Genomic DNA, 51,139 nt, shown 5'->3' with positions numbered 1-51,139 from the left:
CTGGCGCACGACCATCTGGCGCTCGACCGACTCGCGGCGGGCCAGGAACTCGGACTCGGTGACGATGGGCGCGCGGCGGCGTCCGGCCTCGCGGCCCTCGCGGCGGCGCTGCTTCTTGGCCTCGAGGCGCGTGGAGCCGGCGACGCTGGTGATCTCGTCCTCCGCGGAGCGTCCCTCACGGACGCGGACCACGGTGTTGTCGGGATCGTCGGGCGATCCGCCGGGCTCCTCGCCGGAGCGGGCGCGACGACGGCGTCGGCGCGTGCTGTTGGAGCCGCCGCTCTCGCCGTTGCCCTGGTCGTCGCCGGAGGCGTCGTCGTCGGAGGTGTCGGACTCGCGGGGCTCGGAGCCGTCGTTGGACTCGTTGCCGCCCTGGTCGTCGGCGCCCTTGCTGCGGCGGCGTCCACCACGGCTGCGGCGGCGACGCTTGGGCGCCCCATCACCGTCGGAGTCGGACTCGTCGCCGTCCTGGCCGGATGCGCGGTCCTGGACGGGCCGCTCCTCGGCGTCGTCGCTCTCGTCGTCGCGTGCGCTCCGCGCGGGAGCGGGCGTGGCGGGCGGAGCCTGGAACGTCAGACCGCCGGCGACCGGCGCCTTGGCGGTGCGCTTGCGCGCGGGCCTGGCGGCGGGCTCGTCACCCTCGACGGCCGGCGGGGCGGTCTCGGCAGCAGGCGTGGACTTCTCGTCGTCCTGCGGTGCGTCGTCCGACGACGCGGCCTTCTTGCGGGCCGGGGCCGACTTCTTGGCAGCGGCCTTCTTGGCGGGCGCCTTCTTCCGGGCCGCGGGGGTCTCGTCGCCGGCCACAGCCTCGGGCGCCTGCTCGGCAGGCTCCTCGGAGGGCGCCTTCTTCTTGGGCGCGGAGCGCGAGGTCTTCTTGACCGGCGCGGGCGGCGCGAAGATGTCGGAGCTCACCGGGGCCGGCGGGCCGGCGGGGCGACCGGCGGCACGACGACGGGTGCTGCTCGTCGTGGTGGTGGTCGTGGTGGTCTCGGTGGTCTTGTTCTCGTTGTCGTCGAGCACGTGCTCTCCTTCGCCCGGCGACCCCTGGGGATGCTGCCGGACTGTGCGTATGCGGTCCGCTGGGGACCTCAAGCCTGGTTGCCGGGAGGGCGCTGTCCGCTCACCCGGTGTGACGGCGGCTCCCGGTCTGTCACTGGCTCCCCGTCCTACCCGCCGCGGTCGTCATCAGGATGATGCGTCGCGGTCGAGGGCGAACGGATCGCCGACCGTGCCGGTCTGTGGGTCGAGGGGGCCCTGGGCCGTCCGGGTCGCCACTGGCGCCTGTCCGGTCGTGAGACCACCCCGGGATCGCAGCCCGGCGAGGACGTCGTCCGGCCGAACCGACGGTACTTCGTGTCGGACGACCATGGTCAGTATCGCACATGGACCGTCGGAGGCGTCGTCGGAATGAACGTCGAGTGACGTCACGGGGCCTCTCGCGTCGAAGGTGCGCATGCCTCGCTTGGTCATCCGCTCCACCTCCACGACGTCCGCCGACCAGAACGCGTCGGCGGCCGACCGGAGGTCCTCGAGGCTCACTCCGGGCAGCGCGATGGACCACGCGCTCGCCTCCAGACGGTCGGCCAAGGATCCCTGACCTGCGACGACGACCTCCACGACGTCGAGACCCGGGGGCAGCGCGGCGTCGAGGCGCTCGCGCACCTCGGCGGGGTCGGCGGCGCGCGTCAGGCCGATCTCGAGGTACTCGGCCTCGCTGCCGGCTCCCGTGGGCGTGGCGTTGGCGTAGGAGATCTTGGGGTGTGGCGTGAAGCCCGACGAGAACGCGATGGAGATGCCGGCGCGTCGGACCGCCCGCTCGAAGGCCCGGGCGAAGTCGCGGTGGCTCGTGAAGCGCAGCCGACCGCGCTTGGTGTAGCGGATCCGCAGCTTCTGGACGATGGGCAGCTGCGGGTTGGGGGCTTCGGGGTTGGGCGTTCCCTGCAGGGTCGTGCCGCCTTCGCTGTTCACCCGGACGACCTTAGCCGCCCGCCTCGCCCGCATGAGGTACCTCAGAGGGCCCTCCGCGCGATGTCGGGGCTCCAGGACTGGGCGTTCACCCGATGTGGCCCTCCTGCCTCAGCGACGAGGTTGGAGGAAGACCGAAGGAGAACATCATGATCGTCAACGACAGCTTCATCCTGCAGGAGAACCAGCAGCGTGAGCGTGAGCTCACCCAGCGCCTCGAGCGCCGCCGCCGGGTGGCGGAGCGCGAGGTCGCCCGGCACGGCGGCGACCGCCTGGCCTTCATCGCCGAGCTGGCCCGCAAGGCCCGTGCCGGCTCGGCCGGGGTCGTCTCGGCCGCGACGCACTGATGCCGCACGACAGGCCTCCGACGGGCTCGGGCGGCGCACGCCGCCCGAGCCCGTCGGAGCGCTAGACGACCGTCAGCGGGATGAGCGTCTTGCCGGTGGGGCCGATCTGGATGTCGGTGCCCATCTGCGGGCAGACGCCGCAGTCGTAGCACGGGGTCCAGCGGCAGTCCTCGACCTCGAGAGCCTCCGGGTCGAGGGCGTCGAGCCAGTCCTCCCAGAGCCAGTCCTTGTCGAGGCCGGAGTCGAGGTGGTCCCACGGCAGGACCTCGTCGTACTCGCGGGCCCGCGTGGTGAACCAGTCGAGATCGACGCCCGTGCCTTCGAGCGCCAGCGCAGCCTGCTCGGCCCAGCGGTCGTAGGAGAAGTGCTCGCTCCAGCCGTCGAACCGGCCACCGTCGCGCCACACGGCCTCGACGACCTTGCCGACGCGGCGGTCGCCGCGCGAGAGCAGTCCCTCGACGATCCCGGGCTTGCCGTCGTGGTAGCGGAAGCCGATGGCCTTGCCGTAGCGCTTGTCGGACTGCACCGAGGCCCGCAGCTGGCGCAGGCGGTCGTCGGTGGTCTCGTGGTCGAGCTGCTCGGCCCACTGGAACGGCGTGTGCGGCTTGGGCACGAACCCGCCGATGGAGACGGTGCAGCGGATGTCGCGCCGGCCGGAGACCTCGCGGCCGACGTCGATGACGCGCTTGGCCAGGTCGCCGATCTGCAGGACGTCCTCGTCGGTCTCGGTGGGCAGGCCGCACATGAAGTAGAGCTTCACCTGGCGCCAGCCGTGCGAGTAGGCCGCGGCGACGGTGCGGATGAGGTCGTCCTCGCTGACCGCCTTGTTGATGACCTTGCGCAGGCGCTCGCTCCCGCCCTCGGGGGCGAACGTGAGCCCCGAGCGTCGACCGTTGCGGCTGAACTCGTTGGCGAGGGTGATGTTGAAGGCGTCGACCCGGGTGGACGGCAAGGAAAGCGACGTGTTGGTGCCCTCGTACCGGTCGCCGAGCTGCTTGGCGACGTCGCCGATCTCGGTGTGGTCGGCGCTGGACAACGAGAGCAGGCCGACCTCCTCGTAGCCCGACTTCTCGAGCCCGTTGGCCACCATGGCGCCGATGGTCTCGATGGAGCGCTCCCGCACGGGACGCGTGATCATGCCGGCCTGGCAGAAGCGGCAGCCGCGCGTGCACCCGCGGAAGATCTCCACGGAGTAGCGCTCGTGCACCGTCTCGGCGAGCGGGACGAGCGGGTTCTTGGGGTACGGCCACGCGTCGAGGTCCATGAGCGTGTGCTTGGTGACCCGGTGCGGGACGCCCGGGGTGTTGGGGACCACGTGCCCGATGCGGCCGTCGTCGAGATAGGTGACGTCGTAGAGCTGCGGGACGTAGACACCGCCGGAGACGGCCAGGCGGCGCAGCACCTCGGCCCGGCCACCGGGACGGCCCTCCTCCTTCCACTCGCGCACGAGGTCGGAGATGGCCAGGACGACCTCCTCGCCGTCGCCCAGGACGGCGGCGTCGATGAAGTCGGCGACGGGCTCGGGGTTGAAGGCGCTGTGACCTCCGGCCAGCACGATGGGGTCGTCGTCGCCGCGGTCGACGGCGTGCAGCGGGATGCCCGCGAGGTCGAGGGCCGTGAGCAGGTTGGTGTAGCCCAGCTCGGTGGAGAAGCTCACGCCCAGCAGGTCGAAGGCCTTGACGGGACGGTGGGCGTCGACCGTGAACTGGCCGATGCCGTGCTCGCGCATGAGCGCCTCCATGTCGGCGAGCACGGCGTACGTGCGCTCGGCGAGGATCCAGTCGCGCTCGTTGAGGACCTCGTAGAGGATCTGGACGCCCTGGTTGGGCAGGCCGACCTCGTAGGCGTCCGGGTACATGAGCGCCCAGCGGACCGTGGCCTCGTCCCAGTCCTTCACCGTGGCGTTGAGCTCGCCGCCGACGTACTGGATCGGCTTGCCGACGCTCGGCAGCAACGGCTCCAGACGGGGGAACAACGACTCGACAGACATGGCTTCAAGCCTACCCGCCGCACCGAGCCGTCCTTCGCGTTCCGCCGCCCCCGACCACGGGCCGCCTGGATAGGCTCGTCCCATGGGTCTGTTCTCCCGGCGCCGTCCGTCCGTCTCCGTCCGCTACGTGGCGCGAGCCGCCGACGCCGACGGTCTCGACCAGCAGGTGTTCTTCACCAACGGCTCCGAGGCGTGCCTCCGGCCGACCCTGCGCTTCGAGCCGCTCGACCCGTACGGCCGGGTGCTGCCTCATGTGGAGGTCGGCTCCGTGCTCGGCATCGACCGCGGCGAGCTCGTCGCGCCGCCCGGCAGCGAGATCAGCGACGTCCTCCACTTCCACGGCCAGGGTGCGCGGCTCGTGCGGGCCGTGCGCATCGGCGCCTCGAGCATCGAGGAGGTGGACCTGCCCGACCTCACCCAGCCGGTGGAGGTGCTCATGGTCGACCTCTCCATGAAGGCCACGCTCGACCCCGAGGAGTTCTGGGGAGTCGGCGTGGCCAACCCCAACGACACCCCCGTCAGCGTGAGCATCACCCTCGTGGAGCTCGAGGACGAACGTCCCGGCGACGACCTCCGTCAGGCCGTCGACGCCGTCACCCTGCAGCAGCCCGTGGACCTGGCCTCACGGGGGCACGACGTCGTGTGGCTCCCGGAGGAGACGCGAGGCCGCTTCCACACCGTGCTCGGACACGTCGTCGTGCCGTGGGTCGGCCCGCCTGAGCTGGAGCCCCCCACCCCGGCGTGAGCCGAGGGGTCAGACCAGGTTCGGGAACCAGAGCGCGATCTCGCGCTCGGACGACTCAGGCGAGTCGGAGGCGTGCACGAGGTTCTCGCGGTTGGACAGCGAGAGGTCGCCGCGGACCGTGCCCGGCGCAGCGGCCCGGCCGTCGGTGGCGCCGTTGAGCGTCCGGACCACGGAGATGGCCTCGTCGCCCTCGAGGACCAAGGCCACGAGCGGACCGGAGACGGCGAACTCGCGCAGCGGCGGGTACCAGGGCTGGTCGACGTGCTCGGCGTAGTGCGCGTCGGCCTGCGCCGCGTCGATCTGACGGTGCTCGAGCGCCACGATGGTCAGGCCCTTGGACTCGTAGCGCGACAGCACCGCACCCACGAGGCCGCGGCGCACGGCGTCGGGCTTGATCAGGACGAGAGTTCGCTGGCTCATGCCTCGTAACCTAGCGGCCCTCTCGCCGCACCTCTCGCTCGCCCGACCGCCCCGGCACCTCGGCCCGGGTCCCGCGAGACGCACGGGTGGCCGACGGGCACCGACCCGGTGGGCCTCACGGTGACCGCCTAGCGTGGGACCCGGCAGAGTCGACCGTCGGAGGAGCCGCATGAGCACCACACCCTGGTGGCGCGACGCCGTCATCTACCAGGTCTATCCCCGCTCGTGGGCGGACGGCGACGGCGACGGCGTGGGCGACCTCCCCGGCATCACGTCGCGGCTCGAGCACCTGGTCTCGCTGGGCATCGACGCGCTGTGGCTGTCGCCGTTCTACACCTCGCCCCAGAACGACGCCGGCTACGACGTCGCCGACTACCGCGACGTCGACCCGCTCTTCGGCACCCTCGAGGACTTCGACGCGCTCGTGGAGCGTGCTCACGCCCTCGGGCTGCGGGTCGTGGTGGACGTCGTCCCCAACCACTCCTCGTCGGAGCACCCGTGGTTCCAGGCCGCACTCGCGGCCGGCCCGGGGAGCCCGGAGCGGGCGCGCTACGTCTTCCGCGAGGGCCGCGGCACGGACGGAGAGCTGCCGCCCAACAACTGGACGAGCAACTTCGGCGGACCGGCCTGGAGCCGTCTCGCCGACGGCTCCTGGTACCTGCATCTCTTCGACGTGACGCAGCCCGACTTCGACTGGACCAACCCCGAGGTGCGGGCGGAGCTCGAGAGCGTCCTGCGGTTCTGGCTCGACCGCGGCGTGGACGGCTTCCGCATCGACGTCGCCCACGGGCTGGTCAAGGCCGAGGGGCTCCCCGACGCCGACCTGACGCTGGACCCCCACCGCGACCCCACGGGCCTGCTGCCCATGTGGGACCAGCCGGGCGTCCACGAGATCTACCGCGACTGGCGTCGGCTCACGGACACCTACGCGGACGACCGCATGCTGTGCGGCGAGGCCTGGGTCGGCCCTCCGGAGGCCCTGGCCCGCTACGTGCGCCCCGACGAGCTGCACCAGACGTTCAACTTCAGCTTCCTCCTCACACCGTGGGACGCTGCCGCGCTGCGCGCGTCCATCACGACGTCCCTGGCGAGTGCCGCCGACGTCGGCGCGCCGCAGACCTGGGTGCTCTCCAACCACGACGTCGTGCGACACGCCACGCGTCTCGGCCGCGCCGACGCCAGCCGGACGGTCGTCACCGAGGGCATCGGGCCCGACGACGAGCAGCCCGACGCCGAGCTGGGCCTGCGGAGGGCCCGGGCGGCGACGGCGCTCATGCTCGCGCTCCCCGGCTCGGCCTACCTCTACCAGGGCGAGGAGCTGGGCCTGCCCGACGCCACCGAGCTCCCTGAGGACGTGCTCCAGGACCCCACGTGGGAGCGCTCCGGGCACGCGCGGCGGGGCCGCGACGGCTGCCGGGTGCCGGTGCCGTGGGCGCCCGCGGGCTCGTCCCTGGGCTTCGGACCGAAGGGTGACCCGTGGCTCCCCCAGCCCGAGGCCTACGCCCGGCTCTCCCCCGCCTCGCAGGACGGCGTCGAGGGCTCGACGCTCGAGCTCTACCGGTCCCTCCTGCGCGCGCGACGCGCACGCTCCCTGGGCCTCGGACGCCTCCGATGGGTCGAGCACCAGGACCCCGACGTCCTGTGGTTCGTCGTGAGCACGGACGCCGGTGACACCACCGTCGTGACCGCCGTGGGCGCCTCCCCCGTCACCCTCCCGGCCGACCCGGCCGTGGTCGTGAGCAGCGAGCCGCTGACCGGATCGACCGTTCCCGCGGGGGTCACGGTGTGGCTCGACGGCGCGGTTGCGCCGATCTGAGCGTCCCCCTAGGTTGAAGATCTCGACGTGACCTGAGTCACGCGAAGGGGGAAACATGACAAGACCTGCTCGAGCGCGCCGTGCCGTGGCCGCTGCAGCCAGTGCTGTCCTGGCCTGCTCCGTCCTCACCGCGTGCGGCGGCGGCGACAGCGGCCCGGCCACGCTCAACTGGTACATCAACCCGGACGGCCAGGACACGCTCAACGCCCTGGCCAAGAGCTGCAGCACCGACGAGTACACGATCAAGATCAACCTGCTGCCCTCCAGCGCCACCGACCAGCGCACGCAGCTCGCGCGTCGTCTCGCGGCCAAGGACAGCTCCACCGACCTCATGAGCCTCGACCCGGTCTTCGTGCCGGAGTTCGCCAACGCCAAGTGGCTCCTGCCGTTCAAGGGCGACCTGGCCGGGAAGGTCCTCGACGACGACGTCCTCAAGGGCATCGCCGAGACCGTGCAGTGGGACGACCAGGTGGTGGCCGCTCCGCAGTGGGCCAACACGCAGGTGCTCTGGTACCGCAAGTCCCTCGCCGAGGCTGCAGGCCTCGACATGACCAAGCCCGTCACGTGGGACCAGGTCATCGACGCCGCGTCCGAGAACGACGGCACCGTGGGCGTCCAGGCCAACAAGTACGAGGCCTACGTGGTCTGGATCAACTCGCTCATCCAGGGCGCGGGCGGCAACATCCTCGACCCGTCCACCGTCGAGAGCGGCCGCGACGCCAAGGTCACGATCAGCTCCCAGGCCGGCGAGGACGCCGCCGCCGTCATCCGCAAGCTCGCGCGGTCCAAGGCCGCGCAGCCCGACTTCACCACCTCCAACGAGGGCACGAGCCTGGGCCAGATGTACCCCGCCCAGGGCGCCGGGGAGTTCATGACGAACTGGACCTTCGTCTACAAGAACTACGAGGGACTCCTCGGCAAGCCCGGCGGCCCCAAGGACAAGGCCGAGCTCGAGGACCTCGGGTTCACCCGCTACCCGCAGACCGTCGCAGGCCAGGAGTCCAAGCCTCCCGTGGGCGGCATCGACATCGGCGTCGGTGCGTACTCCAAGCACCCCGACCTCGCCCAGCAGGCCGCCATCTGCGTCACCGACGCCAAGGCGCAGAGCGCTCTCGCGGTCAACGAGGGCCTCATGCCCTCGCGCCAGTCGGTGTACGACTCCGACGAGCTCAAGAAGGCCTACCCGCCCGCGCTGCTCACGCTGTGGCGCGAGAGCGTCGACTCCGGCGGACCGCGCCCCAAGAGCGCGTTCTACAGCCAGATCTCGAGCGCCATCCAGTCCCGCTGGCACTCGCCCACCTCGGTCGGGCCCGGCACTCCGAAGAGGTCGGCCTCGTTCCTCGAGGACATCCTGAGCGGAAAGGCACTCCTGTGACCACCACGGAAGCCAGACCCACGTCCCACAAGCCGTCCAAGCCACCCAAGGCGCCGGACTCGGACCGCTCGCGCAGCGAGAACCGGCTCGCACTCAAGCTCGTGGCCCTGCCGCTGGCACTCATGCTGCTCGTCACGGCGTTCCCCATGCTGCGGGCGCTGTACCTGTCGCTCTTCGACTACTCGCTCACGGCACCCGACGACCGCACGTTCATCGGCCTGAGCAACTACGTCACGGCGCTCACCGACGGCCTCTTCTGGCGCGACACGCTCATCACCGTGTTCATCATGGTGGTCACGGTGTCCTTCGAGCTGGTCATCGGCTTCGCCTTCGCCATGGTCATGCACAAGGTGATCTTCGCGAGGGGCGTCATCCGCACCTCCATCCTGATCCCCTACGGCGTCATCACGGTGGTCTCGGGCTTCGCGTGGCAGTTCGCGTTCTCCAACACCAACGGGTTCGTGAACAGCTGGCTCCCCTTCATCGACACCGACTTCAACTGGTTCGCCGAGCAGGGGTCGTCGCTCGTGGCCATCATGGCCTCGGAGATCTGGAAGACCACGCCGTTCATGTCGCTCCTGCTGCTGGCCGGCCTGGCGCAGGTGTCCGAGGACATGATCGAGGCCGCCAAGGTCGACGGCGCCACGTGGTTCCAGCGGCTCTACAAGGTGATCCTGCCCAACATGCGCGCCGCGATCATGGTGGCCGTCCTGTTCCGGGCCCTCGACGCCTACCGGATCTTCGACAACATCTTCGTCATGACGGCGGGTGCCAACAACACCGAGTCGATCTCGTTCCTGACGTATCGCCAGGTGATCGAGCAGTTCCAGCTGGGGATCGGGTCGGCGCTGTCCGTCCTGCTCTTCCTCTCGGTCCTGGTGGTCGCCGCCGTGATCGTGAAGCTGTTCAGGGTCGATCTCGCAGATGCACGGCAGGGGTGACGTGATGAGCAACGTGAAAGAGCGGGTCGGCACCGGGGTCGGTGTCACGCTGATCCTCCTCTGGTGCCTCCTCCCGGTGGCCTGGATCGTCTCCCTGTCCTTCAAGTCGCAGGAGGCCGTCACCAACGGCAGCCCGGGCTTCTTCCCCGCCTCCGGGGCGGGTGCAGGGTTCGACAACTACAAGCAGGTGCTTCAGGACGACGCGTTCCTGCTGGCCATCCGCAACTCCATCGTGGTCTCGCTGAGCGCCACCATCCTGTCCGTGGCGCTCGCGACGCTCGCGGCCTACGCCATCGCCAGGCTGGAGTTCCGCGGCAAGAAGTTCGTGCTCACCACGGCACTCGTCATCGCGATGTTCCCCGTCGTCTCGCTCGTCGGTCCGCTGTTCGACATGTGGCGCACCGTCGGCCTCTACGACACGTGGTGGGGCCTGATGATCCCGTACATCTCGTTCACCCTGCCCCTGGCCATCTGGACGCTGTCGGCCTTCTTCCGCGAGATCCCGTGGGAGATGGAGCAGGCGGCCCAGGTCGACGGAGCCACGCCGTGGCAGGCGTTCCGCAAGGTGATCGTGCCGCTGGCCGCGCCGGGCGTCTTCACCGCAGCCATCCTGACGTTCTTCTTCGCGTGGAACGACTTCGTCTTCGGGATCTCGCTCACCTCCACCGAGCGGGCCCGACCGATCCCCGCGGCGCTGTCGTTCTTCGTCGGCGCCGACCCGTTCAACCGGCCGGCCTCGCTGCTCGCCGCCGCGGCGGTGGTGGCCACCATCCCCATCGTCGTCCTCGTCCTGTTCTTCCAGCGCAAGATCGTCGCCGGCCTCACCGCCGGCGCAGTGAAGGGTTGATCTCATGGCCACCATCGAGATGAAGCACATCGTCAAGAAGTACGGCGACGGGTTCCCCGCCGTGAACGACGTCAGCATCGACGTCGCCGACGGCGAGTTCCTGATCCTGGTCGGTCCGTCCGGCTGCGGGAAGTCCACGTTGCTGCGCATGATCGTCGGGCTGGAGGACATCACCGACGGCGACATGCTGATCGGCGGCGAGCGGGTCAACGACCTCGCCCCCCGCGACCGCAACCTGTCGATGGTGTTCCAGAACTACGCGCTGTACCCGCACCTCACGGTGTACGAGAACATCGCGTTCCCGCTGCGCCTGGCCAAGGTCTCCGAGAAGGAGATCGACGAGAAGGTCCGCGAGGCCAGCAAGACGCTCGACCTCGACGAGCACCTGGAGCGCAAGCCGGCCAACCTCTCGGGCGGCCAGCGTCAGCGCGTCGCCATGGGTCGCGCCATCGTGCGCGAGGCCAAGGCGTTCCTGTTCGACGAGCCGCTCTCCAACCTCGACGCCAAGCTGCGCGGCCAGATGCGCACCGAGATCGCCCGGCTGCAGAAGAAGCTCGGCATCACCACGGTCTACGTCACCCACGACCAGACCGAGGCCATGACGCTCGGCGACCGCGTGGCTGTCATGAAGCGCGGCGTCCTGCAGCAGCTCGCCTCACCCCGCGAGCTCTACGAGCAGCCCGTCAACCTCTTCGTGGCCGGCTTCATCGGCTCACCGCCCATGAACTTCCTGCCCGCCACCGTGGAGGGCACCGAGGTCACCCTGCCGTTCGGCACCTTCCCGCTCCCGGCCGACAAGGCCGAGCGCACGGCGGGCAAGGGCCTGCTCATGGCCGGTGTCCGTCCCGAGCACTTCGAGGACGTGTCGGTCATCGGCGAGGGCGAGGTCGACTCGAGCCGCACCTTCAAGGCCCACATCGACGTCCGCGAGTGGCTCGGCGACCAGCAGTACGCCTACGTCCCCTACGAGGCCGAGGCCACGGTGCAGGACCAGCTCAAGGAGCTGGCCCGTGAGTCCGACAGCGACTCGCTCCGCACCCAGCTGGTCGTCTCGCTCGACGCGTCGAGCAAGGCCGAGGAGGACGCCGACACGACGCTCTTCATCGACACCGACCAGATGCACCTCTTCGACCCCTCGAGCGGCGAGAACCTCACCGTCGGCCTCTGACCGTCTCCGCTGGTGTGACGTCCGAGGGCCGGGAGCCCGGCTCCTGGCCCTCGGACGTCACGCTCAGCGAGGCTTCTTGCCCTTGCCGCGCTTGACCTGCTCGAGCACCTCGGCGTTCCACTCGTGCTCCCGGATGAGGCGGTAGCGCTCGCACGCGATCCGCACGTAGGCCTCGACCGGACGCTCGTCCTCGCCGCGGACACCGGCCTCCTCGATCATCTGCAGCACCGGCTCCAGCTCCTCGGCGTACCAGCGGGCCGCCATGGTCTCGCGGTCCATGTAGGCACCCTCCGCGTGCATGGTCCGGGCTGCCCAGGCCTCCACCGTCTCGGCGATCTCGCCGTACATGGACGGGGTGTCCACGGCCACGACGGCCCGGGCCTCACCCGTGAACGGGACACGCTCGAGCATCAGGCGTCGCCAGAACTTGAGCTCGAGATCGGCGCGGGCCTCGATGCCGACGGGCCGCAGGAAGGTGTCGATGGCCGTCACCCGGGCCTCGATGAGCCCGACGCCGAGGCTGCGCGCCACCGAGACGCGATGATGTCCGTCCTGGACGAAGTAGTAGTCGCCCACCTGGTACACCTCGATCGGCGGGATGACCTCGCCCGTCCGGCTCGCCCGGGCCAGTCGCTCCCACCGCTCGCGGCTCCTCGCCGACGTCGGGCGGAAGCGGCGGTCGAAGTCGCGCATCTTGTCGACCGAGCCCACGATGGCGTCGAGCGGGATGACCTTGGTGCCCACGTAGTGCTCGCCGCGGCGGCCCAGGGCCTCGATGACCTCGTCGAACGACAGGGACTGCACCACGTCGTCGGTGTCGTTGGTGAGGCGAGCGGCGAGGGCCCGCAGCACCTGGTGGCGCCGGGCCCGCATGAAGTCGCTCTCGGCGTCGACCCGCGGAGAGCCCGAGCTGCTCACCACGAGCGGGCCTCGCTCGCCACGAGGAGCACGCGAGGCTCCAGCTCCAGGACCGTCCACGGGATGACGTTGCGGATCGTGGTGGCGCCGACGTGCCGGTCGGCCTTGGCGAGCCCGAAGGGATGCACGTGACCGTGCAGGTGCCAGGCGGGCGTCAGCGAGTCCAGCAGGGGGTGGAGCGCCTCGATGCCCACGTGGCACGGGTCGTCCGGCTCGTCGCCGAGCCCTGAGGGCGGAGCATGGGTGAGCAGGAGGTCGACGCCGTCCGGACCTGCCTGCTCGACGAGGCGGTCGGCGCGCTCGGCGTACTCGGCCTGGGTGAACTGGTGCGGTCCCCCGTTGTAGGTCACGCACCCGCCGAGGCCGGCGATGCGCAGCCCCGCGACGTCGATGACCCGGTCGTCGGCGGAGACCATGCCCTCGGGCGCACACACGCGCGCCTGGGGCTCGTGGTTGCCCGGGACGTAGACGGCCGGGGCGCCGATGATCGACACGAGGCGCTCGAGGTAGTCCCACGGCAGGTCGCCCACGGCGACCACGAGGTCGACCTCGAGCGAGCGGGCCCGGTCCTCGTACGTCAGGACCTCTTCGTCAGCGACCGCCAGCACACGCACCATCCGTTGAGACTACGTCCGAAACGGCGGCGGTGCGAGGGCTCAGGCGTCGGGCAGCGGCTGGTCGCCCTCGGCCTCGGCGGCCTCGGCCGCCCAGCGCGCCTTGTCGTCCTCGATGCGTCGGCCGAGCACGAAGGCGCCGGCCCACAGCGCTGCGAACATCGCGCCCACGAAGAACATGATGGGCACGAGGAACCCGAGCGCGATGGCGCCGACCTGGATGGCGTGACCCACCACGTAGGCCTGCGGACGGCGCAGCGAGCCGGCCGTGAGGATGCACAGCACGGCGAGCCCCAGTCCGAGCGCGAGCGCGGGCCCCTTGGGCACGTCCTCCACCGAGATCATCACCGGGACGCTCAGCCCCAGGATGATGGCCTCCAGCGTGAGCATCGCCGCACACATGCCCCTCACTGCGTCTCAGCCCCGAACAGGACCCGGGCCTCGCCCACCGTGACGACCGAGCCGGTGACGAGCACTCCGCCGCTGCCCAGCGAGTCCTCGTAGCCCTCGGCTGCGTCGGCCTTGGCCATGGCGCGCTCGAGGGCGTCGTCGAGGCGGCTCGCCACGGTGACGCGCTCGGCGCCGAAGATGTCGTCGGCCAGAGCAGCCAGCTCCGGCGCGGGCATGGCGCGCGACGTGGAGCTCTGGGTGCAGACGATCTCGGCCAGGACCGGCTCGAGCGTGCGCAGGATCTCGTCGACGTCCTTGTCGGCCATCACGCCGACCACGCCGATGAGCGGGCTGAAGCTGAACGCCTCCTGCACCGCCTCGAGCGAGGCCTGGATGCCGTGCGGGTTGTGCGCGGCGTCGAGCAGGACGGTGGGGCTGCGCCGCACCACCTCGAGCCGGCCGGGCGAGGAGACCTGGGCGAAGGCCTCCCGGACGATGTCGGCGTCGAGCTCCTTGCCGCCGGTGAACGCCTCCACCGCGGCGAGCGCGTAGGCGGCGTTGCGCGCCTGGTGCTGCCCGTGGAGCGGGAGGAAGATGTCGTCGTAGCGCGCCGCGAGTCCCTGCAAGGCGATCTGCTGGCCGCCCACGGCGGTGAGGTAGTCGGCCACCCCGAAGTCGCCGCCCTCGCGCACGACGGTGGCGCCGACGTCGACGCTGTGTCGCATGATGACGTCGAAGGCCTCGGGCTCCTGCTCGGCGAGGATCACGTGGGCGCCGGGCTTGATGATCCCGGCCTTCTCCTGCGCGATGATCTCCGGCCGGTCGCCGAGGTACTTGGCGTGGTCGACCGCGATGGGGGTGATGACGGCGACCTGGCCGTCGGCCACGTTGGTGGCGTCCCACGAGCCGCCCATCCCCACCTCGACCACGGCGGCGTCGACGGGGGCGTCGGCGAACGCGGCGAAGGCCATGGCGACGGTGAGCTCGAAGAACGAGAGCGGGTGCGGCTGGCTGTCGTCGACGATCTGCGCGTAGGCGGCCACGTCGGCGAAGGCGTCGACGAAGAGGTCCTCGGAGAGCGGGACGCCGTCGAGGCTGATGCGCTCGGTCATGGACTGCAGGTGCGGGCTGGTGAAACGCCCCGTGCGCAGGTCGAGCCCGCGCAGGAGCGAGTCGATCATCCGGGCCGTCGACGTCTTGCCGTTGGTTCCGGTGAGGTGGATGACGGGGTACGAGGACTGGGGGTCACCGAGGAGTCGGCACAGCGCGGCGATGCGCTCGAGCGAGGGCTCGAGCCGCGTCTCCGGCCAGCGGGCCAGCAGCAGCTGCTCGACCTCGGCGTAGGTGGGGTTCATTGCTGCCAGTATCGCAGCGCCACCCTCACCGATCACCCCCAGATCGCGCCGGCCCACTCCGGGTGGTCGATGAACGGGTTCCGGTTGTGCTGCCAGGTCGTGTAGATGCGGTCGTTGCGACGGTTCTCCGACGCGTCCGGCGGGTCCTGGGCGTTCCAGCGCAGCAGCACCGACAGCCGGCCGATGTTGGGGTTGGAGGAGTTGGACGTCGACTCGTTGGGCTCGAGGTCGGCCCAGCCGTCGTCGCCCTCGTAGCGCACCGCCATGTAGAAGATCATCCGGGCGACGTCGCCCTTCACCGCGTCCGGCGGCTCGAACGAGTTGCTGTCGCGTCGGCACCCGCCGCACTGGCTCACCGTCGTGCCGCCCTCGTCGAAGTCGAGGTTGCCGCGGTCGGAGTTGACCGTCACGTCCTCGGGCCGCAGGTGGTGCACGTCGGTGCCGGGACCGGTGGCCGTGCCGAAGTCTCCGTGCGACTTGGCCCAGACGTGCTCGCGGTTCCAGTCGTCGACGTCGCCCCCGTTCGTGGACGCGGGCACCGAGCGACGGGAGTAGATCTCGATGACGTTGGCGGAGTTGGCGGGGTCACGGTCCGTGTCCTTGAGGGCGTCCCACACCTGGGCGTAGGAGATCTTGTCCATGCGGGAGATGGTCGTGTGCAGCGCGTCGCGCAGCGGCTCGCCGGTCTTGCCGACCGCGCTCGCGTAGTAGGTGGAGTCGTAAGGACCGGCCGCGGTGGCCGGGCTCGACGGAGCGAACGTGATGACGGTGAGGACGAGGCTGACGACGGCGACCAGGGTCACCCGACGCCGTCCCCCGATGGCGTGGGTCATGCCGACGACCGTGCCCCATCGAGGGATCCGCGTCCAGGGCCGTCCGGTGAACGGGCGGCGAACTCCGCCCCGGGGGCGGCTCAGGGTGGGGCCAGGGTCACCACGGATGCTTTCCTGTCGGCCCGCTCCGCCAGTATGTTCCTGTCAGACACATCGGCACGACGCCCCCTGGAGCCACCCCATGCAACGTCAGCTCGCCACCTGGATCACCCACCGCTGGATCAAGTGGGTCGTCTTCCTCGTCGCCCTCGTCATCCTCGGGGCCCTCGGGTCCCTGGGCTCCAAGCTCCCGGGCCAGCAGGACAACGACATCGCGTCGTGGCTGCCCGGCGACGCCGAGTCCACCGAGGTCATCAACAAGTCGCAGCAGTTCTCGAACCCCGACGACATCCCGGCCATCGTGCTCTACACGCGCGACAGCGGCATCACCCCTGCCGACCTCGCCAAGGCCAAGGCCGACGTCGCCAAGATCAAGCAGGTCAAGACCGTCGCGCCCGAGGTCGTCGGGCCCATCCCGTCCAAGGACGGCAAGGCGCTGCAGACCATCGCCACCATCCGCATGAGCTCCGACGGCTGGGAGGACCTCCCCGACCGCGTCGACGACCTCGCCGCGATCGCCGAGAAGGACGCAGGAGGCCTGCAGGCCGACCTGGCCGGCCCGGCGGCCCTCGGAGCCGACCAGGCGGAGGCGTTCGGCGGCATCGACGGCATCCTGCTGTTCTCCGCGGTCGGCATCGTCTTCGTCATCCTCCTCATCACGTACCGGAGCCTCCAGCTGGCGCTGCTGTTCCTGTTCTGCGGCGTCGGGGCGGTGGGCATGGCCCAGGGCGTCGTGTACCTCCTGGCCAAGAACGCGGACCTCACCGTCAACGGGCAGAGCGCCGGCATCCTGAGCGTGCTCGTCCTGGGGGCCGGGGTCGACTACGCCCTGCTGCTCGTCGCGCGCTACCGGGAGGAGCTGCACCACTACGAGGACCGCCACGAGGCCATGGCCCACGCCCTCCACCGGGCGGCCCCGGCCATCCTGGCCAGTGGTGCCACCGTCATCATCGGCCTGCTGTGCCTGATGTTCGCCCAGATGAACTCCACGAGCAGTCTCGGCCCCGTCGGTGCCGCCGGCATCGCGTGCGCCCTGTTCGTCATGATGCTCATGCTTCCCGCGCTCCTCGTGATCGTCGGGCGCTGGATCTTCTGGCCGTTCGTCCCCCGCTTCGGCGACCCGGTCAAGAGCAGCACGGGCCTGTGGTCCCGCGTCGGTCAGCGCATCGCCAAGGCACCGCGCAAGGTCTGGATCGGCACGAGCCTCGCCCTCGTGGCGGTGTCCTTCGGCATCGTCCAGCTCGACGCCACCGGCCTGTCCAACGAGGAGAGCTTCACGAAGGCACAGCCGTCGGTGGCGGCCGAGAAGCTGCTCGCCCAGCACTTCCCCGGCGGCGCCGGCTCCCCCGTCGCGGTCATCGCCCGGGGCGACCAGGCCGACGCGGTCAAGACGGCGTTCGCCGAGACCCAGGGCATCGACCCCGACTCCGTCCAGGTCAAGAGCCCGGCCGACAGCCCCGTCGCCTACCTCGAGGGCGTCCTCACGGCTGCTCCCGACTCCAAGGCGGCGTTCGAGACCATCGACCGGGTCCGCGACGCGGTCCACGCGGTCGACGGCGCCGATGCGCTCGTGGGCGGCAACACGGCGGTCAACAAGGACGTCCAGGACGCGTCGAGCGCGGACAACCGGCTCATCATCCCGATCATCCTCGTGGTGGTGCTGCTCATCCTCGGCCTGCTGCTGAGGTCGATCGCGGCCCCGGTCATCCTGCTCGTCACCGTGGTGCTGTCCTTCGCGGCAGCGCTCGGCATCAGCGCGCTGGTCTTCCGACACGTGTTCGGCTTCGAGGGCGCCGACTCCTCGTTCCCGCTGTTCGCGTTCGTCTTCCTGGTGGCGCTGGGGATCGACTACAACATCTTCCTCATGACCCGGGTCCGGGAGGAGTCGCTCCAGCACGGCACCCGCAAGGGCGCCCTCATCGGCCTCGCGGCCACGGGCGGCGTCATCACGTCGGCCGGGTTCGTCCTGGCCGGCACCTTCACGGCCCTGGCCACGCTGCCCATCGTGTTCCTGGCCGAGCTGGGCTTCGCCGTGGCCCTGGGTGTCCTGCTCGACACGATCATCGTCCGGTCCGTGCTGGTGACGGCACTCAACCTCGACGTCGGCCGGCACATCTGGTGGCCGAGCGCCCTCGGCCGGACCGACGGGCCCGGCCACCTGGCCGACGCCGCCCACCCGGCCGACACGGTCGTCGAGGCCGGCCACGTGGCCGAGCACAAGGCCTGATCCGGGATCACCACGGGCCCTGATGCCTCCCGCGCGTGCTGCGTCGGGATGCACCAGGGCCCGTGCCGTGCGGCCGGGCGCGTGAGGTGCCGGTTCGGCCTCCTAGACTGTTCCCTCGTGAGCACCCCCCAGAACCGCGTCCCGGAGAAGCCCGCCCTCGAAGGTCTCGAGGACCGCTGGAGCGACGCCTGGGAGGAGCGGGGCACCTATCGCTTCGACCGGTCCAAGGACCGGGCCGACGTCTACTCCATCGACACGCCCCCGCCCACGGTCTCCGGCTCCCTGCACGTGGGGCACGTCTTCAGCTACACCCACACCGACCTGATCGCGCGCTACCAGCGCATGCGCGGCAAGGAGGTGTTCTACCCGATGGGCTGGGACGACAACGGCCTGCCCACGGAGCGTCGCGTCCAGAACTTCTTCGGCGTGCGCTGCGACCCCACCCTCCCCTACGACGCCGACTTCGAGCGCCCGGCCAAGCCGGACCCGAAGAAGCAGGTGCCCATCAGCCGGCGCAACTTCATCGAGCTCTGCAACGAGCTCGTGGTGGAGGACGAGAAGGTCTTCGAGAAGCTGTGGCGCACCCTCGGCCTGAGTGTCGACTGGACCCAGACCTACACCACCATCGGTGCCGATGCGCAGGCCACGAGCCAGCGCGCGTTCCTGCGCAACGTCGGCCGCGGCGAGGCGTACACGCAGGACGCCCCCACGCTGTGGGACGTCACGTTCCAGACCGCCGTGGCCCAGGCCGAGCTGGAGGCGCGCGACTACCCCGGCGCCTACCACCGCGTGGCCTACCACTTCTCCGACGGCTCCACGCACCACGTGGAGACCACGCGCCCCGAGCTCACGCCGGCCGCCGTCGCGATCATCGCCCACCCCGAGGACGAGCGGTACAAGCACCTCTTCGGCTCCACGGCCACGTCGCCCATCTTCGGCGTCGAGGTGCCGGTCATCGCCAGCACGCTCGCCGACCCGGAGAAGGGCTCCGGCATCGTGCACTGCTGCACGTTCGGCGACCTGACCGACGTGCAGTGGTGGCGTGAGCACCAGCTCCCCAACCGCACCGTCATCGGCCGCGACGGTCGCATCCTGCGCGAGGTCCCGGAGTGGATCGCCACCGAGGCGGGGCAGAAGCTCTTCGCCGAGCTGGCGGGCAAGACCACGTTCTCGGCGCGCGAGCTCGTCGTGACAGCGCTGCGGGACAGCGGCGACCTCGACGGCGAGCCCACCCCCACGCAGCGTGTGGCCAACTTCTACGAGAAGGGCGACAAGCCGCTCGAGATCGTGTCGACGCGCCAGTGGTACATCCGCAACGGCGGTCGCGACGCCGACCTCCGCGCCGCCCTCGTGGCCCGCGGCGACGAGATCCAGTGGGTCCCGTCGTACATGCAGTCGCGCCTCACCAACTGGATCGAGGGACTCAACGGCGACTGGCTCGTGAGCCGCCAGCGGTTCTTCGGCATCCCGTTCCCCGTCTGGTACCGCCTCGACGCCGACGGCCAGCCCGACTACGACGACCCGATCTTCGCGGCCGAGGACACGCTGCCCGTCGACCCCGCCTCCCAGACCCCGCCCGGGTTCGAGGAGTCGCAGCGCGGCCAGGCGGGTGGCTTCGTGGCCGACCCCGACGTCCTCGACACGTGGGCGACGTCGTCCCTCACGCCGCAGCTCGTGTGCGGCTGGGAGCGCGACCCCGAGCTGTTCGCCAAGACGTTCCCCATGGACCTGCGTCCCCAGGCCCACGACATCATCCGCACCTGGCTGTTCTCGTCGGTCGTCCGCTCGCACCAGGAGTTCGGCACCGCGCCCTGGACGCACGCGTCCATCTCCGGGTTCGTGGTCGACCCCGACCGCAAGAAGATGAGCAAGTCGGTCGGCAACGTGGTCGTGCCCGACGAGATCCTGGCCAAGTACGGCGCCGACGCCGTGCGCTGGCGTGCTGCCGGGGCGCGCCCGGGCGCCGACTCCCCCTTCGACGAGCAGCAGATGAAGGTGGGCCGCCGCCTGGCCATGAAGGTGCTCAACGCGAGCAAGTTCGTGCTCGCGTCCGAGGAGGCCTACGGCCTGGGCGCCGACGCGTCGTTCCTCGACCCGGCCAAGGTCACCGACCCGCTCGACCTCGCGGTGCTCGCGGGGCTGCGGGCCGTCGTGGAGGAGGCCACGGCCTTCTTCGAGGCCTACGACTACGCCTCGGCCCTCGAGGTCACCGAGAAGTTCTTCTGGGACTTCTGCGACGACTACCTGGAGCTCGTGAAGGAGCGCTCGCGTCGGACCGACGCCGGGGGCGACTCCGCGAAGGCCACCTTCGTGCTGGCCCTCTCGACGCAGCTGCGTCTGCTCGCACCGTTCCTGCCGTACGTCACCGAGGAGGTCTGGTCGTGGTGGCAGGAGGGCTCGGTGCACCACGCCACCTGGCCCACTCCCGACGAGATCTCGACCACCGACGGCGACGCCGCGCTGCTCGGGCTCGCCGCCCAGGCGCTGGCCGGGATCCGCGGTGCCAAGTCGACGGCCAAGGTCAGCCAGCGCACCGAGGTCACGGCTGTCACGTTCAGCGGACCTCAGGCCTCGCTCGACGCCCTCGCCTCGGTGCTCGACGACGTGAAGGCCGCCGGTCGCGTGACCGGCGAGGTGTCGACCAGCCCGACCGACGGCGAGCTCACCGTCGACGTCACCCTCGCCCCCACCGAGTGACCCGTCTCTCCAGAGATGCGCCGTGATCGAGCGTTCCTCACGCGAAGCTCGGTCGACCGTGGCGCAGATCTGGAAGGACTAGAGGGTCTCGAAGGTGATGCCGGCCTTCTGGAGGCGTGTCACGAGCAGGTCTCCCATCGCCACGGCGGTGGTGGTCTGGCCTGCCACGTCGGGGACGTCGTCGTAGGCGAGGCACAGCGCCGACTCGCTCAGCATCTTGGCCGTCTCGTCGTAGCCGGGGTCGCCGCCGCTCACCTGGGTGACGACCTTCTTCCCGCCGCCCTCGCCCACGACGCGCAGCTTGAACCACGAGGCCGCGCGCTTCTCGGGCGTGGGGCCGGAGCCCTGGTCGCGGAGCTTGAGCAGGGCCTTGCGCGTGGGAGAGAGCTGGGCCCCGGCGAGCAGCACGCCGGCACCCGTGACGGTGGCCGCCAGCATGGGGAGCTTCTTGAACTGGGCGAAGTGCTCGTAGGAGAAGTCGGGACCGTAGCGGTCGAGTGAGCGGGCCGAGCGCAGCACGACCTGCGGGTCGATGGTGGGCAGCGGCAGGGCCCAGCCCTTCCCGTCGGCCCCGCGGCCGACCTTCCCGCCGCCGCGCACCTTCCGGCCGCTCGGGCGGGTCTCGCGCTGCTTGCGCTCCTTGGCCGCGGCTCCGGCCTGACGCAGGCGGGAGAAGGCGCCGATCGCCGAGTGGTACGTGCCGCCCGACGCGGTTCCGCCGGCGCGGATGTAGCCCTTGAGCTGGAGTGGCACGCCCTCGGGCAGCTGCTCGACCGTGAACAGCACGCCGAGGTCGTACGGGATGGAGTCGAAGCCACACGCGTGGATGAGCTTGGCGCCCGTGGCCTGCGCGGTCTCGTGATGGGCGAGCCACATGCGGTCGACGAACTCGGGCTCACCCGTGAGGTCGACGTAGGCGATGCCCGCCTCGGCAGCAGCCTTGACCGCGGGCTCACCGTGCGCCACGTACGGGCCGACGGTGGAGATGAGGACGCGCGTCCCTCGAGCCATCTCGGCCATGGAGCCGGCGTCGGAGACGTCGGCGGTGACGAGCTGGGGGGCCACGCCCCCGGCCGCCACGACGTCGTCGGCGACGGCCCGCAGCTTCTCGAGGTTGCGCCCTGCCACCGCCCAGGTGCCACCGGCCGGCAGGTGCGTGCCGAGGTACTGCGCCGTGAGCGCGCCGGTGAAGCCCGTGGCCCCGAACAGCGTGATGTCGACCGAAGCCATGGAACCGCCTTGCGTCAGGAGGCCTTGCGAGCGACCTCGTCGTGGGTGAGGACCGTGGGACCTTCGGTGCCGCGGACCGTCTCGGCCGTGACGACGACCTTGGCGACGTCCTCACGGCTGGGGATGTCGTACATGACCGGCTGCAGCACGTGCTCGATGATCGAGCGCAGACCGCGAGCGCCGGTGCCACGCTCGAGCGCGAGCTCGGCCATGGCGTCGGAGGCGTCGGGGGTGAACTCCAGCTCGACGCCGTCGATCTCGAAGAGCCGCTCGAACTGCTTGGTGAGCGCGTTGCGCGGCTGCGTGAGGATGTTGACGAGCGCGTCCTGGTCGAGCTTGTCGACCGCCGCGATGACGGGCAGACGCCCGATGAACTCGGGGATCAGGCCGAACTTGAGCAGGTCCTCCGGGAGCACGCTGCTGAACAGCTTCTCGGGGACGGTCTTGTCCTGGACCGGAGCGCCGGTGGCGTTGAAGCCCAGGCCGACCTTGCCGTTGCGCTGCTCGATGATCTCCTCGAGGCCCGCGAAGGCGCCGCCGACGATGAACAGCACGTTGGTGGTGTCGATCTGGATGAACTCCTGGTGCGGGTGCTTGCGCCCGCCCTGCGGCGGCACGGAGGCCGTGGTGCCCTCGAGGATCTTCAGGAGCGCCTGCTGCACGCCCTCGCCCGACACGTCGCGCGTGATGGACGGGTTCTCGCTCTTGCGCGAGATCTTGTCGACCTCGTCGATGTAGATGATGCCCGTCTCGGCCTTCTTGACGTCGTAGTCGGCGGCCTGGATGAGCTTGAGGAGGATGTTCTCCACGTCCTCGCCCACGTAGCCGGCCTCGGTGAGGGCGGTGGCGTCGGCGATGGCGAACGGCACGTTGAGCATGCGCGCCAGCGTCTGTGCGAGGTAGGTCTTGCCGCAGCCGGTGGGGCCGACCATGAGGATGTTGGACTTGGCCAGCTCGACCGCGTCGTCCTTGGAGCGGCCCGAGGAGGCCTGGGCCTGCACGCGCTTGTAGTGGTTGTAGACGGCCACGGCGAGCGATCGCTTGGCTGCGTCCTGGCCCACGACGTAGCCGCCGAGGAAGTCGAAGATCTCCTGCGGCTTGGGCAGCTCTCCGAGGCTCAGCTCAGCGCCTTCGGCGAGCTCCTCCTCGATGATCTCGTTGCAGAGGTCGATGCACTCGTCGCAGATGTAGACGCCGGGGCCGGCGATCAGCTTCTTGACCTGCTTCTGGCTCTTGCCGCAGAACGAGCACTTGAGAAGGTCAGCGGTCTCACCGATGCGTGCCACGGATGGAGGCCTTTCCTCGAGATGTCGTCGGGATCACAGTACCTGCCGGCGTCTTCGACGTCATGGGGACGAGACAGGGGGGGACGAGCGCGGCCGGCGGCACGAGTCTGTCGTACCGCCGGCCGGAATCGTCAGACCGCGGGGGTCTTGAGCGTGTCGAAGACCTGGTCGATCAGGCCGTACTCGAGTGCCTGCTCGGCCGTGAGGATCTTGTCGCGCTCGACGTCCTTGCTGACCTGCTCCGGCGTCTTGCCCGAGGCGTCGGCGATCATCTGCTCCATGAGGGCGCGCATGCGCAGGATCTCGTTGGCCTGGATCTCCAGGTCGGAGATCTGTCCGCCGGTGCCCTCGGTGTAGGGCTGGTGGATCAGGATGCGGCTGTTGGGCAGCGCGAACCGCTTGCCCTTGGTGCCGGCCGCGAGGAGCACGGCCGCGGCGGAGGCCGCCTGGCCCAGGCACACGGTCTGCACGTCGGACTTGAGGTAGCGCATCGTGTCGTAGATGGCCGTCATGGCCGTGAACGATCCGCCCGGGCTGTTGATGTACAGCTGGATGTCGCGGTCGGCGTCCATCTGCTGCAGGCACAGGAGCTGCGCCATGACCGCGTTGGCGACGTCGTCGCTGATGGGGGTGCCCACGAAGATGATGCGATCCTCGAAGAGCTTGGCGTAGGGGTCGATGCGGCGGAACCCGTAGGAGGTCCGCTCCTCCCACTGAGGGATGTAGTAGCTCATGCGGTCTTACCCACTTCCTGGGCGTTGGAGATGACTTGGTCGATGAAGCCGTACTCCTTGGCCTGCACCGGCGTGAACCAACGGTCACGGTCGGCGTCCGCCTCGATCTGGTCGAGGGGCTGGCCGGTGTGCAGCGACTGCAGCTCGTTGAGCTGCTTCTTGAGCAGGATGGACTGCTCGGCCTGGATCTTGATGTCCGAGGCGGAGCCACCGATGCCGCCCGAGGGCTGGTGCATCATGATGCGCGCGTGCGGCAGCGCGTAGCGCTTGCCCGCCGTGCCCGCGGCCAGCAGGAACTGACCCATGGAGGCGGCGAGACCCATGGCCACGGTGGCGACGTCGTTCGGGATGAACTGCATCGTGTCGTAGATGGCCATGCCGGAGTCGACGGAGCCGCCCGGGCTGTTGATGTAGAGGAAGATGTCGGCCTCGGGGTCCTCGGCATTCAGCAGCAACATCTGCGCGCAGATGGCGTTGGCGTTGCTGTCGCGCACCTCGGAGCCGAGGAACACGATCCGCTCCTTGAGCAGACGCTGGTAGATGTGTCCGTCGAGGTCCGACGGGCCGGACTCGGCCGCCATGCGGTGATCGGAAGATGTGTTCACGCTCTCGACCCTAGAGGGCGGAGGCCCGGCATTCACGCGAAGACACCCCCTGTTCGCCCATGGCGTACTCCCCCGGCCGGAGCGGCGTCGGGGTCACCCGTCAGTCCGACGTCCCGGGGATCGTCTGGTCCCAGTCGATGACCGAGCCCGTGACCACTCCGCTCGCGTCGGACAGCAGCAGGGTCACGAGACCGGTCAGGTCCTCGGGCGTCGCGAGGCGGCCGGCCGGGAGTCGCTCCCCCGCGCGCTCGCGCCAGTCGTCGCCCGCACCGTGGAACCGGCGCTGGATGACGTCCTCGCCGTCGGAGTCCGTCCAGCCGATGTTGACGCCGTTGACCCGGACCCGGTCGAACCGGTGCGCGTACGCGGCGTTCTTGGTGAGCCCCGCGAGCCCGGCCTTGGTGGCCGAGTAGGGGGCGAGGTGCGGCTGCCCGCCGTGCGAGCTCATCGTGAGGACGTTGACGACCGAGCCGGGCTCGCCGCGCCGCACCATGTCGCCGACCGCGGCCTGCATGAGGAAGAACGGGCCGCGCAGGTTGACGGCGACGTGCTGCTCGAACATCTCCGGCGTCGTGTCGAGGAGCGAGCCGCGCTCGGTGAAGCCCGCGGCGTTCACCAGTCCGTCGACCCGGCCGTGCGCCGTCACGGTCGCGTCGACCGCGGCCCGGCAGGCGTCGACGTCGGCCACGTCGCACGCCACGAAGCGAGCGTCACCGAGCGTGGACAGCTCTCCGGCAGCCCGCTCCCCCACGTCGGCGCGACGCCCCGTGACGACGACCCTGGCACCCTCCGTGAGCGCTGCGCGGGCGATGGCCAGGCCCACGCCCTGCGTGCCTCCGGAGACGAGGACGACGCGATCGTCCAGCGAGCCCATCTCAGGCTCCCCCGGCCGACGTGCGGCGGCGGTCGGCATGGGCCGAGAGCGCGGCGTCGACCTGCTCGGCGGTCCAGCCCGCGGCGAGCGCCTGCTCGAGGAGCTCGGTCTGGGCGAGCGGCGTGAGGCCGTCGACGGGCTGGTCGAGGTCGAGGTTCGTCGGGAAGGGGTAGCCCTCCGCGGCCGCGGCCACGACGCGGTGGAGCGCGGCGGTCTCCCAGCCCGCCGACTGGCGCTCGCGCAGGACGGGGTAGACCGCCTTCGCGGTGCGGGCCCGGTCCACCGTCTCCATGGCCCGGCCGAACGCGGACGAGACCTGCAGCAGGTTGGCCACGCGCTGGATGTCGGCGGAGACGTTGGTGCCCGCGCCGTGGAGGAGCGCCGGGTTGAAGAACACGGCGTCACCCTGGGCGAGCGGCAGCTGGACGTGGTGCTGCTGGAAGTACGCGCGGAACTCGGGGCGGCGCCACGCGAGGTAGCCGGGCGCGTACTTCTGCGAGTGCGGCAGGTAGAGCGTGGGGCCGCTCTCGACGGGCATGTCGGCGTGGGCCACGGCGCCCTGGAGCGTGAGCACGGGCGAGAGCAGGTGCACGTGCGCGGGGTAGCGCGCCACGACCTCGTCGGAGAGGAAGCCCAGGTGGTAGTCGCGGTGCGGGTCCTGGGCCTGGCCGCCGGGACGGACGACGTTGACCTGCGACGTGACCTGGTAGCCCGGGCCGAGCCAGGCCGTGGAGACGAGCGCGAAGAGGTCGTTGGCGTAGTAGTCGACGAACGTCTGCGGGTCGGCCACGGCCAGCTTCTCGAGGGCGTTCCAGATGCGGTCGTTGGCACCGGGCTTGGCGAAGTGGTCGCCGTGGGCTCCGCCGGCGGCCTTCTCGGCGGCGATGACCCGCTCGAAGGCCTCCGTGGCGCGGTCGACGACGTCGAGGTCGTCCCAGGCGCCCTTCAGGACGACGATGCCGGGGCCCTCGGTGAGCGCGTGGACGAGCTCGGCCCGGACGGCGTCCTCACCCTCCGGTGTCGTGACGGCTGCGCGGAGGCCGGCCGCGTCGTAGACCACGACGCCCTGCTCGATGCTGTCCGCGTGGCGGTAGTCGTCGGGGTCGGTGGCCTCGGAGACGACCTCGACGAAGTCGTCGAGCGAGACGTCGTCGGGGGTGAGACGACCGGTGCGGGTGGTGGGGGCGATCGGCATGACGGGCTCCTGCGATGTCGGTGTGGTTCGTGCTCCACGCTAGGGCGCTCGTGGCACGATGAGGTGCTCTCAAAACCATCAAGAACACCTCATCGTGAGCGGAGTCACCCCCGTGCCGCACCGTCACAAGGTCCGCGAGATCGCCCAGCAGAGCGGGCTGAGCGAGGCGACGGTCGACCGCGTGCTGCACGAACGGCCTGGCGTCCGGGCGGCGACGGTGGCCGAGGTGGAGCGCGCCGTCGAGGAGCTCGACCGTCAGGCGTCCCAGCTACGGCTCGTGGGGCGGACGTTCCTCCTCGACCTCGTGATGCAGGCTCCCGAGCGGTTCAGCGCGGCCGTGCGCTCGGCGCTGGAGGCCGAGCTGCCCGCCCTGCGGCCGGCCGCGGTGCGGATCCGGTTCCACCTGGCCGAGGAGGCTGACCCTGCAGCGATGGCCGGCATGCTGCGGAAGGTCCGCGCCAAGGGCTCGCACGGGGTGCTGCTCAAGGCGCCCGACCATCCTGCGGTCGAGGCGGAGGTGGCGGCTCTGCACGAGGCCGGCATACCCGTGGTGACGCTCGTGACCGACCTGCCGGGCAGCGAGCGACGCGCCTACGTCGGCATCGACAACCGTGCTGCCGGGGCCACGGCGGCCTACCTGGTGGCGCGGTCGGCGGCGTCGGGCGACGTCCTCGTGACGCTGAGCCGCTCGGACTTCCGGGGCGAGGAGCAGCGGGTGGAGGGGTTCGTCGAGGCGCTGCGCACCCTGGCGCCGGGACGCGACGTCGTCGACCTCACCGACACCGACGGGCTCGACGCCACGACGCTGCGGGCCGTGCAGGAGGCCTTGGTGGCGCACCCCGACGTCGACGCCGTCTACTCGGTGGGCGGCGGCAACCGCGCGACCCTCGATGCCTTCGCGCGGGCGGGGCGGACGCTCGGCGTCTTCGTGGCCCACGACCTCGACGACGACAACACCGAGCTGCTCCGGACGCGGCGGATCAGCTACGTGCTGCACCACGACCTCCGGGCCGACGCGCGTCGGGCCTGCCGACTCGTGATGCAGGCGCACCGCGCGCTGCCCGGCGTGCCCAGCACGGTGCCGGCCCAGGTGCAGGTCGTGACGCCGTACAACCAGCCGTCGGCCTTCGCCCCGACCTGACCCCGGCCGGCGGTGGATCCTCCACCGTATGAGGGCCCATACGGTGGCAGATCCACCGCTCGACGGCTGGGAGCGCTTTCGGTGGAGGATCCACCGCTCAGACGGTGAAGGCCTCGCGGAAGCGGTCGAGGGCGAGGTCGCTGTCGCCGCTCGCCCAGGCCTCCATGGCCACGACGCCGTCGTAGCCGGCCTCGGCGAGGGCTCGGGCGACGAACGGCCAGTTGACCTCGCCGGTGCCGGGCTCGCACCGACCCGGGACGTCGGCCACCTGCACCTCGCCGAGGTAGGGCGCCGACTCCTGGATGAGCTCCACGAGGTTCCCCTCGCCGATCTGGGCGTGGTACAGGTCGAGGTTCATCTTCAGGTGGGGGCTGCCGACGGCGCGCACGAGGGCCAGCGTGTCGGCGGCCTTCGCGAACGGGGTCCCGGGGTGGTCGACGGCCGTGTTCAGGTTCTCGATCACGTACGTGACTCCGTGCGCCTCGGCCAGTCCCGCCACCCGCTCGAGCGTGCGCAGCGCGGCGAGCCACATGTCGCCGGTGACCTGCTCGACCGGAAGCACGGGGATGCCGCCCTCGCCCAGCCCGGTGCCGTGGATGTTGAGCGACGGGCAGGCGATGGCCTGCGCGAAGGGGATCGACTGCTCGGCCGTGCGCAGCAGGTCGTCGGCACCCTCGGGAGTGATGAGGTCGCCGGAGACGTATCCGGTCATGGACGTGAAGGTGGCGCCGGTGGCCTTGAGGGCAGCGGCGTCCTTCTCGGTCCAGTCCCAGATCTCGACCGCGAAGCCGGCGTCGTGGATGCGCTCGACCCGGTCGAGGTGTGCCTCGTCGAGGAACACCATCTCGGAGCAGATCGCGAGGGTGAAGGTCATGTCAGGCCTCCTGGGCCACGGCGGCGCGAGCGCCGGAGATGGATGAGTCGATGCAGGCCTGCGCGATGGCGAAGGCAGCGAAGGCGTCGTCGCCCGTGACCGACGGGGCGCGGCGCTCCTGGACGGCGGAGACGAACTCGACGAGCTCCCCCGTGTAGGCGTCGATGAGCAGCTCGGTGTCGCTGAAGGCCTGCGTCGCGTTGCGCCCGGACGCGTTGGAGACGCGGAGCGACGACTGCGAGCCGTCGCCCATCGAGACCATGCCCTCGGAGCCGAGGACCTCGCCGCGGACGTCGTAGCCGTAGACGGCCGCGAAGCTGGCCTCGGCCACGGCCTGCGCGCCGTTGTCGTAGCGGATGACGACGGTGGCGTGGTCGAGCAACGTCGGGTGGCCCGGCGCGGTGAGGGAGCCGGCGGTGGCCATGACATCCACCGCGCGGGCACCCGGGTTGAGCCAGTTGAGCGTGTCGAAGTCATGGATGAGGGTCTGGGTGAAGATCGTCCACGGCGGGACGCCGTCGGGGTCAGCGGGGCCGCGGCCCGGGTCGCGTGTGACGGAGCGGAGCTGGCGGACCTCGCCCAGGCCGCCGGAGGCGATCAGCTCACGGGCGTCCACGAACTCGCGGGCGAAGCGACGGTTGAAGCCCACCTGGAAGGCCACGCCCGCCGTGGCGGTGGCGGCACGGGCTCCGTCGATCTCGGCGAGCGACATGCCGGCCGGCTTCTCGCTGAAGACGTGCTTGCCGGCCTCGGCCGCAGCCGTGATGAGCTCGGCGTGAGCGGTGGACGAGGCCGTGACGACCACGGCGTCGACGTCGTCGGCGGCGAGCACGGCGTCGATCGACGTCTCGGCCCGGGCGCCGAGGGGCTCGGCCACGACGGCGGCCGCGCCCTGACGCGGATCGGCCACGGCGACGAGGGTGGCGGTGGGCACGCGGTGCGCCAGGACGGCGGCGTGCGAGGCACCGATCCGGCCGGCTCCGAGGAGTCCGACGCGCAGCGGCGAGGAGAGCGGGGTGGTCATGGCGGAGCCTTCTCGAGGAGGAACTAGAACGTTCTAGTAGAACGTGCTAGTACGCTACGGTGTGACCTGGGTCGCCGTCAACGTCGGCCCACGAGGGGAGGAGCAGCCGCGTGGTGCACCGTCCGACGCTTGCCGACGTCGCGCTCGAGGCCGGGGTCTCCCGGGCCCTCGTGTCGATCGTCATGCGCGACGTGCCGGGCGCGAGCGACGAGACGCGGGCCCGGGTGAAGGCCATCGCCGAGCGCCTCGGGTACGTGCCCGACCAGCGTGCCCGCCAGCTGCGGCAGTCGTCGTCGCGGCTGCTCGGCGTGACCTTCGACCTCCACCAGCCCTTCCACGGCGACCTCGTGGAGCACCTGTACACCGCTGCCGCCGAGCACGGCTACGACGTGGCCATCAGCGCGGTGGCGCCGAGCCGCGACGAGCCCGAGGCGCTGCGGGCACTCCAGCGTGAGCGCTGCGAGGCCGTCGTGCTGCTCGGCTCGGCCCTCGACGACGCCGCTCTGTCGGCGGGAGCGCGCGCCATGCCACTGCTCGTCGTGGCACGGCGCAGCGGCCTCGACGCCGTCCCGTCCGTCCGCAGCGACGACCGGGCCGGCGTGGGGCTCGCGGTCGACCACCTCGTCTCGCTCGGCCACCGCGCGATCGTGCACGTGGACGGCGGCACGGCCCCGGGCGCCGACGACCGCCGCGCGGGCTTCCGCGCGGCCGTGGAGCGGCACGGCCTGGGCGAGGCGCGCATCGTCCCGGGCGGATCCACGGAGACGGCCGGGGCCGACGCGGCCGAGGCCCTGCTGCGCGAGGGACTCCCCACCGCCATCGTGGCGTTCAACGACCATGGCGCGTCTGGCGTGCTCGACGTGCTGGTCCGCGGCCGCCATGACGTGCCGGGCGAGGTCTCGGTGGTCGGCTACGACGACTCGCGCCTCGCCGTGGCGCGCCAGACGCAGCTCACGACGGTCTCTCAGAGCGCAGGCGACCTGGCCCGCGCCGCGGTGGACGGCGTGCTGGCACTCCTCGACGGTCGGCGACCCGACGACGTCGTGCTCACCCCCGAGCTCGTGGTCCGTCAGACCACCGGCCCCACCTGAGGCGGGCTCGAGGCCTCGGCACCTGCCTGCAGGCAGCGTAGGCAGGTGCCGAGGAGTCTCAGGTGTAGAGCCCCGGCGCGGCCGGGATCTCCACGGGTTGACGCTCGCCGGAGCGCAGCGCCTGGACGCCCGCCTCGGCCACGACGTTGGCCGCGAAGCCGTCGAACGCCGAGGCGCCCACGACCTCGCCGCGCAGCGAGGCGTCGGCCCAGGCCGACAGCTCGAGGCGGTACGACTCGATGAAGTGGGCGACGAAGTCCGAGCCCACGGCCGAGGAGGAGGCACCGCTGACGCGGGCCACCACGGGCGTGCGGGGCTCCAGGCTGGCCGAGCCGCCGGACCCCACCACCTCGACGCGCACGTCGTAGCCGTAGCCGGCGTTGACGTAGACCTCGGCCGTGATCATCTGGCCGTTCTTCATCCAGATGGTCGCGAGCTGCGGGTCGCGGAAGCCCTCCACGATCGGCGACTCCACCCGGATGGCCGTGACGTCGTCGTCGAGCAGCCAGCGGAACGTGTCGAACTCGTGGATCATCGAGCCGGTCACGAGGCCGGCGTCGTCGGTGCTGGTGGCGTTGGACGCGTTGCGGTGGATGCCGTGCAGCAGCTTGACGTCGCCCAGGGTCCCGTCGGTGATGTGGCCCTTGAGGGACACGAAGCCCGGGTCGAAGCGGCGGTTGAATCCCACCTGGACGAACCGGCGGCCGGCCGCGACCTCGGCGTCGACGACGCGGTAGGCGTCCTCGGCCGTGACGGCCAGCGGCTTCTCGCACAGGACGTACGTGCCGGCCTCGATGCCCGCGACCGCGAGGTCGGCGTGCGTGAAGTCGGGCGACGCGATGACGAACGCGTCCACCTGGGCGATGAGCGCCTCGGGCGAGTCTGCTGCCGTGGCGCCGAACTCCCCCGCGACCTCCTGGGCGCGCGCGGTGTCCATGTCGAAGACCGAGACGATCTCGGCCGACGGGACCGCGGTGCCGAGAGTGCGGACGTGCGACGCACCCATCGCACCGGCGCCGACGACGCCTACCTTGAGCCTGCTCACAGGGAGACCCACTTTCGTTCGTCGGAGGACTCGACCATGGCGTCGAGGACCTGGGCTGCGGCGAGCGCGTCGTGGATGGTCGCGCCCTGCGGCTTGCCGCTGGCGATGGACTCCACGAGGCGGCGCGCCTCGATGATCTTGAGCTCGTCGAACCCGATGGGGTTGTTGGTGCCCGGCTGGAACGAGCTGAGCTCGCCGTCGCCCGGTCCGGCGTACTCGGTGGCGTAGAAGCTGTTGAGGTAGTCGCCGCCGCTGGGGACGGTGGAGACCCGCAGCTCGTTCATGCGGCGGAAGTCCCACGCCACGGCGCCGCGGGTGCCGTGCACCTCGATGCCGTAGGTGTTCTGCTCCCCCACCGCGACCCGGCTCGACTCGAGGATCGCCCGCGAGCCGTCCTTCAGGCGCAGCAGCGCGCTGACGTAGTCCTCGTTCTCGACGTCGCCGAGCTCGCCGGCGCCCTTCTCGTAGTGCATCGCACCGGGCAGGGCCGCGCGGCGCTGCGGGATGAAGGTGGCGCGGTCCACGACGAGCTCGTCGATCCCGGCGACCACGTGCTGCACGAGGTCGGCGGCGTGGCTCACGAGGTCGCCCAGCACACCGGTGCCGGAGTGCTCCGTGCGGAAGCGCCACGACAGGGCGGCGTCGGGGTCGGCGGAGTAGTCGGCCAGGAAGCGCACGATCGTGTGCTCCACCTCGCCGATGCGGCCCGAGGCCACGATCTCGCGGGCCCGGTCGACCGCCGGGACGTTGCGGTAGTTGAAGCCGGTGGCCGCCTGGACCCCCGCCGCCTCGACGGCCGCGACGATCTCGGCGGTCTCGGCCGAGCTCCGCCCGGCCGGCTTCTCCACCCAGAGGTGCTTGCCCGCCCGGGCCGCCGCCACCGCGACGTCGCGGTGGATGAAGTTGGGCCCCGTGATGCACACGAGGTCGACCTCGTCGTGGGTGACGAGCTCGCGCCAGTCGGTGATGAGGTGCTCGAACCCGTAGGCCGCGGCGGCCCGCTGCGTGCGGTCGTCGGGGGCGTTGTCCGCCACCGCGACGAGCCGGGGACGCAGCGGGGCCTCCGGGTAGTGCTGGAGGAGCCGGGACAGCGCGCGGGCGTGCACCTGGCCCATCCAGCCGAACCCGACGATGCCGACCCGGAGCTCGGGCGTGGACGTCTCGGTCACGCCTTGGTCTCCGTGACGTTCAGGTCGGCCTTCATCTCCTGCGCCACGGTGGAGTCCTCGCCCATGATGCTCGAGAGCTCGTGGGCCAGGGACTCCAGCTCGGCGCCGCCGGCCATCATCGAGGTGAGGTCCTCGAGGGTGAGCTCGGACTTGGGGTAGTCGCCGATGCTCTTGCCACGACGCAGCAGCATGAAGCGGTCGCCCACGGGATAGGCGTGGTGCGGGTTGTGCGTGATGAACACGACGCCGAGCCCACGCTCGCGGGCCTTGGCGATGTACTTGAGCACGACGCCGGACTGCTTCACGCCCAGGGCCGCCGTGGGCTCGTCGAGAATCAGCACGCGTGCACCGAAGTACACGGCGCGGGCGATCGCGACGCACTGGCGCTCACCGCCGGAGAGCGTGCCGATGGGCTGCTCCACGTCGCGGAGGTCGATGCCCATGGCGGACAGCTCCTCCTTGGTGATGCGCTTCATCTCGTCGACGTCGAGCTTCTTCAGCGGGCCCACGCCCTTGGAGATCTCGCTGCCGAGGAAGAAGTTGCGCCACACCGGCATGAGCGGCACGACCGCGAGGTCCTGGTAGACCGTCGCGATGCCCGCCGCGAGCGCGGCCCGCGGGTTGGACAGCGTCGTGGCGATGCCGTCGATCAACAACTCTCCGTCGGTGTGCTCGTGCGCACCGGCGAGGATCTTGATGAACGTGGACTTGCCCGCGCCGTTGTCGCCCAGCACGCACGTGACCTCACCGGCGCGGACCGAGGTGGAGACCTCGGAGAGCGCGATGATGTTGCCGTAGCGCTTGCCGATGTCCTTGACCTGGATGATGGCCGTGCCCTGCGCCGGCGGCGCCAGGGGCTCGACGCCTGCGATGTTGTCGGGTGTCTTCTGGTCGTCGTTGCTCATCGGGAGGCCTCCGCCTTCTTGCGAACCCATTCATTGAGAAGCACCGCGCCCAGGAGCATCACTCCGAGGAAGGCCCGGAGCCAGTTGTTGTCCCAGCCGGAGTAGACGATGCCCTGGTTGACCATGCCGTAGATCAGGGCGCCGAGTGCCGCACCGATGGCCGAGCCGTAGCCGCCCGTCAGGAGGCAGCCGCCGACGACGGCGCAGATGATGTAGATGAACTCCTGGCCCACGCCGGTGTTGGCCTGGACGGTGGAGGTCGTGAAGAGGAGCAGCATGCCCACGAGCCAGCCGGCGACGGCGGTCGTGACGAACAGGCCGATCTTGGTCTTGAGGACCGGGACGCCGATCTGGCGGGCCGACTGCTGCGCTCCGCCGACCGCGAAGACCCAGTTGCCGGCGCGCGTGCGCAGCAGGACCCAGGTGGCGAGCAGCGCGACACCGATCCACCAGAAGACCGAGGCGTAGATCGTCATGTTGCCGACCTCGAGCGCCGAGCCGAAGACCTTCTTGGCCTGGTCGTAGTAGGGGACGTCGGCCATGCCCTGGATGGCGACCTGGCCGATGAGGGCCTTCGTGCCGGCGAGGTCGATGCCCTGCAGCACGAAGAACGTGCCGAGGGTGACGATGAAGCTGGGCAGTCCCGTCTTCATGACGAGGACCGCGTTGGCCACCCCGATGCCCACCGCGAGGGCGAGCGAGACGAGGATCGCGACCCAGATGTTGAGGCCGTACTCCGTCGTGAGGATGCCGACGACGAGGCCGGTGAAGCCCGTGATGGCACCGGCGGAGAGGTCGAACTCGCCGCCGATCATGAGCATGGCCACGGCGACGGCCATGATGCCGATGGTGGAGGCGCCACGCAGCCAGGTGCTCGAGCCGGCGGGCGTCGCGAAGGTGTCGGTGGTGACCGCGAAGAAGACGAAGATGACGATCGCAGCGACGAGCGCGCCGATCTCAGGTCTCTTCATCAGGCGGGTGAGGGTCGACGTGGTCGCGATGCGTTCGTCGACAGGGGCTGTGGCTGTGGCCATGGTGTGCTCGCTCCGGATGGGGTCGGTGGGCGGTGGTGGGGCCCGGGACGTGCCCGGACCCCACCGAGGTGGTGCTTAGCGGGTGCCGTTGGCGGCGTACTTCAGGACGGCGTCGGCGTTGTCCTTCGTGACGAAGGCCGGACCGGAGTTGACGGGCTGGCCGCCACCGAGGTCGTTGCCGTTGATGCTCTTGAGGTAGAGCGTGGTGACGCCCACGAAGCCCTGGACGTAGGGCTGCTGGTCGACCGCGAACAGGATCGAGCCGGCCTGGATGTCCTTCACGACGTCCTCGGAGAGGTCGAACGTGGCCACCTTGGCGCTGCTGCCGGACTCCTTGACCGCCGCGACGGCGTCGATGGCGTACTGGCCGCCGAGCGTCAGGACGGTGTCGATGTCCTTCTCGGCCTGCAGCTTCGACGTGATGGTCGCCTGGACCGCGTTGTCGTCGGTGCCGTCGACCTGGAGGTTGGTCATGGTGCCGCCGAAGGTCTTGGCCGCTGCCTTGCAACGCTCCTCGAGACCCACGTTGCCGGCCTCCTGGATGACGCAGATGGCGTTCTTCTGGCCCTCGGACTTCAGGCGCTCACCGACGGCCTCGCCGGCGATGCCCTCGGACTGGCCGATGTGGGTGATGGCGCCGAAGGCCTTGAACTGGTCGACACCGGAGTTGATCGTAACGACCGGCACGCCGGCGGCGACGGCCTTCTTGATGCTCGACTCGAGGCCGTCGGGGTTGGCCATGGAGACGACGATGCCGTCGACCTTGTCCGCGACCGCTCCGTCGATGAGCTGCGACTGCTTGGCGGGGTCGGGGTCGGCGCTGTACTCGACCTTGACGCCGTAGTCCTTGCCGGCCTTCTCGGCACCGGACTTGACCCGGTCCCAGAACGCGTCGCCGGGTCCGGAGTGGGTGATCACGGCGTACGTCAGGTCCTGGCTGTTGGACTCGGTTGCGTCCTCCTTGCCGGTGCCGCTGCAAGCAGCGAGCAGCGTGCCGGCGACGACGATGGCGCCGGTGAGCTTGAGCTTGTTCATACGGGGTGTTCCTTCTCTTGGTGGGACCCGGCGGTCAGTGAGCCGTCGGGAAATTGAGTGCAGCGAGAGACTCCTCGCTGACGTGGGGCCACCGGGCGGTGACCACCTTGGCCTGCGTGTAGAACCGCACGCCTTCGGGACCGTGGATGTGGTGGTCCCCGAAGAGTGAGTCCTTCCATCCCCCGAACGAGTGAAACGCCATGGGGACCGGGACCGGCACGTTGATGCCGATCATGCCCACGTGGACGTCTCGCTGGAAGGTGCGAGCCACCTCACCCGAGGAGGTGAACACTGCGGTGCCGTTCCCGTAGGGATTGGCGTTGATGAGCTCGATCGCGGCCTCGAGCGACGGGACCCGGAGGACCGCCAGCACGGGACCGAAGATCTCGTCGGTGTAGACGCTCATGTCGGTCGTGACGTGGTCGATGAGGGTGGGGCCCACGAAGAAGCCCTCCTCGTGGTCCTCCACGACGAGGTCGCGGCCGTCGACGACGACCTTGGCCCCCGCCGACTCGCCCTGGCCGATGTAGTCGACGATGCGGTCGCGCGACGCCTTCGTGACGACGGGGCCCATCCCGGCGTCCGGGTCGGTGCCGACGCCCACCTTGATGTCGTGCGTGCGCTCGCGGATCTTGTCGACGAGCGTGTCGGCGGCGGGACCGACGGCGATGACGGCCGAGATGGCCATGCAGCGCTGTCCGGCCGAGCCGTAGCCCGCGGCCACGATGTGGTCGGCCGCGAAGTCGAGGTCGGCGTCGGGCATCACGACGGCGTGGTTCTTGGCGCCGCCGAGGGCCTGCACGCGCTTGCCGGTGCGGCTCGCGCCCTCGTGCACGTACCTGGCGATGGGCGTGGAGCCCACGAAGGAGACCGCGGCGATGTCGGGGTGCTCCAGGAGGGCGTCGACCGCCACCTTGTCGCCGTTGACGACGTTGAAGACGCCGTCGGGCAGCCCGGCCTTCTTGTACAGCTCGGCCACGAGCGCCGAGGCGCCGGGGACGCGCTCGGACGGCTTCAGGATGAACGTGTTGCCGGTCGCGATGGCGACCGGGTGCATCCAGAGCGGGACCATGATCGGGAAGTTGAACGGCGTGATGCCGGCGACCACACCGATGGGCTGGCGGAACGAGAACGAGTCGACCGAGCCGGAGACCTGGTCGTTGTACTCGCCCTTGAGCAGCTGCGGGATGCCGCACGCGAACTCCACGACCTCGCGGCCGCGCACGACCTCGCCCTTGGCGTCGTCGATCGTCTTGCCGTGCTCGCTGCTGATGATGGCGGCGAGCTCGTCCTCGTGCTCCACGAGGAGCTGGCGGAAGGCGAACATGACCCGCGAGCGGGCCGTGACCGACGCCTGGCTCCACGTGGCGAACGCCGTCCTGGCCGTCTGGACCGCGGCGTCGACGTCCGACGTCGAGGCGAGGCGCACCTGGCGCTGGGGCGTGCCGAGGGCCGGGTCGTAGACGTCGGCCGTGCGGTCGCTCTCGCCGGCGACCTTGGCGCCGCCGATCCAGTGGTCGTATACGTCAGTCATGCTTCTCGTCCTCGCTCAGGGAGTCGGGGGTGGGCGCCAGGTGGTGGCGCTGGGTGGACTTGTTCTGCTCGTAGGTGACGCGCGCGCTCTGCGTGGACTCCAGGACCGAGACCTCGGAGACCGGCACGTCCCACCAGGCCGGGCTGTCGGGAGCCGGCACGAGCGGGTCGGTCTCGACGTGGATCACGGTGGTGCGGGTGGACTCCTTGGCCTTGCGGACCGCGGCCTTGAAGTCGTCGAGGCCGTGGGCCACGAGGACGTCGGCGCCGAGGCTGGCCGCGTTGGCCGCGAGGTCGACCGGCAGGACGTCGCCGTCGAGCCCGGACTCCGTGCGGTAGCGGTACCGGGTGCCGAAGCGCTGCGAGCCGAGGCTCTGCGACAGGGCACCGATGGAGGCGTAGCCGTGGTTCTGGACCAGCACGACGATGACCTTGACGCCCTCGGCCACGGCCGTGACGAGCTCGGTGTTCATCATGAGCCAGGAGCCGTCGCCCACCATGACGAAGACGTCGCGGTCGGCCTGGTTGCCATGAGCGGCGTCGTCGAGCTCCATCTGATCGAGCACAGCCATCTTGACGCCGAGACCGCCGGCGACCTCGTAACCCATGCAGGAGAACCCGTACTCGACGTGGTAGCCCTTGCGGTCACGCGTGCGCCACAGCTTGTGCAGGTCGCCCGGCATGGACCCGGCGGCGCACAGGACGACGTCGCGGGGGTCGGAGAGCTCGTTGACCGCGCCGAGCACGGCGGACTGGACGAGCTTGTCGCCCGCGTCGTCGCGGTCGTAGGCGGCCTCGACGGTGGCGTCCCACGCGGCGGCGAGCTCGGTGGCCCGGGCCGTGTGCGCCTCGTCGGTGCGCCAGCCGGCCAGCTCGTCGGTGAAGGTCTCGAGCGCCAGCCTCGCGTCGGCCACCACGGTGGCGGCGGACAGCTTGAGCGCGTCGATACGAGCGACGTTGACGTTGACGAACCGCACGCCCTCGGCCGCGAACACGCTGCGCGAGGCGGTGGTGAAGTCGCTGTAGCGGGTGCCGACGCCGATGATGAGGTCCGCCTCCGCGGCCAGGGCGTCGGCCGCCGTGGTGCCGGTCGCACCGATGGCTCCGACGGCCTGCGGGTGGTCGTAGGAGAGCGAGCCCTTGCCGGCCTGCGTCTCCGCCACCGGGATCCCCGTGGCCTCGGCGAACAGGCGCAGGGCGTCGTCGGCACCGGCGTAGATGACGCCGCCACCTGCGACGACGAGCGGACGCTCGGCGGCACGGATGGCGGCCACGGCGCGGGCGACCTCGTCGGGCTGCGGGACGGGACGGCCCACGTGCCACGTGCGCGGCGCGAAGAGCTCGAGCGGCCAGTCGTGCGCCTCGGCCTGGACGTCCTGCGGCAGGCACAGCGTGACGGCGCCGGTGTCGGCCGGGTCGGTGAGCACACGCATGGCCTGGAGCAGGGCCGACGGCAGCTGCTCGGGGCGGTGGATGCGGTCCCAGTAGCGCGAGACCGAGCGGAACGCGTCGTTGACCGTGGCGTCCATCGACGACGGGTCCTCGAGCTCCTGCAGCACCGGGTTGGCGACGCGGGTGGAGAAGACGTCGCCCGGCAGCAGGAGGACGGGGAGACGGTTGATGGTGGCGAGCGCCGCGCCCGTGACCATGTTGGTGGCACCGGGGCCCACCGACGCCGTGACGGCCATGGCGCGCAGGCGGTCGTACTGGCGGGCGTAGGCCACGGCCGCGTGGACCATGCCCTGCTCGTTGCGGCCGTGGAAGAAGCGCAGGTGCGACGGGTCGTCGGACTGCTCCCGCTCGAGGAGCGCCTGACCGACGCCGGCCACGTTGCCGTGCCCGAAGATGCCCCAGCAACCGGCGAAGAACGGTCGGCTCACGCCGTCGCGCTCCACGTGCTGGACCTCGAGGAACCTCACGACGGCCTGGGCGACAGTGAGCCGCACGGTGCCGGTGCTGGTGGTCATGCGTCTCCTCCGAACGGGAGTCGTGGGTCGATGGTCTGGTCGGTCCAGGTCTCGCGGACCCAGCCGTGCTGCGGGTCGTCGCAGATGAGCCAGGCGCGCTCCTCGCCGGGACCGGCCATCACGTTCAGGTAGTACAGGTCGTAGCCGGGGGCGGCCATGGACGGACCGTGCCAGCCGTGCGGGATGAGGACGACGTCGCCGTCGCGCACCTCGGCCAGGATGTCGATCTCGGCCTTCTCGTGCCCGTAGACACGCTGGTAGCCGACGCCCTCGGTGCCGCTGGGGCTGCCCGCCACCTCGAAGTAGTAGATCTCCTCGAGCTGCGTCTCGCCGTCGCGCTCCTCGTCGTGCTTGTGCGGCGGGTAGGACGACCAGTTGCCACCGGGCGTGAGGACCTCGCACGCGATGATGCGGTCGGCCTCGAGCACGCCGGGGACGCCGAAGTTGTTGACCTGGCGGCTGGCCTGGCCCGCGCCGCGCATCTCGACGGGGACGTCGGAGGCGGGCAGGTAGGCGGGCTCGAGACGGTTCGTGGCACGAGCGGCCGGGAGGGCGAAGCGGCCACCCTGGGCCGACGTGATGGTGACGTCGGACTCGCGAGGCGCGTACACGACGTCGCTCGGGCCCGACCAGACGTCGGCGCGGCCCCGGAGCTCGAACGGCTTGCCGTCGACGCTGACGTCGGCGGATCCTCCGAGCGAGAGCACGAGGACCTCGTCCTCGCCCGTCGCGAGGGAGTACGACTCCCCCGCCGCGAGCGTGACGGTGCGCAGGCCGCTGTGGGTCCAGCCGGCCGACTCGGGGGTGACCTCGAGGGTCACGGCTCCCGAGGTGGTCTCTCCTGCGCGGATGACGTGCTGCGGCATCAGAGCATCGCCACCGTGGCGTCGACAGCGGCCTCGACGTTGCCGTCGTTGGGGTAGAGCAGCGAGCGGCCGACCACCATGCCGCGGACCGAGGGGTGCGCCAGAGCCTTGGACCACAGGGCGAACTGGGCATCCTGGTCGGCAGCGACCTCGCCGCCGAGCAGGAGGACCGGGAGGGTCGTGGAGGCCAGCACGGCGTCCATGTTCTCGACGACGGGAAGCTTGAGCCACGTGTACGCGCTGGTGGGCGCGAGCCCTGCGGCGACCGTGGCGGAGCGGACGACGGCCTCCACCGAGAGGTCGTTCACGACACGACCGTCCTGGCGACGGGAGATGAACGGCTCCACCATCGCCATCACGCCCGCCTCGGCGAGCTCGGCCACTGCTTGCGCGCACGCCTGCATCGTGGCCACGGTACCGGCGTCCTGCGGCTCGATGCGGAAGAGCATCTTGCCGCCCTGGAGGCGCTGGCGGGCCACGGAGGCCGCGTCGTAGCCGGTGAACCGGTCGTCGATCTCGAAGGACGTGCCCGCGAGGCCGCCGCGGTTCATGGAGCCGATGACGACCTTGCCGTCGAGGACGCCGAGCAGGAGGAGGTCGTCGAGGATGTCGGCGGTGCCGAGCACCCCGTCGACGCCGGGCCGTGCGAGGGCCCTGGCCATGCGCGAGAGCAGCTCGGTGCGGTCGCCCATGGCGAGCGGGTCGGCGCCGGCGCGCAGTGCACCGCGGGCCGGGTGGTCGGCGGCGACCAGCATGAGCCGACCGGTGCTGCCCACCAGGCCGCTGGGCTGACGGCGCTCGGCCCAGCCGCGCGCGATGGCGGCGGGGTCGGAGACCCGCAGGTCGATGATGCGACGGATCGCCTCGTGGTCGACGGTGGTCATGCGTTCCCCTTCTCGACGCGGCCGTGATCGACGACCGCCTGCACGACCTCGGAGGACGGCATGGCGTCGGCGCAGGCCAGCTGGCCCGCGACGTAGGCTCCGGCGGCGTTCGCGAAGCGCAGGGTGCGCTCGAGCGACCATCCTTCCAGGAGCCCGTGGACCAGTGAGCCGCCGAACGCATCGCCGGCACCCAGGCCGTTGACGACGTCGACGGGCGTGGGCGGCACGACGACGGACTCGTCGCCGCGCACCCCCAGGACCCCGGCGGGGCCCTGCTTGACGACGGCCGTGGTGACTCCTGCGGCGAGCAGCGCCTTGGCGGCCGCCTGCGGGTCGGTCTCGCCGATCGCGACCTGGCACTCCTCGCGGTTGCCGACGGCCACCGAGCAGTACGGGAGGACCTCGGCGATGGCGCGCGTGGCGTCGGCGGGGTCGTTCCAGAACATCGGCCGGTAGTCGAGGTCGATGATGGTCAGCTTGTCGCGACCTCGCGCCTCGAGCGCGGCGAGGTGTGCCTCGCGGCTCGGCTCCTCGGAGAGCCCGGTGACCGTGAACCACAGGATCTCGGCGTCGCGCACGGCACTGAGCAGATCCTTCTCGGGGTCGAGCTCGTCGGCCGAGATCTGCAGGTCGGGCGCGGACGGCTTGCGGTAGAAGTACAGCGGGAAGTCGTCGGGCGGGAAGATCTCGCAGAACGTGACCGGCGTGGGCAGCGCGTCGTACGTGCCGACGAGGCCGGCGTCGACGCCGAAGCCCTCGAGCGCACGCTTCACGAAGCGACCGAACGGGTCGTTGCCGGTCTTGCTCCAGAGGCCCGTGCGGTGGCCCAGCTGCGCGGCCGCGACCGCGACGTTGGCCGGGCTGCCGCCGAGGAACTTGGCGAAGGACGTGACGTCCTCCAGGCCCACCCCGGTCTGCTGCGGGTAGACGTCGACGCCGACGCGTCCGATGGTCAGGAGCTCCAGGGACGACGTCATACGGCGAGCGCTCCCTTGACGTAGGCGAGGCACTGCGCGACGTCGGCCTTGGGACCCACGCCCTCGGGTGCGGTCTTGAGCTTGAGGTCCTGCTCGAGGACGTACCAGCCGGTGTAGCCGTGGCCCTCGAGCGCGGAGATCATGGCGGCGACGTCGACCGACCCGTGGCCCAGCACCGTCCAGAGGCCCTCGGAGACGGCGTCGGAGAACGCGAGCTCGCCGGACTGGACGCGGGCGGCGACGGCGGCGTCGACGTCCTTGAGGTGCACGTGGCCCACGCGCGACAGGTTGGCGAGCGTGATGGCGACCGGGTCCGCCCCGGCGGCCACGAGGTGGCCCGTGTCGATGCAGAGCCCGATGTGCGAGCCGTCGAGGACGCGCTGCGTCTCCTCGGCGTTCTCCACGAGCGTGCCGATGTGCGGGTGGACCACGGCGACCAGGCCGCGCTCGGCGGCGCGGTCGGCGATGCGGTCGAGGTTGGAGAGCAGCGTCTTCCACTCCACGTCGCTCAGCTCGGGGCGCGTGTCGTACCCGTCCTGGCCGGTCGCGACGGCCAGCACGACGACGCCGGCACCGGAGGCGAGGCAGTCGTCGATGAAGGCGTCGACCTCGGGCATCGGGTCGTGGTCGGTGTGGACGACGACCGGCAGGAAGCCACCCACCGCCGACAGGCCGTGCCCGGAGAGGAGAGCGTTGCGCTCGTCGTGCGCGGCGGGCAGGAAGCCCTCCGGGCCGAACTCGGTGGCCGCGAGGCCGAGCTCCTGCATGTCGGTCAGCACGCGCTCGGCGTCGAGCTGGAATCCCCAGCCGGGCACCTCGCACACGCCCCACGAGATGGGGGCGCCGGCGATGCGGGAGAGGGCGGTGGTCTCGGACATGCGGCGTGATCCTTGCGGTCGTGATTTGTCAGGACATGAGGCGTTTCGACACGAGTGTGTCCCGCATCACGGTCGATGTCAAGCATTTGTCAGGACATCTTGACGTGGGCATTCCGGGTGCTAGGTTGCGTGCATGCCGAGCCCTCGGATCACTCTCGACCGCACCAGCCCGGTCCCCCTGTACTTCCAGGTGGCCGAGCAGCTGGAGCGCGCGATCCTGGGCGGCGAGATCGAGGCCGGGCAGCGTCTCGAGAACGAGATCGCCATGGCGCAGGAGCTCGGTCTGTCCCGTCCCACGATGCGCCAGGCCATCCAGGTGCTCGTCGACAAGGGCATGCTCGTGCGGCGCCGCGGCGTGGGAACCCAGGTCGTGCGCGGCCAGGTGCGGCGCAACGTCGAGCTCACGAGCCTCTTCGACGACCTCAGCGCCGCCGGTCAGAAGCCCTCCACCCGGGTCCTGTCCCTCGAGCGGATCGACGCCCCGCTCGACGTCTCCGAGGAGCTGCAGCTCGCCGCAGGCGCCCCGGTCTGGTCGTTGCGGAGGCTCCGCATGATCGGGGAGCAGCCCCTGGCCCTCATGCACAACTTCCTGCCGGCCGACGTCGTGCAGCTGGGCGACGTCGACCTCGACTCCATCGGCCTCTACGCCTACCTGCGCGACGCAGGCTTCGTCATCCGGGTCGCCCGCCAGAGCATCAGCGCTCGGCGGGTCGGACCCGACGAGACGCACCTGCTCGCAGAGGACATCGACTCGCCGCTGCTGACGATGCAGCGCACCGCGTTCGACAACTCCGGCCGCGCGATCGAGTTCGGGCGTCACGCGTACCGCCCCGAGCTCTACAGCTTCGACATGACCCTCGTCGACCGCTGACCCCCCTCGTCCCCGCTGAGTGTGACGTTTGGGGGGTGAAATCGCCGATCTCACCCCCAGAACGTCACACTCAGCGGGTCAGCGCCTCTCGGCGTCGGCCTTGAGGGCGGCGAGGGTCCGCCGCATGCCGTCGACCAGCTCGACGTCGTGGTTCTCGGCTCCGCCCATGAACCACTTCGACGCGAGCCGCACGGAGAGGTTGGCCCGGCGCAGCGGCGATCGGCGCTCCACGACGCGGGTGCCCCCGTCGACGGAGCTGAGCTCGTAGGACCACTCGACGTTCGTGGGTCCCACCCAGAAGGCGAGCGCGGCGGTGCCGTCGTCCGACGGCGGCTTCCAGCGGGTGACCTTGGTGGTGGTGGGCCACACGACGGCACCCTTGCGGTTCACGTTGATCCCCTTGGTGCCCACCTGGGGCGCGTCGGAGATGAACATCCTCACCGTCTCGGGGCTGCGGCTGCTCATGGCGCGCAGGTCGGACAGCAGGCTCCACACCGCCTCGACGGAGGCATCGACGTGGATCTCGGCCTCCAGCTGTGGGAGTCCCGACGACGGGAACGCGGGAGGCACGTCAGCGTCCCTCGACCTCGGCCTTGATCTTCTGCAGCGTCTCCTCGATGCCGGCCTGGAGACCGCGCTCGAAGTTGTCGGTGCCGCCCAGCACGTACTTGGTGAGCGTGTTGGAGATGGCGGCCACGCCGTCGGGGGCCGTGCGAGCCTCGGTGAGCCGGGTGCCCGTGGGGGTGGGCTCCAGGTCGTACGTCCAGACCGTCCCGTTCTCGGCGATCTTGAGCGCGAGCGTCCGCTCGGGCTCGAAGACCTTGACGTAGGACCGGGTGGGCCAGACCTTCCAGCCCTGACGGTTGATGTTGATGGTGCGGGTGCCCCGCTTGACCTCGCCACCGCGGACGATCATCTTGCGGCACTGCGGGCTCCGCCGCCCCATGCCCTCGAGGTCGGAGACGACCTTCCAGACCTGGGCAGGCGGTGCGTCGATCTCGATGCTCGACTCGATGCGTTCACGGTTGGCCATGGCTCGTCCTTTGCGGGGGTGGGCGGGTGCGGCGGGAAGGTCAGGCGTGCGTGCCGGAGGCGAGGGCCTTGGCGTGGCGGTCCTTCGCGAGGATCCACTCGACGATCCAGTCGCCCACCCTCGGGTGGTTCAGCAGCGCGAAGTGGTGGGTGCTGGGGATGTACTCGAAGCGCGCGCCGTCGACGACGGGGCCCGTGCGTCCGACCCCCGTGGCCGAGGAGAAGTGGACGAGGAGGTCGCCCAGCACGGCGCTCAACGGATGACGCTGCGTGGCCCCGAGGGTGGCGGCGACGAAGTGGTACTCGGCCCGGGGCAGAGGGGCTGCGGCGATGCGATCGAGCCCCCACGCGCCGGTGAGGTCCTGGCCCTCCCACTCGTCGGCCGAGATGTAGCCGTGGCGCAGGTCGACGATGCCGGGCGAGCGCGTGTCGAGGATGGTGCTGAAGGCGCGGGACTCCGGGAGAAAGCGCAGCACCCGGGAGCCGAGGTGGGCGACCTTCTCGAGGTTGGCACCGGCATGGGGGGTGCCCAGGCACACGACGTCGCGGACGAGGTGCTGCCAGGTCTGCCCGCTCGCCGTGGCGTGGTTGGTGGCTGCCCGGACGACGAGGCCGCCCATGGAGTGCCCGACGAGGGTGATGCGGGTGACCTGGGTGGGCCAGGCCTCGACGAGCTGGCGGACGAGGGCGTCGAGGTGCTTGCCGTTCTCGGAGATGTGCAGGCCGGTGTTGTACCGGATCATCACCGGGGTGGCGTCGGTCTCGCGCCGCAGCCGGTCGGCGTAGGTGGTGTGGATCTTCTGCTCGCCGAGGGTCCAGGACTCCTCGTTCTCGCAGAGTCCGTGCAGGAAGAGCACCATGTGCCCGCCGGCCTCGCGGAAGGCGTCCTTGACCTGCCAGCCCGTGATGGGGACGTCCTCGCCGTCGACGCGGACGGACATGAGGATGGCCTGCGGGTCGTCGAGCATGCGGAGCTCGTCGCCGATGAGACCGTTGACCGCCGCCACGACGCTGCGGCCCAGGCGGGAGGACTCGACCGGGCGTCCGTAGCCGCGGGCCGAGAGGGAGCGGACGGAGCCGCTGGAGACGCGCAGGACGCCCGAGATGGCTCCGTAGACGGACGTCACGACGGCGTCGTGCAACGACTCCGGGACGCGGCCCCCGACGATGCGGGTGGCGCGGAAGGCACGCTTGGCGACGGCTTGGTGGACGTCGCGCGCCGTCTGGACCAGCAACCTGTCGCCGTAGTCCAGGGCGAGCGCCGCGACATCCGTGGTGCGGGCTGGCTCGGTGGGCATGTCTACATACTGCCGGTATCCGGAACGGATGTGAACCGGACGTGGCCGACTTCACCGCGTCTTCTCAGGCGCCCGACCCGGTTTACCACGGGGTCTGGGCAAACCTGACCCACCACGGGAAAGCACGACGCCCCACGGCCTACCGGCCGTGGGGCGTCATGTCTACCGTGACCCCGTGGTAAACCCGGGGCCGGTGAGGCTCAGGCCTCGTCGTCGGCGGAGCCGAGGCTGCCGTCGGCCTGGAGCGACTTGAGGTCGAGGTCGTTGCCGCTCTTGTCGGTGACCTTGGCGGACTCCACCAGGGAGGCCAGCGCCTTGCCGCGCAGCACCTCGCTCATCATCTCGGGCACGTGGTTGTGCTCCATGATGTGCTGGATGTAGGAGTTGGGGTCCTGGCCCGACTGCTGGGCGCGGCGGATGATGTGCGAGCTGAGCTCGGCGTCCTCCACCTGCAGCTCGTTCGTGGTGACGACCTGGTCGAGCACGAACTGCGCGACGATCGAGTCGCGCACGCGACGCTCCAGCTCGGCCTCGAACTCCTCCTCCGTCTGGCCCTCCTCCTCGAGGTAGCCCTCGAAGGTGAGTCCGGCGTAGGTGAGCTGCTCGGTGATCTGCTGACGACGCTGCGTGAGCTCCTCGGCCACGACGGCCTCGGGCAGCGGTGCCTCGACCTGACCGATGATCTCGTCGAGGACGAGGTCGCGGGCCTCGGCAGCCTGCTCCATGCGCTTGCCGCGCGTGAGGCGCTCGAGGACGTCGGCCTTGAGCTCGTCGACGGTGTCGAACTCCGACGCCGTCTGGACGAACTCCTCGTCGAGCTCGGGCAGGTCGCGCTGCTTCACGTCGACGACCTTGACGGTGACCTCGACGGGCTCGCCCTTGAGCTCACCGCCGACCAGCTCGGTGGAGAAGGTCGTGGTCTCGCCGGCCGAGAGGCCGGTGACGGCCTCGTCGAGTCCCTCGAGCATGCCGCCCGAGCCGACCGTGTACGGCAGGCCCTCGGCGGTGGCGCCCTCGATGGGCTCGCCGGCCTTGTCGGTGGCGGAGAGGTCGATGGTGACGGCGTCGCCCTCGGCCGCGGCACGCTCGACGTCGACGAACGTGGCGAAGCGCTCGCGCAGCGCGTCGAGCTGCTCGTCGACGTCGGAGTCCGAGACCTCGGCGTCCTCGACCGTCACGGCGATGGCCGCGACGTCGGGAAGCGTGATCTCAGGACGGACGTCGAGCTCGGCGGTGACCTCGATCGGCTCGCCGTCGGCGAACTTGGTGAGGTCGATCTCCGGCTGGCTGAGCGGCTGGATGTCGTTCTCGGTGAGCGCCTCGGTGTACCAGGTGGGAAGGGCCGCGTTGATGGCCTCGTCGAGCACGGCACCGCGGCCGATGCGCTGGTCGACGATCGCAGCAGGCACCTTGCCCTTGCGGAAGCCGGGCACGGTGATCTGGGAACCGATCGACTTGTACGCCTTGTCGAGATCGGCCTGGAAGTCCTCGAAGGGGACCTCGATGATGAGCTTCAGCCGGGTGGGGCTGAGCGACTCGGTCGTGGTCTTCACGTCGTGCTGCTCCTGCTGTCTGCGGAAATGGTCGGGGTGGGCCGATGATCGGCGCCGATGGCCGGTGCGACCGGCGAGCGCGAGGTGCGCGCCCGGGCTGCGAGGCCTGCCGTTCAGTCTCTCACGCCGGGCCGAACCGGGCCGAATCGGCACATGAGAGGGCCCTCATGACGGCCTCACCCACCCCTCATGCGGCCCCGGTGGACTGCCGTCATCAGCAGCATCCAGACCACGGAGGACATCATGAAGCGCACCACCCTGGCCGCCGGCGCGGCCGCCCTGCTCCTGGCCGGCGGCACCGCGGTGCTCGCAGCCTCACCCGCCCAGGCCGCCACGCCCACGTGCGGCGGCGTCACGGCCACGATCGTCGGGACGTCCGGCAACGACGAGATCGAGGGCACCACGAAGCGCGACGTGATCGTCTCCCTCGGCGGACACGACGAGATCGACGGCAACGGCGGCAACGACCTGGTGTGCGCCGGTGCGGGCAACGACGAGATCGACGGCGGCGCCGGCAACGACGTCCTCTACGGCCACACCGGCCGCGACGAGATCGACGGCGACCGGGGCAACGACTACGTCCACGGCGGCGCGGGCAACGACGAGCTCGAGGGCTCCGGCGGCGCCGACCGCGTGCACGGCAAGGCCGGGAACGACCTGGTCGAGGGTGGCACCGGCAAGGACACCGTCACGGGCGGCACCGGCAAGGACCGTGTCTTCCAGGGCGTCGAGCCCGACGACGACTGACCGCGGCTGACCTCGCGCTCCTCGGACCCTCCTGGTCCGGGGAGCGCGACGTCGTGCCGGGCACGGGGAGCGGGGACGGTCACGTCGGGAGGAGTCGGGCCGAGCCCGTGCGCACCCGACGTGCCGCGAGGAGACGCGAGCTGGCTCTCGGGTCGCGCCGGTCGCTGATGGCGTGCCACTCCATGCGCGTCTCGGTCGGGGTGAGCTCCACGACGCTGTGGCCGTGGTCGTCGAGGTTCACGAAGCGCACGTGCGGGTTGAGCGCCGTGATGGCCGACTCGATGGCCACCGAGACGGTGCGCGGCTCCGTTCCCATGAAGTCGTCGACGTTGTTGCTCGTGACCGAGGCGCACACGAGCTCCGTCGCCACCGGGCGGCCCTCGTGCACCACCTCGTTGGCCCAGGCGGTGTGGACGTCCCCGCTCAGGAAGACCACGTCCTCGACCCCCTCCTCGGCGATCCGCGCGAGCAGGGCCCGGCGGTCCAGCGGGTAGCCGTCCCACTCGTCGGTGTTGGGCTCGGCCGACCCCCACGACATCGGGTCGGTCGTGTCCTTGAGAGCCACCTGGTCGGCCTGGGGTCGGGGCGGCATGAGCATCGGCGCCACCATGACGGGGTTGCCGACGAGCTTCCACCGCGCCGAGGTGCTCGTCAGCCGGTCCACGAGCCACCCGTGCTGAGCCCTTCCGGTGATGGAGCGGGAGCCGTCGTCGAGGGCGGGCGCACCCACGTCGACCCGCTCGTCGCGGTAGCTGCGCAGGTCGAGCATGGTGATCTCGGCCAGGTCGCCGAAGCGCAGGCTGCGGAAGATCCGGACACCGTCGCCCGCACGCGCCGTGCCCGAGAGCCGCACGGGCATCCACTCGTCGTACGCCTTCAGAGCCGCCGCCCGACGCGAGCGCCACGGACCGTCCTGGGCGTCGTCCTGCTCGAACGCTCCCCCGGGCCACCAGCCGTCGGCCACCTCGTGATCGTCCCACGTCGCGATGAACGGTGCGGTGGCGTGGAGCGCCTGGAGGTCCGGGTCCGTCTTGTACTGGGCGTGCCTGCGGCGATAGTCCTCCAGCGTCCGGATCTCGCGGGGCGGGTCGTGCCGACGGACGTCCTGCTGGTCGTGGCCGTAGGAGTACTTGCCGGGCTCGTACTCGTAGAGGTAGTCGCCGAGGTGGATCACGGCGTCGAGGTCGTCGGAGGCGAGGTGTCGGTAGGAGCTGAAGTGGCCGGCCTGCCAGTTGGCGCACGACACGACGCCGAAGCGCAGCCGCTCAGGGCTGCTGTCAGCGGCCGGAGCGGTGCGCGTGCGGCCCACCGGTGAGACGTCGGGGCCGCTCACGAACCGGTAGAAGTAGGTGGTGCCGGGCTGCAGGCCCGAGGCGTCGATCTTCACGGTGTGGTCGCGCGCCGGGTCGCTGCGGACCGAGCCCGACCTGACGAGCCGCGCGAAGGCGGGGTCGGCGGCGACCTGCCACGTGACCGCGGTGCTTCCACCGCGACCCGAGCCCGGCCGGGCACCGGGGATCGGCGTGATGCGGGTCCACAGCACGACGGCGGTCGGGAGCGGGTCGCCGGACGCGACGCCGTGCTGGAACCGGTGGTGCTGCGCACCCGGAGCCGGGGACGGCCACGTGGCGACGGTCGCGATGCCTGCCGCGGCGGTGGCGCCGAGGCCGCCGACGATCACGTCGCGGCGAGTCAGGGTGGTGCGGCGGGAGCCGTTCCTCACGCACCTGTTCTCCCGAAGTCAGGAGAACGGATCTCCAGCCTGCGGTGAACGTCGTGCGTCGAACGGCCGAAGGGTGGGCCGCGTCAGCAGTCGCCGATGTACTTCGAGCTCGAGGCCTTCCAGGTCTTCAGGAGTGCTCCCCCGCCGTCGGTCGTGAAGGTGGTGCGAGAGATCGCGGTCGGGATGACCTTGGTCTTCGCCTTGCCGGCCTGGCCGACGATCTTCAGGCCCTCGGTCGTGGTGCACGTCTCGAGGACGATGACGGGCTTCGAGGCGTCGAGGTCGACCTTCACCGGCGCGACCCACCGCAGGGTGCTCGATCCCTCGAGCCGTTGACCCTGGCTCGCGAACGTCTCGATCACGGAGACGAAGTCGTCGTAGTACGAGGGGAGGTAGTAGGCGGCCAGCAGCTGCTCGGTCCGCTTCCGGTCGGCGAGAGCCGCCCGGGGATCACTCTGGAGGTCCTCGACGGCTGCGCTTCCGTCCTTGAGGGCCACCGTGGCCTGGTCGACGGCGTCCTGCTCCTCCTTCGTGAGCTGACGAAAGGCCGGGGGCGTCTTGAGGCCCTTCGGCAGCGGTGTCGCGCTGGGCGTCGCCGACGCCTCGGCCGTCGAGGGCTTGGCGGCGGGCTCGTCCTTGCCGTCGTCGGGGCCCCCGCACCCGGCCGTGAACGCGAGCGTGACGGTGAGCGCGATGAGTGGTGCGATGCGTCCGGCCTTCATGAGTGCTCCCCAACCTCGGTGACCTCGGATCATTCCGTGCCACGCGCTGTATCGCCAATCGATCCTGATTCGCTCCACAGGGTCTTGTCCTATTCGAAC

At 70.7% G+C, this 51,139-nt stretch carries 46 protein-coding genes and 1 pseudogene; 13 read left to right on the top strand and 34 right to left on the bottom strand.

The genetic code is table 11. The annotated features are described in order from the left end of the window. Window positions 1–1,020, bottom strand: a pseudogene (locus ASD11_RS18625) (ribonuclease E/G); the annotation flags it as partial. 165 nt (window positions 1,021–1,185) lie between these two features. Further along, window positions 1,186–1,968, bottom strand: coding sequence for a TIGR03936 family radical SAM-associated protein (locus tag ASD11_RS03665; protein WP_235503232.1), 783 nt, complete (start codon window positions 1,966–1,968; stop codon window positions 1,186–1,188). Between the two features lie 146 nt (window positions 1,969–2,114). Between ASD11_RS03665 and ASD11_RS03660 the strand changes: the two genes are divergently transcribed. After that, window positions 2,115–2,312 (top strand): hypothetical protein, encoded by a 198-nt coding sequence (locus tag ASD11_RS03660; RefSeq protein ID WP_056283425.1) that lies wholly within the window; start codon window positions 2,115–2,117, stop codon window positions 2,310–2,312. A 61-nt stretch (window positions 2,313–2,373) separates the two neighbouring features. Here ASD11_RS03660 and ASD11_RS03655 read toward each other — a convergent pair whose 3' ends face one another. After that, entirely contained in the window at window positions 2,374–4,302 is a 1,929-nt protein-coding gene (locus ASD11_RS03655; protein ID WP_056283424.1) for a TIGR03960 family B12-binding radical SAM protein, read from the bottom strand. Window positions 4,303–4,384: 82 nt separating this feature from the next. Here ASD11_RS03655 and ASD11_RS03650 point away from each other — a divergent pair, with 82 nt between their 5' ends. Beyond that, on the top strand, window positions 4,385–5,047 hold the full coding sequence (locus tag ASD11_RS03650; protein WP_056283421.1) for a hypothetical protein: 663 nt from the start codon (window positions 4,385–4,387) through the stop codon (window positions 5,045–5,047). Between the two features lie 9 nt (window positions 5,048–5,056). Here the strand turns inward: ASD11_RS03650 and ndk are convergent, their stop codons facing one another. Further along, window positions 5,057–5,467, bottom strand: a complete 411-nt coding sequence (ndk, locus tag ASD11_RS03645; protein WP_056283417.1) for a nucleoside-diphosphate kinase — start codon at window positions 5,465–5,467, stop codon at window positions 5,057–5,059. A 169-nt stretch (window positions 5,468–5,636) separates the two neighbouring features. Here ndk and ASD11_RS03640 point away from each other — a divergent pair, with 169 nt between their 5' ends. The 5 genes from ASD11_RS03640 to ASD11_RS03620 are packed head-to-tail and all read left to right on the top strand — an operon-like array spanning window position 5,637 to window position 11,614. Beyond that, window positions 5,637–7,283: a glycoside hydrolase family 13 protein gene (locus ASD11_RS03640; RefSeq protein WP_056283414.1), complete on the top strand. Its 1,647-nt coding sequence runs from the start codon at window positions 5,637–5,639 to the stop codon at window positions 7,281–7,283. A 55-nt stretch (window positions 7,284–7,338) separates the two neighbouring features. Then, window positions 7,339–8,658, top strand: coding sequence for an extracellular solute-binding protein (locus ASD11_RS03635; RefSeq protein WP_082554150.1), 1,320 nt, complete (start codon window positions 7,339–7,341; stop codon window positions 8,656–8,658). Then, complete coding sequence (locus ASD11_RS03630; RefSeq protein WP_056283405.1) at window positions 8,655–9,599, top strand: carbohydrate ABC transporter permease; 945 nt, start codon at window positions 8,655–8,657, stop codon at window positions 9,597–9,599. Before ASD11_RS03635 ends, ASD11_RS03630 begins: the two co-directional genes overlap by 4 nt. Window positions 9,600–9,603: 4 nt before the next feature. After that, a complete protein-coding gene (locus ASD11_RS03625; protein ID WP_056288320.1) occupies window positions 9,604–10,446 on the top strand; it encodes a carbohydrate ABC transporter permease in 843 nt (280 codons plus the stop codon). Between the two features lie 4 nt (window positions 10,447–10,450). After that, entirely contained in the window at window positions 10,451–11,614 is a 1,164-nt protein-coding gene (locus ASD11_RS03620) for an ABC transporter ATP-binding protein (RefSeq protein ID WP_056283401.1), read from the top strand. 63 nt (window positions 11,615–11,677) lie between these two features. Here ASD11_RS03620 and ASD11_RS03615 read toward each other — a convergent pair whose 3' ends face one another. From ASD11_RS03615 to ASD11_RS03595, 5 genes are read right to left on the bottom strand one after another with little or no spacing between them, the layout of a single operon-like run. Beyond that, entirely contained in the window at window positions 11,678–12,535 is an 858-nt protein-coding gene (locus ASD11_RS03615) for a ParB N-terminal domain-containing protein (RefSeq protein ID WP_200940061.1), read from the bottom strand. Beyond that, window positions 12,529–13,149, bottom strand: a complete 621-nt coding sequence (locus tag ASD11_RS03610) for a metallophosphoesterase family protein (protein WP_056283396.1) — start codon at window positions 13,147–13,149, stop codon at window positions 12,529–12,531. Before ASD11_RS03610 ends, ASD11_RS03615 begins: the two co-directional genes overlap by 7 nt. Window positions 13,150–13,188: 39 nt before the next feature. Continuing rightward, window positions 13,189–13,548, bottom strand: coding sequence for a DUF4233 domain-containing protein (locus ASD11_RS03605; RefSeq protein WP_082554149.1), 360 nt, complete (start codon window positions 13,546–13,548; stop codon window positions 13,189–13,191). A 5-nt stretch (window positions 13,549–13,553) separates the two neighbouring features. Then, a complete protein-coding gene (locus tag ASD11_RS03600) occupies window positions 13,554–14,891 on the bottom strand; it encodes a bifunctional folylpolyglutamate synthase/dihydrofolate synthase (protein WP_056283388.1) in 1,338 nt (445 codons plus the stop codon). A 32-nt stretch (window positions 14,892–14,923) separates the two neighbouring features. Next, window positions 14,924–15,724, bottom strand: coding sequence for an endonuclease I family protein (locus ASD11_RS03595; protein ID WP_056283384.1), 801 nt, complete (start codon window positions 15,722–15,724; stop codon window positions 14,924–14,926). A gap of 181 nt (window positions 15,725–15,905) precedes the next feature. On the opposite strand from ASD11_RS03595, the gene ASD11_RS03590 reads away from it, so the two are divergent. Together ASD11_RS03590 and valS are read left to right on the top strand one after the other, a co-directional pair. Further along, entirely contained in the window at window positions 15,906–18,050 is a 2,145-nt protein-coding gene (locus ASD11_RS03590) for an MMPL family transporter (protein ID WP_056283381.1), read from the top strand. A gap of 117 nt (window positions 18,051–18,167) precedes the next feature. After that, on the top strand, window positions 18,168–20,747 hold the full coding sequence (gene valS, locus ASD11_RS03585) for a valine--tRNA ligase (protein WP_235503231.1): 2,580 nt from the start codon (window positions 18,168–18,170) through the stop codon (window positions 20,745–20,747). 78 nt (window positions 20,748–20,825) lie between these two features. Here valS and ASD11_RS03580 read toward each other — a convergent pair whose 3' ends face one another. The 6 genes from ASD11_RS03580 to ASD11_RS03555 form a co-directional block, all read right to left on the bottom strand. Further along, window positions 20,826–21,977 (bottom strand): saccharopine dehydrogenase family protein, encoded by a 1,152-nt coding sequence (locus ASD11_RS03580; RefSeq protein ID WP_056283377.1) that lies wholly within the window; start codon window positions 21,975–21,977, stop codon window positions 20,826–20,828. A 14-nt stretch (window positions 21,978–21,991) separates the two neighbouring features. Beyond that, the gene (gene clpX, locus ASD11_RS03575) at window positions 21,992–23,263 is read right to left on the bottom strand and encodes an ATP-dependent Clp protease ATP-binding subunit ClpX (protein WP_056283373.1); all 1,272 of its coding nucleotides are present in this window, start codon (window positions 23,261–23,263) and stop codon (window positions 21,992–21,994) included. A 131-nt stretch (window positions 23,264–23,394) separates the two neighbouring features. Then, the gene (locus tag ASD11_RS03570) at window positions 23,395–23,997 is read right to left on the bottom strand and encodes an ATP-dependent Clp protease proteolytic subunit (protein ID WP_056283370.1); all 603 of its coding nucleotides are present in this window, start codon (window positions 23,995–23,997) and stop codon (window positions 23,395–23,397) included. Continuing rightward, the gene (locus ASD11_RS03565) at window positions 23,994–24,578 is read right to left on the bottom strand and encodes an ATP-dependent Clp protease proteolytic subunit (protein ID WP_056283367.1); all 585 of its coding nucleotides are present in this window, start codon (window positions 24,576–24,578) and stop codon (window positions 23,994–23,996) included. Before ASD11_RS03565 ends, ASD11_RS03570 begins: the two co-directional genes overlap by 4 nt. 124 nt (window positions 24,579–24,702) lie before the next feature. Then, entirely contained in the window at window positions 24,703–25,476 is a 774-nt protein-coding gene (locus ASD11_RS03560) for an SDR family oxidoreductase (protein WP_056288312.1), read from the bottom strand. A gap of 1 nt (window position 25,477) precedes the next feature. Continuing rightward, the gene (locus tag ASD11_RS03555) at window positions 25,478–26,671 is read right to left on the bottom strand and encodes a phytanoyl-CoA dioxygenase family protein (protein WP_056283364.1); all 1,194 of its coding nucleotides are present in this window, start codon (window positions 26,669–26,671) and stop codon (window positions 25,478–25,480) included. Window positions 26,672–26,765: 94 nt separating this feature from the next. Between ASD11_RS03555 and ASD11_RS03550 the strand changes: the two genes are divergently transcribed. Next, window positions 26,766–27,812, top strand: a complete 1,047-nt coding sequence (locus ASD11_RS03550; RefSeq protein ID WP_235503230.1) for a LacI family DNA-binding transcriptional regulator — start codon at window positions 26,766–26,768, stop codon at window positions 27,810–27,812. Between the two features lie 97 nt (window positions 27,813–27,909). Here ASD11_RS03550 and ASD11_RS03545 read toward each other — a convergent pair whose 3' ends face one another. Both ASD11_RS03545 and ASD11_RS03540 read right to left on the bottom strand, forming a co-directional pair. Then, a complete protein-coding gene (locus ASD11_RS03545; protein WP_056283361.1) occupies window positions 27,910–28,686 on the bottom strand; it encodes a TIM barrel protein in 777 nt (258 codons plus the stop codon). Between the two features lies 1 nt (window position 28,687). Then, window positions 28,688–29,710, bottom strand: a complete 1,023-nt coding sequence (locus ASD11_RS03540; protein WP_056283357.1) for a Gfo/Idh/MocA family oxidoreductase — start codon at window positions 29,708–29,710, stop codon at window positions 28,688–28,690. A gap of 110 nt (window positions 29,711–29,820) precedes the next feature. Here ASD11_RS03540 and ASD11_RS03535 point away from each other — a divergent pair, with 110 nt between their 5' ends. Then, window positions 29,821–30,801: a LacI family DNA-binding transcriptional regulator gene (locus ASD11_RS03535; RefSeq protein ID WP_056283354.1), complete on the top strand. Its 981-nt coding sequence runs from the start codon at window positions 29,821–29,823 to the stop codon at window positions 30,799–30,801. A 58-nt stretch (window positions 30,802–30,859) separates the two neighbouring features. Here ASD11_RS03535 and ASD11_RS03530 read toward each other — a convergent pair whose 3' ends face one another. From ASD11_RS03530 to ASD11_RS03480, 11 genes are all read right to left on the bottom strand, one after another. Further along, entirely contained in the window at window positions 30,860–31,846 is a 987-nt protein-coding gene (locus tag ASD11_RS03530) for a Gfo/Idh/MocA family oxidoreductase (RefSeq protein WP_056283352.1), read from the bottom strand. Further along, window positions 31,843–33,015, bottom strand: coding sequence for a Gfo/Idh/MocA family protein (locus ASD11_RS03525; protein ID WP_235503229.1), 1,173 nt, complete (start codon window positions 33,013–33,015; stop codon window positions 31,843–31,845). The genes ASD11_RS03530 and ASD11_RS03525 overlap by 4 nt, the downstream gene beginning before the upstream one ends. Further along, window positions 33,012–33,920 carry an ATP-binding cassette domain-containing protein gene (locus ASD11_RS03520; RefSeq protein WP_200940052.1) on the bottom strand — a complete coding sequence of 303 codons (909 nt, stop codon included), beginning with the start codon at window positions 33,918–33,920 and terminating at the stop codon, window positions 33,012–33,014. Before ASD11_RS03520 ends, ASD11_RS03525 begins: the two co-directional genes overlap by 4 nt. After that, entirely contained in the window at window positions 33,917–34,954 is a 1,038-nt protein-coding gene (locus ASD11_RS03515) for an ABC transporter permease (protein WP_056283349.1), read from the bottom strand. The genes ASD11_RS03520 and ASD11_RS03515 overlap by 4 nt, the downstream gene beginning before the upstream one ends. A gap of 75 nt (window positions 34,955–35,029) precedes the next feature. After that, a complete protein-coding gene (locus ASD11_RS03510; RefSeq protein WP_056283346.1) occupies window positions 35,030–35,989 on the bottom strand; it encodes a sugar ABC transporter substrate-binding protein in 960 nt (319 codons plus the stop codon). A 34-nt stretch (window positions 35,990–36,023) separates the two neighbouring features. Beyond that, window positions 36,024–37,523, bottom strand: coding sequence for a CoA-acylating methylmalonate-semialdehyde dehydrogenase (locus ASD11_RS03505; protein WP_056283343.1), 1,500 nt, complete (start codon window positions 37,521–37,523; stop codon window positions 36,024–36,026). Next, a complete protein-coding gene (gene iolD, locus ASD11_RS03500) occupies window positions 37,516–39,489 on the bottom strand; it encodes a 3D-(3,5/4)-trihydroxycyclohexane-1,2-dione acylhydrolase (decyclizing) (RefSeq protein WP_056283340.1) in 1,974 nt (657 codons plus the stop codon). The genes ASD11_RS03505 and iolD overlap by 8 nt, the downstream gene beginning before the upstream one ends. Then, a complete protein-coding gene (iolB, locus tag ASD11_RS03495; RefSeq protein ID WP_056283337.1) occupies window positions 39,486–40,355 on the bottom strand; it encodes a 5-deoxy-glucuronate isomerase in 870 nt (289 codons plus the stop codon). Before iolB ends, iolD begins: the two co-directional genes overlap by 4 nt. Next, window positions 40,355–41,239 (bottom strand): Cgl0159 family (beta/alpha)8-fold protein, encoded by an 885-nt coding sequence (locus ASD11_RS03490; protein WP_056283333.1) that lies wholly within the window; start codon window positions 41,237–41,239, stop codon window positions 40,355–40,357. The genes iolB and ASD11_RS03490 overlap by 1 nt, the downstream gene beginning before the upstream one ends. After that, window positions 41,236–42,216, bottom strand: a complete 981-nt coding sequence (gene iolC, locus ASD11_RS03485) for a 5-dehydro-2-deoxygluconokinase (protein ID WP_056283330.1) — start codon at window positions 42,214–42,216, stop codon at window positions 41,236–41,238. Before iolC ends, ASD11_RS03490 begins: the two co-directional genes overlap by 4 nt. After that, window positions 42,213–43,094, bottom strand: a complete 882-nt coding sequence (locus ASD11_RS03480; RefSeq protein WP_056283327.1) for a TIM barrel protein — start codon at window positions 43,092–43,094, stop codon at window positions 42,213–42,215. The genes iolC and ASD11_RS03480 overlap by 4 nt, the downstream gene beginning before the upstream one ends. A 133-nt stretch (window positions 43,095–43,227) precedes the next feature. On the opposite strand from ASD11_RS03480, the gene ASD11_RS03475 reads away from it, so the two are divergent. Beyond that, window positions 43,228–43,965, top strand: coding sequence for a GntR family transcriptional regulator (locus ASD11_RS03475; RefSeq protein ID WP_056283320.1), 738 nt, complete (start codon window positions 43,228–43,230; stop codon window positions 43,963–43,965). Window positions 43,966–44,043: 78 nt separating this feature from the next. Here the strand turns inward: ASD11_RS03475 and ASD11_RS03470 are convergent, their stop codons facing one another. From ASD11_RS03470 to tig, 4 genes are all read right to left on the bottom strand, one after another. Further along, entirely contained in the window at window positions 44,044–44,535 is a 492-nt protein-coding gene (locus ASD11_RS03470; RefSeq protein ID WP_056283319.1) for an SRPBCC family protein, read from the bottom strand. A gap of 1 nt (window position 44,536) precedes the next feature. Further along, window positions 44,537–44,998, bottom strand: a complete 462-nt coding sequence (locus tag ASD11_RS03465; protein ID WP_056283316.1) for an SRPBCC family protein — start codon at window positions 44,996–44,998, stop codon at window positions 44,537–44,539. 40 nt (window positions 44,999–45,038) lie between these two features. Beyond that, complete coding sequence (locus tag ASD11_RS03460) at window positions 45,039–46,295, bottom strand: lipase family alpha/beta hydrolase (protein WP_056283315.1); 1,257 nt, start codon at window positions 46,293–46,295, stop codon at window positions 45,039–45,041. A gap of 200 nt (window positions 46,296–46,495) precedes the next feature. After that, complete coding sequence (tig, locus tag ASD11_RS03455) at window positions 46,496–47,848, bottom strand: trigger factor (RefSeq protein WP_056283312.1); 1,353 nt, start codon at window positions 47,846–47,848, stop codon at window positions 46,496–46,498. A 243-nt stretch (window positions 47,849–48,091) separates the two neighbouring features. On the opposite strand from tig, the gene ASD11_RS03450 reads away from it, so the two are divergent. Further along, the gene (locus ASD11_RS03450; RefSeq protein WP_156464564.1) at window positions 48,092–48,595 is read left to right on the top strand and encodes a calcium-binding protein; all 504 of its coding nucleotides are present in this window, start codon (window positions 48,092–48,094) and stop codon (window positions 48,593–48,595) included. A gap of 79 nt (window positions 48,596–48,674) precedes the next feature. On the opposite strand, the gene ASD11_RS03445 is transcribed toward ASD11_RS03450, so the two are convergent. Next, entirely contained in the window at window positions 48,675–50,318 is a 1,644-nt protein-coding gene (locus tag ASD11_RS03445) for an alkaline phosphatase D family protein (RefSeq protein WP_156464563.1), read from the bottom strand. An 83-nt stretch (window positions 50,319–50,401) separates the two neighbouring features. After that, the gene (locus ASD11_RS03440) at window positions 50,402–51,040 is read right to left on the bottom strand and encodes a hypothetical protein (protein WP_056283306.1); all 639 of its coding nucleotides are present in this window, start codon (window positions 51,038–51,040) and stop codon (window positions 50,402–50,404) included. Window positions 51,041–51,139 lie beyond the last annotated feature (99 nt).

Source organism: Aeromicrobium sp. Root495, from assembly GCF_001426755.1.
Classification (GTDB): Bacteria; Actinomycetota; Actinomycetes; order Propionibacteriales; family Nocardioidaceae; genus Aeromicrobium.
Note: the sequence above shows the minus strand (reverse complement) of the source record. Positions and strands in the feature narration are given on the sequence as shown.

What these genes read in the sequence shown, in the direction of transcription:
- ASD11_RS03595 (WP_056283384.1), bottom strand. Translation starts at nt 15,724, where the DNA reads ATGACCCACGCCATCGGGGGACGGCGTCGGGTGACCCTGGTCGCCGTC.
- iolC (WP_056283330.1), bottom strand. Translation starts at nt 42,216, where the DNA reads ATGACGTCGTCCCTGGAGCTCCTGACCATCGGACGCGTCGGCGTCGAC.
- ASD11_RS03480 (WP_056283327.1), bottom strand. Translation starts at nt 43,094, where the DNA reads ATGTCCGAGACCACCGCCCTCTCCCGCATCGCCGGCGCCCCCATCTCG.
- ASD11_RS03580 (WP_056283377.1), bottom strand. Translation starts at nt 21,977, where the DNA reads ATGGCTTCGGTCGACATCACGCTGTTCGGGGCCACGGGCTTCACCGGC.
- ASD11_RS03565 (WP_056283367.1), bottom strand. Translation starts at nt 24,578, where the DNA reads ATGGCGGCCGAGTCCGGCCCGTCGGACCTCGACGGACACATCTACCAG.
- ASD11_RS03450 (WP_156464564.1), top strand. Translation starts at nt 48,092, where the DNA reads ATGAAGCGCACCACCCTGGCCGCCGGCGCGGCCGCCCTGCTCCTGGCC.
- ASD11_RS03590 (WP_056283381.1), top strand. Translation starts at nt 15,906, where the DNA reads ATGCAACGTCAGCTCGCCACCTGGATCACCCACCGCTGGATCAAGTGG.
- ASD11_RS03440 (WP_056283306.1), bottom strand. Translation starts at nt 51,040, where the DNA reads ATGAAGGCCGGACGCATCGCACCACTCATCGCGCTCACCGTCACGCTC.
- iolB (WP_056283337.1), bottom strand. Translation starts at nt 40,355, where the DNA reads ATGCCGCAGCACGTCATCCGCGCAGGAGAGACCACCTCGGGAGCCGTG.
- ASD11_RS03650 (WP_056283421.1), top strand. Translation starts at nt 4,385, where the DNA reads ATGGGTCTGTTCTCCCGGCGCCGTCCGTCCGTCTCCGTCCGCTACGTG.
- ASD11_RS03490 (WP_056283333.1), bottom strand. Translation starts at nt 41,239, where the DNA reads ATGACCACCGTCGACCACGAGGCGATCCGTCGCATCATCGACCTGCGG.
- ASD11_RS03660 (WP_056283425.1), top strand. Translation starts at nt 2,115, where the DNA reads ATGATCGTCAACGACAGCTTCATCCTGCAGGAGAACCAGCAGCGTGAG.
- ASD11_RS03520 (WP_200940052.1), bottom strand. Translation starts at nt 33,920, where the DNA reads ATGAGCAACGACGACCAGAAGACACCCGACAACATCGCAGGCGTCGAG.
- ASD11_RS03625 (WP_056288320.1), top strand. Translation starts at nt 9,604, where the DNA reads ATGAGCAACGTGAAAGAGCGGGTCGGCACCGGGGTCGGTGTCACGCTG.
- ASD11_RS03555 (WP_056283364.1), bottom strand. Translation starts at nt 26,671, where the DNA reads ATGCCGATCGCCCCCACCACCCGCACCGGTCGTCTCACCCCCGACGAC.
- ASD11_RS03540 (WP_056283357.1), bottom strand. Translation starts at nt 29,710, where the DNA reads ATGACCACCCCGCTCTCCTCGCCGCTGCGCGTCGGACTCCTCGGAGCC.
- ASD11_RS03620 (WP_056283401.1), top strand. Translation starts at nt 10,451, where the DNA reads ATGGCCACCATCGAGATGAAGCACATCGTCAAGAAGTACGGCGACGGG.
- ndk (WP_056283417.1), bottom strand. Translation starts at nt 5,467, where the DNA reads ATGAGCCAGCGAACTCTCGTCCTGATCAAGCCCGACGCCGTGCGCCGC.
- ASD11_RS03505 (WP_056283343.1), bottom strand. Translation starts at nt 37,523, where the DNA reads ATGACTGACGTATACGACCACTGGATCGGCGGCGCCAAGGTCGCCGGC.
- ASD11_RS03635 (WP_082554150.1), top strand. Translation starts at nt 7,339, where the DNA reads ATGACAAGACCTGCTCGAGCGCGCCGTGCCGTGGCCGCTGCAGCCAGT.
- ASD11_RS03475 (WP_056283320.1), top strand. Translation starts at nt 43,228, where the DNA reads ATGCCGAGCCCTCGGATCACTCTCGACCGCACCAGCCCGGTCCCCCTG.
- ASD11_RS03560 (WP_056288312.1), bottom strand. Translation starts at nt 25,476, where the DNA reads ATGGGCTCGCTGGACGATCGCGTCGTCCTCGTCTCCGGAGGCACGCAG.
- ASD11_RS03605 (WP_082554149.1), bottom strand. Translation starts at nt 13,548, where the DNA reads ATGTGTGCGGCGATGCTCACGCTGGAGGCCATCATCCTGGGGCTGAGC.
- ASD11_RS03515 (WP_056283349.1), bottom strand. Translation starts at nt 34,954, where the DNA reads ATGGCCACAGCCACAGCCCCTGTCGACGAACGCATCGCGACCACGTCG.
- ASD11_RS03640 (WP_056283414.1), top strand. Translation starts at nt 5,637, where the DNA reads ATGAGCACCACACCCTGGTGGCGCGACGCCGTCATCTACCAGGTCTAT.
- ASD11_RS03460 (WP_056283315.1), bottom strand. Translation starts at nt 46,295, where the DNA reads ATGCCCACCGAGCCAGCCCGCACCACGGATGTCGCGGCGCTCGCCCTG.
- ASD11_RS03465 (WP_056283316.1), bottom strand. Translation starts at nt 44,998, where the DNA reads ATGGCCAACCGTGAACGCATCGAGTCGAGCATCGAGATCGACGCACCG.
- ASD11_RS03655 (WP_056283424.1), bottom strand. Translation starts at nt 4,302, where the DNA reads ATGTCTGTCGAGTCGTTGTTCCCCCGTCTGGAGCCGTTGCTGCCGAGC.
- ASD11_RS03545 (WP_056283361.1), bottom strand. Translation starts at nt 28,686, where the DNA reads ATGACCTTCACCCTCGCGATCTGCTCCGAGATGGTGTTCCTCGACGAG.
- ASD11_RS03510 (WP_056283346.1), bottom strand. Translation starts at nt 35,989, where the DNA reads ATGAACAAGCTCAAGCTCACCGGCGCCATCGTCGTCGCCGGCACGCTG.
- iolD (WP_056283340.1), bottom strand. Translation starts at nt 39,489, where the DNA reads ATGACCACCAGCACCGGCACCGTGCGGCTCACTGTCGCCCAGGCCGTC.
- ASD11_RS03610 (WP_056283396.1), bottom strand. Translation starts at nt 13,149, where the DNA reads ATGGTGCGTGTGCTGGCGGTCGCTGACGAAGAGGTCCTGACGTACGAG.
- ASD11_RS03570 (WP_056283370.1), bottom strand. Translation starts at nt 23,997, where the DNA reads ATGAGCTACTACATCCCTCAGTGGGAGGAGCGGACCTCCTACGGGTTC.
- ASD11_RS03600 (WP_056283388.1), bottom strand. Translation starts at nt 14,891, where the DNA reads ATGAACCCCACCTACGCCGAGGTCGAGCAGCTGCTGCTGGCCCGCTGG.